Genomic DNA, 55614 nt, shown 5'->3' with positions numbered 1-55614 from the left:
TGACCAACCCGATCCGCCCCACCGACGACGCGGCCCGCGAGATGGCCCGCGCCCTGCTGACCAAGGCCCGCTTTGCCGCGCTGGCCGTGATCCTTGCGGATGGCGCGCCGATGGTCAGCCGCGTCGCCTTTGGCCGTGCGCCCGACGGCACGCCGCTGACCCTGGTTTCCGACCTTGCCACCCATACCGGGGCGCTGCGCGGCAATCCCGCCTGTTCGCTCATGGTGGGGGAACCGGGCCCCAAGGGCGATCCGCTGACCCACCCGCGCCTCACGCTGCAGGCCCGCGCCCATTTCATCCGAAACGGCGAAGACAGCTACGACGCACTGGCCGCGCATTACCTGCGTGACCACCCCAAGGCGAAACTCTACATCGGGTTCGCCGATTTCAGCTTCGCCCTGTTCACGGTGCAGGCGGGGCACCTCAACGGCGGCTTCGGCAAGGCGTTTCGCCTCACCGCCACCGACATGGGCCTGCCCGCCTGACCCCGCTCAGCTGTCGATGCGCAGGCTCAACGCCACCTCGCCCTTGACCGCCTCGGACCACAGCAGCTTGACCTTGTCGCCCTTGGCGCCCTGCTCCAGCCGGACATGGGGCAGATCATGCACCACCGCGCCGCCGCCGGTCTTGATCGCGTCCATCGCCACGATCCCGTCGACCCCGCGCGCACGCCCCTCGAACGGCAACTCGCCGCCCGCCTCGACGGTCCAGGTCGCAGCCGCGCTGCCCTCGCTGTGACGCAGCCGCAGCGGGTTCATCGCCTGGTAGGTGACCGCGTGATAGGTATTTCCGGCAAAGGTCACGTTCTTGAACCGGGTGTAATCGAGGTCCGAGAAACTGGTATCGACCCGCTCGGCCCGGTCGATGGTGCCGTTGATGCTGCGGAACATGTTGCCGGTCACGTTGACGCCGTTCAGGAAATGCCCGGTGCCATGCGGCTTGATGACGATATAGCTGAACCACGGCGCCACGTCGCCCGAAAGAAAGATGTTGTCGGCGATGCTCATCGCGGCGAACGAAAAGCCGCTGACGAAATCCGGGGTCGGGTCGTGCTCGTTGGTCCACTCGATGAAACAATTGTCGACATAGTTGCTGGTGACGGTCGAACTGCAATAGCTCGCGCTCATCACCAGCCCGGCGGTGCGCACCCCGCCCGAGACCCCGTCGCCCTGAAAGAAGTGATTTCCCATCACCACGCTGTTGCTGCCCGCCAGCACGGCGAAATGGCGGAACTTCTCGGCCCGGTTGTTGCGCAGCTTGACGTCGTTGGCATTGGCGTTGATCGCGATGCTGCTGCGCTCGTCCACGTCCAGATCGTTCTCGTCCGACAGGAACTGGCAGCGGTCGATCAGCATCCCCTGGCAACCCGACCCGATCGAGGTCACGCCGCGATCCTTGGGCCGGCTGATGAAACAGTCGCGCAGGTGAAAGGCCACGCCGGTCACCGCCAGCCGGATACCGCTGCACAGCCCCTCGCATTGCACCTCGACATCCGACAGCGCGAACTTGCTGAACTTGGTAAAGCCGCTGAAATCCAGCAGGTACTTGAACCCGCGAAAGGTGAAACTCTGCGTACCCACCGCGTCATAGAGCGGCTTGCTCAGGGTGATCTCCTGCGCACCGACCTTCTTTTCCGTGACATAGACCTCGCGCCCGACGCCCACGCCCTCGACCAGCGCCCCCACCGGCACGTTGGCCACGTTGCTCACCCCGGTCAGCGTCTTGGGGTCCGACAGGCTGTAGCTCGCCTGCGAGGTGACCACCTCGGTCTCCCATGCCGCGCCCGGGCTGGCCTCCAACTGGCCGTTGCGCACCACCCGGCGGGTGGCATAGCTGCCCTTGTTCGGCACCGCCGCCTGCAGGTCGATCGGCCCGGTCACGGTCACCTTGCGCCCGCCCATGTCCAGGCTCTCATGATCGGCGTTGTTCAACAGCGCCTGGAACGCCTTGCGAAAGGCCAGCTCCTCGTCGCCGAAGGCATCTATGTAATGGGGCAGGTCGAAGCTCTTGGTCAGCAGCAGCATCTTGTCGTCGGGCATCGTCACCGTGCCCTCGAATGCCACCTCCGACTCCAGCGTCACGGAGTCGGCCCAAAAATAGGTGCCCGCCGGCACGAACACCCGGCGTCCGTCCGCATCGGCATCGGCGGCGTCAAAGGCGGCGCTGTCATCGCTCACCCCGTCGCCCAGCGCGCCGTAATCGCGCACATCCACCTGGCTCAGCATGTCGCGCAGGAACACGCTGGTGATATCGGTGATCTCGATATCGTCGATGCGCACCACGCCGCCATTGGCCCCGGTCAGGTCGATCCCGAAATGCCCGTATTCCGCCACCGGCCCCCAGACCATGTCGACGCCGCCGCGATCGCCGGTGCCGACGATGGCACGCAGCTCCACCACCTCGCCATAGCTGGTCAGGGTGGTGGCCGCCGCCGTCTCGGTCACCCCCCCCACGTGCGCGTCGCCGGAATCCCCCGCCCAGCCCGCGATACGCACCGTCGGCAGCGCCCCGCTCATCGCCTTCACCCGCACGGTGATCTGCAGGTAACAGCCCGGCAACAGCGGCGTCTTGCCCTTGTAGCGCAGCTTTTGCGTGGAGACGGTCTTCTGCAACTCGAGGCAGCCGGCGAAATCCTGGTCCACCGCCACCAGCACCGCGTTCACCGCCCCGTCATAGCTGTCCGAGCCGGGCGTGCCGTTGCCGCTCGACCATTGCGCCAGCCCGTCCGCAAATGCCGGCGGCATCAGCACCACGCCCTCGGTAATCGCCTTGTTCATGACATACCCCTTTCCATCGCCCCGCGCCGGGCCGTTCCGGTCGGCGCAAACGGGTATCCGGGTGGGGTTAACAGGGGCTGAGACCACCGCGCGGTGGTCCCGGCCTCAGGGCATCATGAAACGGGAATGGGAACGGGACGGCGGGCGGGCCTCACCCCGCCCTGCCACGGCTCTGGCTCAGGCCAGCTCGCCCGCCAGGGCCTTGTCGATCAGCGCCACGGTCTCGTCGATCCCGTAGAGCGCGATGAACCCGCCGAAGCGCGGCCCCTGGCTGGCGCCCAGCAGCACCTCGTAAAGCGCGGTGAACCAGGCCCGCAGAGGGTCGAACTTCTCGCGACCCACGGCATAGACGATGGATTGCAGCGCCTCGTCCTCGACCGGACCGTCGTATGCGACCAGCGCATCGCGCAATTCCACCAGCGCCGCGCGCTCTTCCTCGCTCGGTGCGCGGTAAACCCGGGTCGGCCGCACGAAATCCTCGTAGTACTTCACCGCGAAGCCGGCAGCGGCATCGAGGTCGGGATGCGACTCGGGCGTGGCGTCGGGCGCATAGCGGCGGATGAACCCCCAAAGGGTTTCCTTGTCCTGCGCCGAGGCCACCGAGGCCAGGTTCAGCAGCATCGCAAAGGGCACCACCAGCGTCGATTCCGGCACCGCGCCGCCGTGGATATGCCACACCGGGTTGTTCAGCCGCGCCTTCATGTCCTGCCCGGCATAGGCGCGCAACTGCTGGTGATATTCGTCCACCGCCTTCGGGATCACGTCGAAATACAGCCGCTTGGCCGTCTTCGGCTTGAGGTACATGAAATACGACAGGCTCTCGGTGCTGGCATAGCTCAGCCATTCGTCGATGCTGATCCCGTTGCCCGAGCTTTTCGAGATCTTCTGCCCGTTCTCGTCCAGGAACAGCTCATAGGTGAAATGCTCCGGCTTGCGCTGGCCCAGGATCTCGCAGATCCGGTCATAGATCGGCGTGTTGGTCGAATGGTCCTTGCCGTACATCTCGAAATCCACGCCCAGCGCCGCCCAGCGGGCGCCGAAATCGGGCTTCCACTGCAGCTTGACGTTGCCGCCGGTGACCGGAAGGGTCCATTCCTTGCCGTCCTCGTCGTCAAAGGTGATGGTATAGTCTTCCTTGTTCACCTCTTTCATCGGCACGTAAAGCACGCGGCCGGTTTCCGGGTGGATCGGCAGGAAGATCGAATAGGTCGCCGCCCGCTCCTCGCGGAGCGATTTCAGCATGACCTTCATCACCTCGTCGTACTTGTCGACGGCGCGCTTCAGCACCTCGTCGAACTGCCCCGAGCGATAGAACTCGGTCGCCGAGTAGAAATCGTACTCGAACCCGAAGGTATCGAGGAACCGGCGCAGCATGGCGTTGTTATGCGCGCCGAAACTGTCATGGGTGCCGAACGGGTCCGGCACGCTGGTCAGCGGCTTTTGCAGATGCTCTTTCAGCATCTCCTGGTCCGGCACGTTGCCCGGCACCTTGCGCATCCCGTCCAAGTCGTCGGAAAAGCAGATCATCTTGGTGGGAATGTCGCTGATCGCCTCGAAGGCGCGGCGGATCATCGTGGTGCGCAGCACCTCGCCGAAGGTGCCGATGTGCGGCAGCCCCGACGGCCCGTAGCCGGTCTCGAACAGCACGTATCCCTTTTCCGGCGGCACCTTCTGATAGCGTTTGAGAACGCGGCGCGCTTCTTCAAAAGGCCAGGCTTTCGATTGCAGGGCGGCTTCGCGCAATTCCGACATATCATTCTCCGAAGGGTCAACGCCGCGCATTGGGCGCGCGATCATGGGCCGCTACCTATTGTGCTGCCGACGGCGCGTCAATATTCTGCGCCGCAACATGCGCAAGCCAAAGGAGCGTTCCCCGTGACCAGCCCAAACCAACATGTGCTCAGCGCGCAAGACTGCCTCGTCGCTCTGATGATCGCCGTTTCCGCCTCCGACGAGAACATCCGCACCGCCGAACTGGTCAAGATCCAGTCTGCCGTCAACAACCTGCCGGTCTTCGCCGGCTATGACATCGACCGCATGAACATCATGTCCCAGATGGTGTTCGACCTGTTCGAGCAGGAGGACGGGCTCGATGCCCTGTTCGGCCTCATTCGCGGCGACCTGCCCGAGCGCCTGTTCGAGACCGCCTATGCGCTGGCCTGCGACGTGGCCGCCGCCGATGGCAAGCTCGCGTCAGCCGAACTGCGCCTGCTCGAAGAGATCCGCTACGAACTGGACCTCGACCGGCTGCACGCCGCCGCCATCGAACGCGGCGCCCGCGCCCGCCACCTGACCTGAGCCGATCCCCGAGGACACAAATGGCGTTGTCATCCCGGACCCGATCCGGGATCACTTCGCATCCCTGTCATCCCGGACCTGATCCGGGATCTCCGCGCCCCGGGGCACCCGACTCACCCCCGGTAGACCGCGCCCCAATGCTCGATCAGCTTCTGCTGAAGCTGCTTCGACTTGCGGTTCCACGGCCGCGCGCCCTGCGGCACCTCGTCCTGCGCCTTCTTGCTGCGCGCCCGATGCCGCAGGTCGGCGGTAAAGATCGCAAAGGCCAGCTCGGTGCCGTCCGGCGCGGTCAGGAAACCGCCCAGCCCGGAAACGAAATTCAACGTCCCGGTCTTTGCATCGACCCGGATCGGGTGGTTCTTGATCAACTTGCCGCGCGCATCGCGCATCGGGAACGGCTTGAGCAAGGGGCGCAGGACCCCGGTCTTCCGCACCGCCACCAGCGCCGTCACGAGGTCGTCCGGCGTCATCCGCGAGGCATCGCTCAGCCCCGAGTGATCGACCATCCGGGTCTGCCCCATGCCCAGCGTCCGCCCGGCCCAGCGGCTCATTTCCTCGGCCGACGCCCGCAGCGAGCGCGGCGCCGCGCCCCCGGCGGCGCTGGCGCTCATCCCCACCATCTCAGCGGTCAGGTTGTTGGAATACTTCAGCATCAGCCGCAGGATCTCGCGCAGCGGCGCGCTGGTCTGGCGCGCGACCTCGGTGCCGCCGGGCAGCCGGTCCGTCACCACCGCCGGGCGCAGCGTGATGCCATGCGCCCGCGCCATGGTGCGGAACACGTCGCCGGCATAAAGCGCCGGCCGGCGCACCGGCAACCAGCGCGACCCGCCCTTGCCCAGCGCGCCGCTGGCCACGGTCCAGTCGTCGATGCCGTTGTGATCCCGATAGGTATAGACCGGCAAACTCCGCTTCGCGACGCGCATCCGCGCCATCGTCACATCCGGGCGATAGCGGTCGCTGCGCGCGTCCATCGCCACCGCGTACCCCTCGGCACCGCGCGTCCACTGGAAATGCACCCGGTTGAAATTCAACGCGATTCCCGACACCGCCGGGCTATAGCCCAGGTGGGCGGGCTGGCTGCCGTCGATGCTGCGCGCATAGGGCAGCGCGCCCTCGTAAACCCGGAACTGCCCGCGCACCTCGCGGATGCCCGCGCGCTTCATCCGGGCCGCCATGTCGGCCAGCGCGTCAGTGTCCAGCGTCGGATCGCCGCCCCCGGCCAGGATCAGATCCCCCTGCAACACGCCATTGTTCACCGGCCCCGTCGCGATGACACGGGTGATGAACCGATGCCCGGACCCCAACCGGTCCAGCGCGTAAAGCGAGGTCACGATCTTGGCCACGCTGGCCGGCGGCATCCCCGCCGCGCCGTGGATCGACTCCAGCCGCTTGCCGCTGCTCACGTCGGCCACCGAACAGGCCACGTCCCCGGGCAGGCCGAACCGCGCAATCAGCGACTCGGCCCCGCCCGAGGCAAATCCCGCCACCCGCATCCGGGGCCGCAACGAGGCCGCCGGCGGCCCGGCCTGCGCCACGCCCGAACCCAATCCCGGGACCGCCGCCGCGCCCAGCCCCGCCAAAACCCAACGCCGTGAAACCCTGATACTCATCGTGAAACCCTGATACTCATGCGGTCATCAAATCGCAGCTCTTACCGGCAGGCAAGCGGCGGAATTCGGGAAATTCAGCGACCATGCGACACGGCAACGCCACAGGTCACGCGCCCCCGTGCCGCCAGCCGCCGTTGGCGCGGATTACCGAGGAACTCACGTCCACCATCGGCACGTTGACGAAACACCAGGCCGGTGCCTGCGCCCGGGCCAACAACCGGCTCGCCTGCCCCGGCAACCGAAACCGGCGATAGATTTGCGCCGCCGGCGACATCCGCGCCGAGATCCGGTCGCCCGGCCGCGCCAGCACCCCCAGCGGTACCGTCTGCATGATCGTCTCCCAGTTCTGCCAGCGGTGGAACTGCGCCAGGTTGTCGGCCCCCATCAGCCAGACGAAACGCACCCCCGGATAGGCCGCCCGCAGCGCCGCCAAGGTGTCGGCGGTGGCCCGCGTGCCCAGCCGCGTCTCGATATCGGTCACCGTCACCCGGGGATGGCGCATCAGCGCCCGCGCCCGCGCCATCCGGTCGTCGATCGGGGCCGGACCATGCGCCTTCAACGGGTTGCCGGGGCTGACCAGCCACCACAGCCGGTCCAGCCCGAAGCGCCGCAGCGCCTCGTGGGTGATATGCACATGCCCCGCGTGGGCCGGATCGAACGACCCGCCCAATAGCCCGACAGACTGGCCCCGCGCGGCGGGCGGAAATCCGGTTCGCATCCCTGTCTCCTCTGGCGCGCGACCCTATGTGCCGCGCGGCGGAGGGTCCAGAGCAAACCCGTCAGGCGCTCTCGCGGCGTTTTTCCTGCTGGTGCTCGTCCTCGACCAGCCCGATCTTCCAGTAGCCCGAGACATAGGTATCCTTGCGATCCAGCCCCCGCTCCTGGTGCAGGTAGCCGCGCAGCGCCTTGATCACCCCGCTCTCGCCGGCGACACAGGTCTGCACCCGGCCCGCCGGCCAGTCCAGCGCGCGGATCATCCCCTCCTGCACGGGCGAGGGGTGATGCGGGTCCGGATGCACCAGCCAATGCTGTTCGATGCCCGCCGGCGCGTCGATCTCCTGCCGGTCCCCGGCGCTGGTCACCTCGAAGATCGCCACGCCGCGCGCGTCGCGCGGCATCGCCTCCAGCGCCGCCGCCGCCACCGGCAGCGCCGACATGTCCGCCGCCACCAGGTACCAGTCGGCATAGAACTCCGACAGCTTGACCGGCCCCGGCCCGGCAAAGCCGCAGAAATCCCCCGGTTGCGCCCTGTTGGCAAAGGCACTCGCCGGCCCCCCAAGCCCGTGATCGACGAAATCCACGTCCAGCTCCAGCACCTCGGGCCGCCAATGCCGCACCGTGTAGGTCCGCACCACCGGGCGCGGCCCGTCCTTGAGCTGGCGGGCGAAATCCTCGCGCCCCTGCCCCGCCCCGGGCAAGAAGATCTTGCAGTTGGCGCCCTCGCAGTTCGGGCGCACATCGGCCAGTTCCGGCCCGGTCAGGGTCAGGCGGATCATGTTCGGCGTGATCCTGCGGTTGGCCACCACCGTGACCAGGCGCGGCCCGGGCTTGCCCCGGGCGGGACGTTTGAGATCGGGCAGGACGGGACCGGGGGCGGCGGGCATGGCAAAACTCCTTTGGCGCGGATCTGCGCCTCGCCCCTATTTCCGATCATTTTTGTCGGATTTCAACCCCCAGCCCACAGGAAACACCCCGCGCAGGCGGCTTGCCCGCGCCGCCCCGGACCTTTATCTAGGGCAAAACCGCGCGCCGCGCGACCTTCCCATTCCAAAGCCGGAGTACCACATGGCCGCCTATCAATACGTCTATCACATGAGCGGGGTGTCCAAGACCTACCCCGGGGGCAAGAAGTGCTTCGAGAACATCCATCTCAACTTCCTGCCCGGCGTGAAGATCGGCGTGGTCGGCGTCAACGGCGCCGGTAAATCCACCCTGATGCGCATCATGGCCGGGATCGACACCGATTTCACCGGCGAGGCCTGGTCCGCCGAGGGCGCCAAGGTCGGCTACCTGCCGCAGGAGCCGCAGCTCGACGAGACCCTCACCGTGCGCGAGAACGTGATGCTGGGCGTGGCCGACAAGAAAGCCATCCTCGACCGCTACAACGAGCTGGCGATGAACTACTCGGACGAGACCGCCGAGGAGATGGCCAAGCTGCAGGACGAGATCGACAGCCAGAACCTGTGGGACCTCGACAGCCAGATCGACGTCAGCATGGAGGCCCTGCGCTGCCCCCCCGACGACGCCGATGTCGCCACGCTCTCGGGCGGCGAACGCCGCCGCGTCGCGCTGTGCAAGCTGCTGCTCGAAGCCCCCGACATGCTGCTGCTCGACGAACCGACCAACCACCTCGACGCCGAGACCATCGCCTGGCTGCAACAGCACCTGATCGACTACAAGGGCACCATCCTGATCGTCACCCACGACCGCTACTTCCTCGATGACATCACCGGCTGGATCCTCGAACTCGACCGTGGCCGCGGCATCCCCTACGAGGGCAACTACTCCGCCTGGCTGGAACAGAAGGCCAAGCGCCTGCAGCACGAGGCGCGCGAGGACAAGGCCCGGCAAAAGACGCTGGAACGCGAACTGGAATGGATGCAGCAGGGCGCCAAGGCCCGGCAGGCGAAATCCAAGGCCCGGATCCAGGCCTACAACGAACTGGCCAACCAGTCCGAGCGCGAAAAGATCGCCCGCGCCCAGATCGTCATCCCCAACGGCCAGCGGCTCGGCTCCAAGGTGATCGACGTCGAGCACCTGTCGAAACACATGGGCGACAAGCAGTTGATCGAGGACCTGAGCTTCGCGCTGCCGCCCGGCGGCATCGTCGGCGTGATCGGCCCCAACGGCGCCGGTAAATCGACCCTGTTCCGCATGCTCACCGGCCAGTTGAAGCCCGACGCCGGCACCGTCACCTACGGCGACACGGTGCAACTGTCCTACGTCGACCAGTCGCGCGACGACCTCAAGGCAGAGGACACCGTGTGGGAGGCGATCACCGGCGGCGCCGAGGTGATCGAACTGGGCGACGCCCAGATGAACTCCCGCGCCTATTGCTCGGCCTTCAACTTCAAGGGCGGCGACCAGCAGAAAAAGGTCGGCCTGCTGTCGGGCGGTGAACGCAACCGGGTCCACATGGCCCGGCTGCTGAAAGAGGGCGGCAACGTCCTTCTGCTCGACGAACCGACCAACGACCTCGACGTGGAAACGCTGCGCGCGCTCGAGGATGCGCTGGTCGATTTCGCCGGCTGCGCCGTGGTGATCAGCCACGATCGTTTCTTCCTCGACCGGATCTGTACCCACATCCTTGCCTTCGAGGGCGAGGCCCACGTGGAATGGTTCGAGGGCGGCTTCACCGACTACGAAGAGGACAAGAAACGCCGCCTCGGCGCCGACGCGCTGGAACCCAAGCGGCTCAAGCACAAGAAGTTCTCGCGGTAACGCGAAACCCCAGCCGCCCGCCCTCACCGGCGGGCGGTTTTGTTTCGGGCCGGTCGCCCCCTCCCCCCCTGTCATCCCCGCGAACCTGTCATCCCCGCGAAAGCGGGGATCTCCCGACAGCGCCCCACCAAAGATCCCGGCCTGCGCCGGGATGACAGCGCGCGGGGCTCATCGCTGCAGCCGGTTTCCCCTTGGACGACCCTCACCGACAAGGCGCGCCAGCGCCATGCCCGACCTCGGAAGGGCCCAAACGCCCGGCCTGACAGCCACGATCCCATCTGTGTGACACCCTCGCCCCCCCCCCCGCAGCGATTGACGCACCCGCCCGAATGGCCCTAGCCTCTCCAGAGTATTTGATCAGGAGCAGCCCTTTGTCCTTCCCTTTCAAGATTGTCCTTCCCGCCGTCATGGCGATCGCCCTTGCAGGCCCCCTGCACGCCAAACAACTTTCCGCACCGGATGCGCTCCAACTGCTGAGCAGCAAGAGCCTCTCCTGCGACGCTGACGGCAGCCCCGTGAAGCTGAAATTCGGCAAGGCCAACGCAAAAAAGGGACGGATCGCATTCAAGGGCAAGTTCCAGGGTCGCTCGATCTCAAGCGGCTACAAGACCAACAAACAGGGAATGCTGGTCAATGCGTCGACGGGCAAGGCGCGCAGCGTTTCGGTCGATGGCAAGGGCCGCATCACGATCAAGGGCAAAGGCGTGCCCGACACGGTCTGCAAATAGGCCGATCATCGCGCTTCCACTTGGACCGCCCCCTGTCATCCCCGCGAAAGCGGGGATCTCCAATCCTGACCAAAGATCCCCGCTAGCGCCGGGATGACAGCGCCCACAGCCCCCGCCGATTTCTCTTGCTTTATGATTCCCTCCCTGTCATACGGGCCGAGCTAACGATCTTCTTTTCGACATTCTGTTTTCCTTCACCGGCTCACAGCTCTCGATCCAGTTGTGACTTGCCGGGCTGCCACATGTCGTGGGCAGCGAACACTTAAGGAAAACTCACATGGCCAATGGCACCGTGAAATGGTTCAACTCCACCAAAGGCTTCGGCTTCATTCAGCCTGAAGGCGGCTCCAAGGACGTCTTCGTCCACATCTCCGCCGTCGAGCGTTCGGGCCTGACCGGCCTGGCCGACGACCAGAAGGTGACCTTCGACATCGAAGCCGGCCGTGACGGCCGCGAAAGCGCCGTCAACCTGGCCCTGGCCTGATTCGGCCCCGGGGCGCGCAGATCCTGCGCCCCCGAACCTGACCGCGGGCGGGGCGATCACGCCCCGCTCTGACCCGCAGGCCGCGCCTCGGCGCCCTGCACCTCTCCCCCCCCGACATCCCGCGCTAACACGCCCCCTCACCCCTGCGTGAGGGTCGGTTCACGCCGCCCCGTCGCCCGCCTATCTCGGCAGGGACCGACGGAGGCCCGCATGAAACACATCCCAGCCCTGATCCCCGCCGCCCTGCTGATGGCGCTCGCCGCGCAGACCGGCGTGCCCCAATGGCTTGGCGCCCACCCGTGGTGGAGCACGCAGGTCATCGTGATCGGCGCCCCTGCCGGGCTGCTGCTGGCCGCTCTCGCCGCGCTCGCCGGGCTTGCCGCCGGGCCGCGCATCGCGCTCTTTTCGCTGATCGCTGCCGGGGCCTTTGCCACCGCCAGTTGGGGCAAGGCCGAGTTTGCCGCCTCCTACGCCGAAAGCGTGCTGGCCGGTCGGCTCTGGTTCCTGGGCTGGATCGGCACCGCCGCCGGGGTTGCCGCCCTGCTGGCCGCGCTGGTCTCGCTGGCCTATCCCGGCCGCGCGCGGGCCTGAGCGCCCCCTTTCACCGGCCCCCGATCTGCGGCACAGTTGCCCGACACCGCCGGAGATCGCCATGCCCCGCCTTGCGTTCCTGCTCTGCCTGTTGCTCGCCGCCTGCGGTCGGGTCGATTACGACGCCACCCCGACAGGCCGGTTCAAGGGCTCGCTCTTCGTGATGTGGGTGGGCGAAGGCGGATCGTCCGGCGACGGGCGGTTCGTCTATGTCCCCAACCCGCGCGATCCGCTGCGGCTGCTGCGCGCCGAGGGGAGCCCGCGCGTGATCCAGCCCGAGATGATCTATACCGACGGCGGCTCGATCCCGCGCGCCGGGCAGCTCTTTCGCGGCTTCTCGCCCTGGGGCTATGCCCCCGCCTACATGATCCACGACTGGCTGTTCGTGGCGCGCCACTGCCTGACCGACGGCACCCCGACAGCCGAGGAGCGCCGGGTCGCCGACATGGAATTTGTTGAAAGCGCCGAGATCACCGCCGAGGCGATCAAGGCGCTGATCGCCAGCGGCAAGGTTCGGGAGAACGATATCGCCCCGCGGGTGATCGCCGGCGCGGTGGCCGGACCGATCTCTTACCAGCGTTGGACGGTGCAGGGGGAATGCAAAACCGACCGGGTGTCCGAGGCGGACCGCGCCGCCGCCGAGGCCGGGATTCCCGGATCGGCCAAATCGCTGCGCGGGATGGTACGGCGAACACCAGACGGCCGGGCGGTGCCGGTCACACCCGCCGAATTTGTGGCGGCGGTCACTTTCTGAGGGGCGAATTTACCAAAATTCAACGCTTTCCCGCGCGGCACGACCGGGGCGCGGGTCCGATCGTACAAAACCGCCCGCAAACTCCCCAATCCGGCCCGGGGCGCGGGTCGCGCACGGGTCCGAATTGTACGAAACCGGCGTCAAACACCCCGATCCGCGCCCCGAAATCCGGTCAGGCGCCGATCCAACTCACGATCTGGTCCTCGCGCATCGCGCCCGATTGCCGCTTCACCTCGCGCCCACCGGCGAATTCCACCATCGTCGGAATGCCGCGAATCCCGTATTTCATGCCGGCGGCCTGATGCTCTTCGGTGTTCAGCTTCACCAGCCGCACCTTTCCCTGCAAGCTTTTGGCCGCCTTGGAAAATTCCGGCGCCATCATGCGGCACGGGCCGCACCAGGGGGCCCAGAAATCCACCACCAGCGGCACATCGTCGTTCTGCGCCGCCTTGGCCAGCGTCGCCGCATCCACCTCGACCGCCTTGCTCGAGATCAGCGCCGCGCCACAGGTGCCGCACTTCGGCCCCGCCGCCAACTTCTCCTCCGGAACCCGGTTGACCTGACCACATTCCAGACAGGTCAGTTTCTTGCCCGCCATCCTTGCCTCCTGTACGAAATTCACATTCAAAAAAAGATATGGGATGTCCGCTCTCCGGTGACAAGAGCGCGGGCATAGGTTGCCGCGCAGCACCTCCGTCGACACAATTGCACCACCGGACGACACACATGCAAGATATTGATTTGAATTAATATTACCCAAATTTTCCCCGAGAGCGCCGGGGCTAATAACGCCGAAGCGCCCTCATCCGCGTAAACGGCGCGCAAAGCGATTGACCTGCCCGCCCGCTGCGGCAGAATGGTATGGCCCCTTTCGAACTGAATGAGTGAGCCATGCTGACACGCCGCACCTTTCTGACCGCCGCCACCGCGACAGCCGCCTTGCCAGCGCTCTGGCCCGAGCCCGTTTCGGCGCAGGACACCGAATTCGACCCCACCCCGCAATACGTCCGCATCAAGCGCGACTTCAAACCCGGCCAGATGCTGATCCTGCCACGGTCCTATTACCTCTACTGGGTCACCGAGGAGCGAAAGGCGATCCGCTATGGCGTCGGCGTCGGCAAGGCGGGGCTGGAGTTCACCGGCACCGCCACCATTGACGTCAAGAAGGAATGGCCGACCTGGCGGCCCACCGACGAGATGATCGAACGCTCGCCGCGCAGCTACGCCCGATTTGTCGACAACGACTATGTCCAGCCCGGCGGGCCGGAAAACCCGTTGGGGGCGCGGGCGCTCTACCTGTTCCAGAACGGGGTTGATACCTATTTCCGCATCCATGGCACCAACCAGCCCGAGAGCATCGGTCAATCCTGGTCCAACGGCTGCATCCGCATGTTGAACGCCCATGTGATGGACCTCTACGAACGTGTCCCGGTCGGCACCGTGGTGACCGTGCTGTGAGGTTACACGCCCGGACGGCGCCCCGGTGATCCTGGTCGTTGCCCTGCTGGCGCTGGCTGCAGTGTTGGAGCCACTGCCGGCCTATACCCCGCCGCCGCCCGCGCAAGTGGAGATGCTCAAGGCGCGGCTGGCCCCGATCCAGCACCTGTCCTTTGCCGCCGGGTACGAGTATTGCGGATACCTCGGATGGCGGCAGGATGGCACGCCGGCCTTCACCAAGATCCTGCGCGGCCATCACAACGGCTGCACCCCCGAGATGCCCGGCACCGGGTTCGAGCTGATCGCCTCGCTGCATACCCACGGTGCCTACGACCCGTCGATCCCGGCGGAATTTCCCACCGCGCTCGACATGCGCAGCGACCGGCGCGAGGGGGTCACCGGCTATGTCTCGACGCCCGGCGGACGGCTCTGGTACATCGACAGCCGGGCGATGCTGGCGGTGCAGATCTGCGGCCTCGGCTGCCTGCCGCAGGACCCGGATTTCCACGCAGGAGACGACGGGACCATCTCTGAAACGCTGTCCTACGTGCAACTTCTGGCGCTCGATTCATGGGAGTGACAGGATTTTTTCTTGCAGCGAATCTCAACAAGCCCCATGTAGTTTGCGCAACGTTACGCTATCGACACTACTGCTCCTCTTCCAAGGCTCAGTCTTCGATCTTGCTACGACCGAGCCGACCTGCCGCATCCCGCGGGCAGACCAAGACAGGAGAAACGACGATGGCAAACGGCACCGTCAAATGGTTCAACACCACCAAAGGCTACGGCTTTATCGCACCGGAATCCGGTGGCAAGGATGTGTTCGTGCACATCTCGGCCGTTGAGCGTTCGGGCCTGACCGGCCTGGCCGACAACCAGAAAGTGACCTACGACATCGAAGCTGGCCGTGACGGCCGCGAGTCGGCGATCAACCTGGCCCTGGCCTGAGCCTGACGGTCGGCCCGAGGGCCGGCACCAGGAAATTCAGCCCCCTTCCGGCGCAGCCCGGGAGGGGGTTTATCATTTGGCGGATGGGAGTGCGGATGCGCGATCGCCCCCTCAGCCGCCTTCGGCCCGCGCCACCAGTTCCAATACCTTCGGCCCCAGCGCCGCGACGATCTTTCGTACTCCCTCGGCGCTGGGGTGGATACCGTCGGGCTGCATGTAGCGGTTCATCGCGCCCGGATCGTCGCGCAGCCCCTCCAGCCCGGCAAAGAAGCTCTCGGCGTAAAGCGTGCCATGGGCCGCCGCCAGTTCCGGATAGATCGCGTCGAAGGCGGCCTTGTAGGCGGGCCCATAGTTGCCCGGCGCCTGCATGCCGATCAGCAGCACCGGCACCCCCGCCTTTTCCGCCTCTTGCAAGATGGTCTCGAGGTTGGCGCGCGTGACCTCGGGCGCCAAGCCGCGCAAGAGGTCGTTGCCGCCCAAGGTCACGATCATGGCATCGACATCTTCGCTCAGGGTCCAGCCGACCCGCGCCGCTCCGCCCGCCGTGGTATCGCCGGACACCCCGGCATTGATCAGCGCCACATCGGCGCCCTGCGCGGCCAGCCAGACCTCCAGTTGTGGCACGAACCCCTGTTCGGACAGCAGCCCGTAGCCCTGTGTCAGGCTGTCGCCCAGCGCGGCAATGGTCACCGTCCCCGCTGCGGCCCAGGGGGCACACAGACAAAACATCAATCCGAGGAAGAACTTGCGCATATCGCCACGTACTCCATATCCCATAGGGAACCCAAAACAGGATGGCCCATGACCGACCCCGTACTTTCGCTCAAAGATGCCGCTTTGTCGCTGAATGGCAATGCCGGGCGGGTGGATATCCTGCATGGCATCACGCTTGACGTGCTTCCGGGCGAGACGCTGGGGTTGATCGGCCCCTCGGGTTCGGGCAAATCCTCGCTGCTGATGCTGATGGGCGGGCTGGAGCAGGCCACCGGCGGCAGCGTCCTTGCGCTGGGCCACGACCTGACCGCGATGGACGAGGATGCGCTGGCGCGGTTTCGCCGCGACCACATGGGGGTGGTATTCCAGTCGTTTCACCTGATCCCGACCATGACCGCGCTGGAGAACGTGGCGACGCCGCTGGAACTGGCCGGGCGGCGCGACGCCTTTGACCGGGCGCAGGCGGAACTGGAGGCCGTGGGCCTGGCACAGCGCGCCGGGCACTACCCCGCAGAACTTTCCGGTGGTGAGCAACAGCGCGTGGCGCTGGCCCGCGCCGCAGCGCCGCGCCCGCAGATCCTGCTGGCCGATGAACCCACCGGCAACCTCGACGAGGCCAACGGCCGGGCGATCATGGACATGCTGTTCGACCTGCGCGACCGCCACGGGGCGACGCTGGTGCTGGTCACCCACGCACCGGAACTGGCAGCCCGCTGCGACCGGGTGGTGCGGCTGCGCGACGGGCGCATCACCGACCAACCGGCCCGGGACGTCGCCGAATGAGCCTCACGCTTGCCGCCCGCTTCGCCCGGCGTGAATTGCGCGGGGGCCTTGGCGGCTTCCGCATTTTCCTCGCCTGCCTGGCGCTGGGGGTGGCGGCCATCGCCGCCGTCGGCTCGGTCCGCGCCGCGATCGAGGCCGGGCTTGCGCGCGAGGGCGCCGCACTTCTGGGTGGCGACGCCGAAATGGAGTTTACCTATCGCTTTGCCAGCGCGGAAGAACGGGTCTGGATGGCCGGGTCCGCCGCCCGCACCTCGGAGATCGTGGATTTCCGCTCGATGGCGGTGGTGGAGCAGGACGGACAGGCGGACCGGGCGCTGACCCAGGTCAAGGCGGTGGACGGGGCCTATCCGCTGATCGGATCGGTAACGCTCACGCCCGACATGCCGCTGGAGGCCGCGCTGGCCGGGCAGGACGGTGTACCGGGCGCAGTGATGGAGCGGGTGCTGATCGACCGGCTGGGGCTGACCCCCGGCGACCGCTTCAAGCTGGGGCTGCAGGAGTTCGTGCTGACGGCGGCGCTGGCGCAGGTGCCGGACGGGGCGGCGGACGGGTTTTCGCTCGGCCCGCGCACCATCGTGGCGACCCCGGCGCTCGACGCTTCGGGGCTGCTGGCGCCGGGAACGCTGTTCTCGACCAAGTACCGGCTCGACCTGCCCGAGGGGGCGGATCTGCCGGCGCTGGAGGCGGCCGCAAAGGAACGGTTCGAGGCCACCGGGTTGCGCTGGCGCGATGCGCGCAACGGTGCGCCGGGCGTGGCCGAATTCGTCCGGCGGCTGGGCGCCTTCCTTGTGCTGGTGGGGCTCTCGGGCCTTGCCGTCGGGGGCGTCGGCGTGTCGGCGGCGGTGCGCGCCTATCTCGCGGACAAGACGCAAGTCATCGCCACCCTGCGCACGCTGGGGGCGGACCGGGCAACGATCTTTCAGACCTATTTCCTGCAGATCGGCGCGCTGTCGGTTCTGGGCATCGCGCTGGGGCTGGTGCTGGGCGGCGGGCTGCCGGTGCTGCTGGGGCCGCTGATCGGGGCGCAACTGCCGGTGCCGGCGGTGTTTACCCTCTATCCCCGTCCGCTGGGCGAAGCAGCACTTTACGGGCTGCTGACCGCGCTGGTGTTCACGCTCTGGCCGCTGGCGCGCACCGAGGAGGTCCGCGCCGCCACCCTGTTCCGCGAGGCGCTCTCCTCGGCGCGGCTGTTGCCCGCGCCCCGCTACCTGTTGGTCATCATGGCCGCGCTGGGGCTGCTTGTCGGTCTGGCCGCCTGGTTCAACGGCGCGCCACGGCTGACGCTGTGGACCGCCGGCGGCATTGCCGGGGCGCTGGTGCTGCTGACGCTTGCGGCCGGTTTGATGCGGCAACTGGCCCGGCGTGGCGGGCGCGCTGCGCGCGGTCGCCCGGCACTACGCTGGGCGCTGGCCGCCATCGGGTCTCGCCAAGAGGGCGCCGGATCGGTGGTGCTGTCGCTGGGGCTGGGGCTGTCGGTGCTCTCGGCCGTCGGGCAGATCGACGGCAACCTGCGCAACGCGATCTCGGGCAACCTCCCCGAGGTCGCCCCCTCCTATTTCTTCGTCGACATCCAGAAAGACCAGATGCCCGGCTTCCGCGAGCGGCTGGAGGGCGATCCGGCGGTCTCGCGCCTGGAAACCGCGCCGATGCTGCGCGGGGTCATCACGCGAATCAACGACCGACCCGCGCGCGAGGTCGCCGGCGATCACTGGGTGGTGCGCGGGGACCGCGGCGTGACCTATGCCGCCCGGCCCGGCAAGACCACGCGGATCACCGCCGGGACATGGTGGCCCGAGGATTACTCCGGCCCGCCACAGATCAGCTTTGCCGCCGAGGAGGCCGCCGAGATGGGCCTTTCGCTGGGCGACACGATGACCGTCAACGTGCTGGGCCGGGACATCACCGCCACCGTCACCAGTTTCCGCGAGGTCGATTTCTCGACCGCCGGGATGGGCTTTGTCCTCACGATGAACCCCGCCGCGCTGGCCGGCGCGCCGCATAGCTTCATCGCCACCGTCTATGCCGAACCGCAGGCCGAGGCACAGATCCTGCGCGACTTGGCCGGCAAGTTCCCGAACATCACCGCGATCCGCGTACGCGATGCCATCGACCGGGTTTCGGGCGTGCTGGCGGGCATCGCGGCTGCCACCTCATGGGGCGCCGGAATCTCGCTGGTGACCGGGTTCCTGGTACTGATCGGCGCGGCGGCGGCGGGTGTCGGCGCGCGCACCTACGAGGCGGCGGTGCTGAAGACGCTGGGCGCGGCGCGGCGGCGCATCCTGCTGAGTTTCGCCCTGCGCAGCGCGCTTCTGGGGGCTGCTGCCGGCCTGGTGGCGCTGGGGGCCGGGATCGCCGGGGCCTGGGCCGTGACCCGACAGGTGCTGGAGACCGATTTCACGGTGATCTGGCCCGCCGCGCTGGCCATCGTGCTGGGCGGGGTTCTGACCACGCTGGCCGCCGGGCTGCTGTTCGCATGGCGCCCGCTGGCGGCGCGGCCCGCCCGCGTGTTGCGGGCGCGGGAGTGATCGGATCAGCGCCCGCAGGTCACCGGCTGCAACAGCTTCGTCAGATCGAGGTTGTCGCAGATCAGCGCGTCGAGCGTGACCTCGTCCAGCGAGGCATAAAACGCCTGCGCCGCGTCGATCAGCGCCAGCCGCAACCGGCAGGCGGACACCAGAGGGCAGGTGTTGTCGGCATCGGCGAAACACTCGGCCAGCGGCAGCCCGCCCTCCAGCAGGCGGAACACCTCGCCGATGCGGATCTGCTCGGCCGGGCGCGCCAGGCTCATGCCGCCGTTGCGGCCGCGCTGGGTCCGCAGGTAGTTGAGCTGGCTCAGCTGGTTGATCACCTGGGCCAGGTGGTTTTCCGACACGTTGCAACTGGTGGCGATTTCCGATTTCGTGACCAACCGATCATCGTGGGTCGCGCAATACATCAAGAGACGTATGGCGATGTTGGTCCTTTTGGTGATGCGCATGATCAGAAGCCCCCCCTCGGAATAAATGATAAGGTTTTATTGCACCTTTCCGAGAAATCCGGTTTGACATACATCAATTGGAATACAGGCAATCGGGACAACCGCCCATGGCAGACCCCTACTTCTTTGGCTACGGCAGCCTTGTGAACGCCGCCACCCACGACTTTTCCGACCCGCGCCCGGCGCGGCTGAAAGGCTGGCGGCGGGCCTGGCGGCATACCGACCTGCGCGAGGTGGCCTTCCTGACCGCGATTCCCGATCCGCAAACCGAGATCGAGGGCATGATCGCCCATGTGCCCGGCGGCGACTGGGACAAGCTGGACGAACGCGAATGGGCCTATGACCGGGTGCCTGCGACCGACAGCGTGACCCATTTCGTCAAGCACGAGATCGAGATCGCGGTCTATGCCGTGCCCGCGCATCGCCACCAGCCGCCCAGCCGGGCCTATCCGATCCTGCTGAGCTATCTCGACGTGGTGGTGCAGGGTTATCTGCGCGAGTTCGGGCGCGAGGGGGCCGAGCGGTTCTTTACCACCACCGACGGCTGGGACGCCCCGATCCTGAACGACCGCGCCGCGCCGCGCTATCCGCGCCACCAGAAACTGCGCGCCGAGGAAACCGGTTTTGTCGACGACCGGCTGGCTGCGATCGGCGCGCGCATCGTCGAGGGGGCCTGACCGGCCCCCTTCGGCGGATCAGCCGCGCCCGCGAACCTTTTGTAGCAGCGGCATCAGCGTGGCCATTTCCGGACCGCGTTCACGGCCGGTCAGCGCCTTGCGCAGCGGCATGAACAGCCCCTTGCCCTTGCGCCCGGTGGCCTGTTTCACCGCCCCGGTCCATTCCGACCATGTGGTTTCGGTGAAGGGCAGTTCGGGCAGCATCTCCATCGCCTCGGCGATGAAATCCTTGTCGGCCTCGTCGATCAGCGGCTCGGCGCCATCGCGGCACAGGGTCCACCACTCTTCCAGGTCGTTCAGGGTGCTGATGTTCTCCCGCGCCATCAGCCAGAACGGCTCGGCCAGGTCCTCGGGCACACCGGCCGCCGCGACGCTGTCCTTCACCGCCGAGAGCGGCAGCGACTGCAGGTAGCGCGCGGTCAGCGGGAACAGGTCGTTCTCGTCGAACTTGGTCGGGGCCGCGCCGAAACGGGCGATGTCGAACCCCTCGATCAGCTCGGCCATGTCGCTGCGCAACTCCACCGGGTCGGAGGAACCCAGCCGCGCCATCAGCGACAGCAGCGCCATCGGCTGCACCCCCTGGTCGCGCAGGTCGCGCAACGACAGCACGCCCAGTCGTTTCGACAGCGCCTCGCCCTGCGGGCCGGTCAGCAGGCTGTGATGGGCAAACGCGGGAACGGTGCCGCCCAGCGCCTCGATGATCTGGATCTGGGTGGCGGTGTTGGTCACGTGGTCCGATCCGCGCACCACATTGGTCACCCCCATCTCGGTATCGTCTACCACCGAGGCGATGGTGTACAACACCTGCCCGTCGCCCCGGATCAGCACCGGGTCGCTGACGCTGGCGGCGTCGATGGAGATGTCGCCAAGGATACCGTCGGTCCATTCGATCCGCTGGTGATCCAGCTTGAAGCGCCAGACCCCGTTGCCACGTTCGGCGCGCAGCGCCTCCTTCTCGGCGTCGGACAGCGACAGAGCGGCGCGGTCATAGACCGGCGGCTTGCCCATGTTGAGCTGCTTCTTACGCTTGAGGTCCAACTCGGTCGGCGTCTCGAACGCCTCGTAAAAGCGGCCCATCTCGCGCAGCTTATCGGCGGCCTCGGCATAACGGTCGAGCCGCTTGGACTGGTATTCGATCCGGTCCCAGGTGATCCCCAGCCATTCCAGGTCCCGCTGGATGCCGTCGATGTATTCCTGCTTGGAACGTTCCTGGTCGGTGTCGTCGATCCGCAGGATGAAGGTGCCGCCGGCCTTGCGGGCGATCAGGAAGTTCATCAGCGCGGTGCGCAGGTTGCCGACGTGGATATAGCCGGTGGGCGACGGGGCGAAACGGGTGGTTGTCATGGGGGCGTCTCCTGTTGGGCGCCGTTTGTCACAGGGGCACGGAATTGTCCAGTTGCCAGCGCCCCGCCGGCCCCGGGCATCCGCACCCGCTCATGCAAATTCACACATTTCCGCCTGCGAATTCGCACAGGGCTTGCAAGCCGTTCGCGCTATATTGGTTTCGATAGTTCAACGAGGAGCCGATCCATGACCATCAGACTGACCCGCCGCGCCGCCCTGACCGGGGCCGCCGCGCTTCCGCTGGCCGCCAGTGCAGCCACCCGCGTTGCCGCCGGCTCCCACGCCGGCAAACCCGCCATGCCGCACGCCCGGGCCTTTTCGCTGGGCGAGATGTCGGTGACCACCCTTCTGGACGGCAGCCTGCCGCGCGACGGCGCCCAGGCGATCTTCGGCGGCGGTGCCAGCGACGAGGAATTTGCCGAAGTGTCGGCGCAGAATTTCATTCCCGCCGACATGGCGCAGTTCTATTTCACCCCCTCCCTCGTCGAGGTCGGCGGGCAAAAGATCCTGTTCGACACCGGGCTGGGCAAGGGCGGCATCGCAAGCGCCCTGGCCGAGGCCGGGGTCACCCCCGACCAGATCGACGTTGTCGTGCTGACCCACATGCACCCTGACCACATCGGCGGGATGATGACCGACGGTGCGCCGACCTTTGCCAATGCGCGCTATGTCACCGGCCGGGTCGAATACGATTTCTGGGCCAAGATGGATGCGGGCAACCGGGTCGGCGACCTGGTGGCCAAGAACGTGACACCACTGACCGAGAAGATGACCTTTCTCGAGGACGGGGCCGAGGTGGCGCCGGGCATCACCGCGCTGGCCAGTTTCGGACATACGCCGGGGCACATGTCGTTCCACCTGGAAAGCGCGGGCAAGCGGCTGGTGCTGGCCGCGGACCTCGCCAACCATTACGTCTGGTCCTTTGCCCACCCCGAGTGGGAGGTGCAATTCGACATGGACAAAGCCGCCGCCACCGCCGCGCGCCGCAAGGTGCTGGGCATGCTGGCCGCCGACCGGGTGCCGATGATCGGCTATCACATGCCCTTCCCCGCCGCCGGTTTCGTCGAGCCCCGCGGCGACGGATTCCGCTTCGTGCCGGTCAGCTACCAGATGATGTAGGGGCTGCTCGCCAAGCCGGGGGCGCCGCGCAGGCGCCCCCTCAATACCCGGGATCGGGGTGGACCCGGCTGCCATCGGTGAATCGCGACAGGCGAAACGCGGACGGGTCCACCACCGGGCTGGCGCCGGTCACCAGATCGGCCATCAGCCGCCCTGCCGCCGGTCCGATGCCGAAACCATGGCCGGAAAACCCCGTTGCCACATGCAGCCCCGGTACGCTGTCGACGCCCGAGATCACCGGGATCGCATCGGGGGTCACGTCGATCAGCCCGGCCCAGCTTTGCACCATCTCGGCCCCCTCCAGCACCGGGAAGGCCCGCCGCGCCGCGGCCCAACTCGCGCGCAACGCTCGCGGCGACGGGTCAGGGTCAAGGATGCGACAGGCCTCGAACGGCGTGATCTCGTCGGGGCGCCAGTGGCGCGCCTGCCCGGCCTCTTCGCCCCAGCGCCCGGACAGGCGGAACCGCAGGCTTGACCATTCGTGGCGCAGCGCCGGCAGGAAGGCGCGGGCAAGGCGAAAGCTGTCGGGCACGAGGTCGACGGTGTTCTCGGTGCCCGAGGCCACGGTATAGCCGCCATCGGCGCGCCTGCGCATCGCGAACCCATCGGTCCAAAGGGCGGTTTCCGGTCCCTCCGCGACCGGCGCGGTGCGCATCACCGTGTTCAGCACCTTGAGCTGCGGCAGGTACACCCCGGCATTGCCCGCGAACAGCCGCGACCATGCCCCGCCCGCCAGCACCACCGCGTCACAGGCCACACGACCCCGTTCCGTGATCACACCCGCAACCTGTCCTGCCACCATGTCGAGGCTGCGCACCGCGCAGCCGGTCATCACCACCGCGCCAGCGTCCTGCGCCGCCCCGGCAATCGCGGGCGCGGCCCATTGCGGCTCGGCCCGGCCGTCACCGGGGGTGTAAAGCGCCCCTTTCAGATCCAGCCGGTGACCGGGCAACAGCGCGTCCAGTTCGGCCCCCGGCAGCATCCGCGCCTCGGCCTGGTAGGGGGCCAGGTTCTCGGCCCAGCGGGCACGCTGGCCAAGGGACCTGGCGCTGCTCGAGGTGTAGAGGATGCCGCTCTTGCGATACCCGGTGCGCCGCCCGGTGCGGTCCTCCAGCCCCTCCCAGAGGCGGATCGCCTCGAGCATCAGCGGGATCTCGCGCGGGTCGCGCATCGACAGCCGCACCCAGCCCCAGTTGCGGCTCGACTGTTCGCCGCCGATCTGGCCCTTTTCGCACAGCAGCACCGACAGCCCGCGTTCGGCCAGTTCCAGCGCGGTGGAGGCGCCGATGATGCCACCGCCGATCACCACCACGTCGGTACGTGCGGGCAGGCGGAGATCGGAGGAGACGGGATCGAGAGTGGGACCAGGCATGGCCGGACTATAGCCGCCCCGGCGGCGGCCGCATCAGGATTCTTGCCGCACCCCGCAACGCTGGCCCGCCCCCCCGGTCAGGACGGGTCGCGCCAGCGGTTGACGATGGGATAGCGCCGATCCAGCCAGAACGCCCGGTTGGTCAGCCGCGCCCCCGGAGCCGACTGGAACCGCTTGTATTCGCTGATGTAAAGCAGATGCTCGACCTTCTTCGCGGTGGCCCTGTCGAAGCCGGCGGCGACGCAATCGGCGATCGAGCCGTCGCGGTCGACCAGGATATCGAGGATCGCGTCCAGCTCGTCGTATTCGGGCAGGCTGTTGCTGTCCTTCTGGTCCGGGCGCAACTCGGCGCTGGGCGGTTTGGTGATGATCCGCTGCGGGATCACCTCGCCCGCCGGCGCCTTCATCCAGTCCCGGTGGTTCTCGTTGCGCCAGCGGCAGGTCTCGAACACGCGGGTCTTGTACAAATCCTTGATCGGATTGTACCCCCCGGCCATGTCGCCATAGATGGTGGCATAACCGACCGCCACCTCGGACTTGTTGCCGGTGGTCAGAAGCATCTCGCCGAACTTGTTGGACATCGCCATCAGCAGCAGCCCGCGCAGGCGCGACTGGATGTTTTCCTCGGTCAGGTCCGGGTCGCGCCCCTCGAACAGCGGCGCCAGCGTGTTGGTGATCGCGGCGCGCCCCTCCGAAATCGGCACGTAGTCGTAATGACAACCCAGCGCCTTGGCGACCGCCTCGGCGTCCTCGAGGCTCTCGCGGCTGGTATACTCCGAGGGCAGCATCACGCAGCGCACGTTTTCCGGGCCCAGCGCATCGGCGGCGATGGTGGCGACGATGGCCGAGTCGATACCGCCCGAAAGGCCCAGCAGCACCTTGGAAAAGCCGGTCTTGGCCATGTAGTCGCGCAGCGCGATCACCATCACCTGGTAATCCTGCTCCCATTCGGAGGCATGCACATGCTCCTCGCCCGGCAGGATGCGCCAGCCCTCGGGGGTGCGGTGCAGGTCCACATGGGTGACGGCGGCGTCGAACTGCGGCATCTGAAAGGCCAGCTCACCGCCCGGGTTCAGGCCAAAGCTGGCGCCGTCGAACACCTGGTCGTCCTGCCCGCCCACCATGTTGAGATAGATCAGCGGCAGGCCGGTATCGACCACCCGCGCGACCATGTGGTTGAGCCGCGTGTCGTGCTTGCCGCGATAATAAGGCGAGCCATTGGGCACGATCAGGAACTCGGCCCCGGTCTCGACCAGGGTCTCGGCCACGTCCTCATGCCAGGCGTCTTCGCAGATCGGGCTGCCGATCCGGGTGTTGCCCACCGAATAGGGACCGCCGAGCGGACCGGAGTCAAAGATGCGCACCTCGTCGAACACCATCTCGTTGGGCAGGTTGTGCTTAAGAACGGTACTGGCGATCTTGCCGCCCTTGAGGATGAAATAGGCGTTGAACAGCTGCGCGCCCTCGACCCAGGGCCCGCCGATGGCCAGCGCCGGGCCGTCGGCGCAATCCGCCGCCAGCTTGCGCACCGCCTCGATCGCGGCGACCTGAAAGGCCGGCTTCAGCAGCAGATCCTGCGGGTTGTAGCCGACGATGAACATCTCGGGCAGCGCCACGAGATCGGCGCCGGCATCGCGCCCCTTTTGCCAGGCGTCGCGCGCCTTGGCGGCGTTGCCCTCCAGGTCGCCCATGACGGGGTTCAGTTGCGCCAGCGTCACGCGGAAACGGTCGGTCATCCTGCCCTCGGTCCAAGTGCTGTTTCCTGCCGTTTACCAGATCGCGTGCCGAGGGAAAGCCTTGCACCGCAAAAGACGTTGCTTGAACCCACCCCCTCGCCTAGTTTCTAATGGCTTTTGCGGGGCGCCACGGCGTTTCGCGGCACGAGGGGGCGGCAGGACATCCTATGAAACATCTTGGCTCGATTTTCGCGGTGACATCCGGTCTGGTGATGATGGCACCGATGCCGGCGGCGGCACAGGACACCCAGGTCCTGACCACCGAGGATGACATCGGCGGCGTCTATGAGGGCACCTTTCGCGGTGGGCTGCAGCATGGCACCGGCACCTATCGGCTGCCCAACGGTTATGAATACACCGGCGACTGGGTCGATGGCGAGATCCGGGGCCAGGGCGTGGCGCGCTTTCCCAACGGCTCGGTCTACGAGGGCGCCTTTGCCAAGGGCAAGCCGAACGGGCTGGGCAAGATCACCTTTTCCGACGGCGGCACCTATGAGGGCGAGTGGTCCGACGGGGTGATCAACGGCCAAGGGGTCGCGGTCTATGCCAACGGCGTGCGCTACGAGGGCGGGTTCCGCAACGCCCAGCACGACGGGTTCGGCGTGATGACCAGCCCCGGCGGCTATGAATACCGGGGCGACTGGGTCGATGGCGAGAAGCAGGGCAAGGGCGTGATCACCTATCCCGACGGCGCGATCTATGACGGCGAGATCGCCGCCGGCCAGCGCCACGGCGAGGGCAAGCTGACGATGCCGGACGGGCTGACCTATGTCGGCACCTGGGCCGACGGGCAGATCAACGGCACCGGCACGCTGACCCAGCCCAACGGCGATGTCTACGAGGGCGAGCTGGTCGCCGGCCGGCGCGAAGGCACCGGCAAGGTGACTTATGCCAACGGCGATACCTACGCGGGCGAGTTTGCTGACGACCGCCGCCACGGTCAGGGCACCTTCACCGGCGCCGACGGCTATGTCTATACCGGCTCATGGGTGGCCGGGCAGATCGAGGGCCAGGGCCGCGTGACCTATCCCGACGGCTCGATCTACGAGGGGCAGTTCCGCGCCGACCTCGCCGATGGCGAAGGCAAGATCACCTATCCCGACGGCTCGACCTACGAAGGCGCGTGGCAGGCCGGGGTGATCGACGGCGAGGGCACCGCCACCTATGCCAACGGCATCGTCTACAAGGGGGCGTTCAAGAACGCCAAGAACGATGGCTACGGCGTGATGACCTATGCCGACGGCTATCGCTACGAGGGCGAGTGGAAGGACGGCCAGCGCCACGGTCAGGGCACTGCCACCTATGCCGACGGCTCGGTCTATTCCGGCCAGTTCGTCGATGGTCAGCGTCATGGCACCGGCGAAATCGTGATGGCCGACGGGTTCCGCTACAAGGGCGACTGGTCCGAGGGCGAGATCAGCGGTCAGGGCGTGGCCACCTATGCCAACGGCGATGTCTACGAGGGCACCTTCAAGAACGGCAAGCGGCAGGGTGAGGGCACCATGCGCTATGGCACCGGACAGGAGGCCAGCGGCCAGTGGGACAATGGCGCGCTGAAGGACGGTGGGTAAGGGTTCGCTTGCGTCACCGGTTTGGGGGAGCGCCGAAAAGCGGAGGGGCTGGCCGTGCCAACGATCTCCCGCGGGGATCAGACATGGGATGCGTGACCTTTCTGAGGTGAGGACGCAGCATTCGCCACGCATCTCCTATTCATCTGGCGAAACCGAGGTCGGGAACCTACCGGGATTCGAGGAACTGATGCGCTTCAAGAAGTGTTGTGGCGAGCCCGTCAAAAAAGCCCGGCACGCCAACATCTATCAGGCCCGAAGAAGCGTCTTCTTGTTTTGAATCGAGACTTTCAGCGGGATTCATATGAAAAAGGTCGGTCGGAGTGTCGAGTAGTTCCCGATAGCTCGCGCCTTTTCCGTGCTTGAGCACGTTGATCGCCAGATAATACTTGTGGACCCTATCGGCGAGGTCAGCTTGCCCGGAATTCAAAAGCGACGTTCTCAACTTTCGTGAAAACGGACCGCGTTTGAAGTGGTGCTGCATGCGCGCTTCGAACAGAGTGAAGATATCAACAGCGGCCAATTCAAGCGCGACATTCGCCGCGCGCAGGTCTTCAGCTTGAGCTTCCGAGCCGCTCTGCCCGTCGAGCCGCGCCCGCGCAAGCGAAAGTCTGTCTTCAATCACCTTTGCCTTGGCCCGTGCCGCCGCAATCAGGTCCGGCACACTCTGTGAGGTTTCCACCGTTCGCTCTCCTTCATGTCCCGGCCTTTCTTAAGCTAAGCGGCCAGGAATGATAGTGGCAGGAGCAATTCAGTGTGTCGCCACACAAATCCCTTCTCTTCAGCGGACTCTCAAGAGCGGAGAACCGCCGCGCTGCAAATGACCGTCAAGTCGGGCGCAAAGCTGACCTTCGCGCGGAGTCACGCCCGGCAGTTAAAGGAAAACCGTCCCCCTCAGCCCCGCCCGTCCTTCAGCTTGTTGATCTTCATGAACCGCATCATGAATTTCTCGTAGAACGGCTCGCTCACCCCACGGCGCACCTTGCGCATGAAATACCACTCGAAGGCCAGCTTGGCCCAGTGCACCCAGCGGCCCTGCGCCGCCCAGTTGACGTTGCGCGGCGGGTTCTGCGGCATTGCCAGAAAGGCGGCCCCGTCGTCGCCGAAATCGGCGAGGCACAGCGCGTTCCAGGTCGCCATCTCGCGCGGCTCACCGCCCTCGAGGATCTGCGCGATGTTGTGGGCGGTGGCGGTGACCATGGACTCGATCATGAACCCGGTCTTCGGCACGCCGGTGGGCACCGGGGTGGGTTCTTTCGGCGCTATGGCGATGCAGACGCCGATGCCGAAGATATTGGGATAGGCCGGGTTGCGCTGATGCTCGTCGACGATGACGAAGCCGCGCGGATTGACCAGCCCCTCGATCCCCATCACCGCCGGGATGCCGCGAAACGCCGGCAGCATCATCGCATAGCTGAAGGGGATTTCATGCGTCTTCTTCGGCTGGCCGTCTTCGTCGCATTCGGTGACGTGGATCTTGTCGGCCTCGAAACGATCGGTCTTGGCATTGGTGACCCAACGGATCGAGCGTTCGCGCATGATCGATTCCAACATGCCCTTGGTGTCGCCCACCCCGCCAAGGCCCAGGTGGCCGATATAGGGTTCCGGGGTGACAAAGGTCATCGGCACCTTGTCGCGAATCTTGCGGCGGCGCAGGTCGGTGTCGATGCTCATGACATATTCATAGGCCGGGCCAAAGCACGAGGCCCCCTGTACCGCGCCGACCACGATCGGGCCGGGGTTGGCGCAGAAGTCGTCCCACTTGTCGCCCGAGGCCGCCGCGTGTTCGATTTGACAGACCGAATGGGTATACTTCTCGGGGCCAAAGCCCTCGATCTCGTCAAAGGCCAGGTCGGGGCCGGTGGCAATCACCAGATAGTCATAGCTGACCTCGCGGCCACTTTGCAGGTGGATGGTATTCGCCTCGGGGTCCAGTTTCACCGCCCCGTCGCAGATGAATTCGATCCCCCGCCGTTCCATCACCGGGGCCAGGTCGATGGTGATCTGATCCTGCGTGCGCAAGCCGATCCCGGCCGACGGGTTGGACGGCGTGAACTGGAAATAGGGCTTGTTCGAGATCACGGTGACCGTGTCATCGCGACCCAACGCTTCCTTGAGTTCATAGGCCTGTATGGTGCCGCCGACACCGGCCCCCAGAACAACAACATGCGCCATATCTGTTTTTCCCTCTGAGTGGTGGCCCTGGCTCCTCCTCCACGGCCTTGATGACACGCACCGCGCAAAGCGGCCCACCCCTTCCCGCGTCGCCCGCATTGCCACCGCGTTTTCCGAGTGCTCGCGCAACCGAACCGGGAAAGATGTGGGTTACATTAACATATTCAAGAAACGATAGACCTGACATGGATCAAACCGCACACCTTGGCATACAATGCAGAATCCGCGCGCGTTGCCCTGTGCGCCCCTGCGCGACCGGCGCCGGGAAATCCGCGCAGCCGGGCTCATTTTGGGTTTTCATTTCCCGTCGTCCGGGTATAGATTGTGCCCCATGACCAGCCAGGCACATATCCCGACCGCCCCCGCGTTCTGCGGTGCGTCGCTGCGTGGCCTACTGATCCTAAGCCGCCTCTGAGCGTGCCATTCGGCGCGCCCGCTCAGAGGGGGACGCCTGCGCGCCATCGGCTTTAGGACAGATTTGGAAAGATACCGACATGACGAACGTACCGGAACAAGACCGCGTCTTGATCTTTGACACCACCTTGCGCGACGGCGAGCAAAGCCCCGGCGCCACCATGACCCACGACGAGAAGCTGGAGATCGCCGGCCTGCTCGACGAGATGGGCGTGGATATCATCGAGGCCGGGTTCCCGATCGCCTCCGAAGGTGATTTCAAGGCGGTAAGCGAGATCGCGGCAAACTCGAAAAACGCGGTGATCTGCGGGCTGGCCCGTGCCAGCGCGACCGATATCGACCGCTGCTGGGAGGCGGTGAAACACGCTGCCAAGCCGCGCATCCATACCTTTATCGGCACCTCGCCGCTGCACCGGGCCATCCCCAACCTGTCGATGGACGAGATGGCGCAGAAGATCCACGAGACCGTCAGCCACGCGCGCAACCTGTGCGACAACGTGCAATGGTCGCCGATGGATGCGACCCGGACCGAGTGGGATTATCTCTGCCGGGTGGTCGAAATCGCGATCAAGGCCGGCGCCACCACCATCAACGTGCCCGATACCGTCGGCTATACCGCACCGGAGGAAAGCGCCACGCTGATCCGGCGCCTGATCGAGACGGTGCCCGGCGCGGATGAGATCATCTTTGCCACCCATTGCCACAACGACCTCGGCATGGCGACGGCCAACGCGCTGGCCGCCGTGGCGGGTGGCGCGCGCCAGATCGAATGCACCGTCAACGGGCTGGGCGAACGGGCCGGCAACACCGCGCTGGAAGAGGTGGTGATGGCGCTCAAGGTGCGCCACGACATCCTGCCCTGGAGCACCGGGGTGGACAGCACCAAGATCATGCACATCTCGCGCCGGGTTTCGACCGTTTCGGGTTTCCCGGTCCAGTTCAACAAGGCGATCGTCGGCAAGAACGCCTTTGCCCATGAGTCGGGCATCCACCAGGACGGCATGCTCAAGAACGCCGAGACCTTCGAGATCATGCGCCCCGAGGACGTGGGCCTGACCGCCTCGAACCTGGTGATGGGCAAGCATTCGGGCCGCGCCGCGCTGCGCGACAAGCTCAAGCAGCTGGGCCACGAGGTTGGCGACAACCAGCTCAAGGACATCTTCGTGCGGTTCAAGGAATTGGCCGACCGCAAGAAAGAGGTCTATGACGAAGACATCGTCGCGCTGGTCGGCACCACCGCGGACCAGGCCGGCGACCGGCTGCAGATCGTGTCGCTCAAGGTGCTCTGCGGCACCGGCGGCCCGGCCGAGGCGACGCTGGAGATGGAGATCGACGGCAAGGAGGTGATCGCGACCGAACACGGCGACGGCCCGGTCGATGCCACCTTCAAGGCGGTGCGCACGCTCTATCCCAACCAGGCACGGCTGCAGCTTTACCAGGTGCACGCGGTGACCGAGGGCACCGATGCCCAGGCCACGGTGAGCGTGCGGCTGGAAGAGGACGGCGTGATCGCGACCGGTCAGTCGGCCGATACCGATACCGTCGTGGCCAGCGCCAAGGCCTATGTCAACGCGCTGAACCGGCTGCTGGTGCGGCGCGAAAAGGCCGGCCCGGGCGCCGACGCGCGCGAAGTCTCGTACAAGGACGTGAGCTGATCCCATCGTCTCCGGCGCGCCGACGCGTGCCGGGGACACCCCTTTACAGGCGGAAAGGCGCTGCACCCTCCGAAATCCGCCCTTTCGCCGCTGCCTGCAGCATCCTATAAGGCTGTGGTCCACCCCTTCGGGGAGTCGCGGACCAATGCGCAGTACTCTACAGGATCGCACATATATGTCGGTGTTCGGAAATCTCGGCGGCTTGTTCTCTTCGGACATGGCCATTGACCTCGGTACGGCGAATACACTGGTCTACGTCAAGGGACGCGGGGTCATCCTGTCGGAGCCCTCGGTGGTGGCCTATCATGTCAAGGACGGCGTCAAGAAGGTGCTGGCCGTGGGCGAGGACGCCAAGCTGATGCTGGGCCGGACGCCGGGCAGCATCGAGGCGATCCGCCCGATGCGCGAAGGGGTGATCGCCGATTTCGACACCGCAGAGGAAATGATCAAGCATTTCATCCGCAAGGTGCACAAGCGCTCGACCTTCTCCAAGCCCAAGATCATCGTCTGCGTGCCGCACGGCGCCACCCCGGTGGAAAAACGCGCCATTCGCCAGTCGGTGCTGTCCGCTGGCGCCCGCCGCGCCGGGCTGATCGCCGAACCCATCGCCGCTGCCATCGGCGCCGGCATGCCGATCACCGATCCCACCGGCTCGATGGTGGTGGATATCGGCGGCGGCACCACCGAGGTGGCGGTGCTGAGCCTGGGCGATATCGTTTATGCCCGCTCGGTCCGGGTGGGCGGCGACCGCATGGACGAGGCGATCATCGCCTATCTGCGCCGGCAACAGAACCTCCTGGTCGGCGAAAGCACGGCAGAGCGGATCAAGACCTCGATCGGCACCGCCCGGATGCCCGATGACGGGCGCGGCACCTCGATGCAGATCCGGGGCCGCGACCTTCTGAACGGGGTGCCGAAGGAAATCGAGGTCAGCCAGGCCCAGATCGCCGAGGCGCTGGCCGAACCGGTACAGCAGATCTGCGAGGCGGTGATGACCGCGCTGGAAACCACGCCGCCGGACCTGGCCGCCGACATCGTCGACCGGGGCGTCATGCTGACCGGAGGCGGCGCGCTGCTGGGCGATCTCGATCTGGCGCTGCGCGAACAGACCGGGCTTGCGGTCTCGATCGCCGACGAGAGCCTCAACTGCGTGGCGCTCGGCACCGGCAAGGCGCTGGAATACGAAAAGCAGCTGCGCCACGCGATTGACTACGACAGCTAGGGCGCACTCCCTTTTGTCGGCCGTCCGGTACGGCCGCGGCATGTGACGGAAGGATGCCATTGGCCAAGGACCGCTCACAGCGCGACGATTACACCACTCCCCTGCGCCGGCTGGTGCTCGGGATCATCGCCCTGTGCCTGCTTGGCATTTTCCTGGTCTGGCGCATCGACAGCCCGCGAGTCGAACGGTTCCGCGCCCAGGTGGTCGACAGCGTGGTGCCCTCTATGGACTGGGCGATGGCCCCGGTCACCGGCACCATCAACCTGTTCCGCGATTTCCAGAGCTACCGGCGGCTCGCCGACCAGAACCGCGAGCTGCGCCGAGAGTTGCGCCAGATGAAGGCCTGGAAAGAGGCGGCCTTGCAGCTTGAACAGGAAAACGCGCGTCTGCTGGACCTCAACAACGTGCGGCTGGATCCCCGCCTGACCTATATCACCGGCGTGGTGCTGGCCGACAGCGGCTCGCCGTTCCGGCAATCGGTGCTGCTCAACGTCGGGGCACGCGACGGCATTCGAGACGGCTGGGCGGCGATGGACGGGATCGGCCTTGTCGGGCGGATCTCGGGCACCGGCGACAACACCGCGCGGGTGATCCTGCTGACCGACGCCTCCAGCTCGGTGCCGGCCATCATCCAGCCCTCGGGGCAATCCGCGCTGGTGACCGGCAACAACACCGCCGCGCCGCTGATCGATTTTCTCGAGAACCCCGACCTGGTCCGGCCGGGCGACCGGGTGACCACCACCGGCGATGGCGGGGTGTTCCCGGCCGGCCTGCTGATCGGCCAGGTCGCAGCCGACCCCTCGGGCCGGCTGCGGGTGCGGCTGGCGGCGGACTATGAACGGCTGGAGTTCCTGCGCGTTCTGCGCCACCACGGCGCCGAGACCGTCACCGACCCCGGCAAGCTGGTGCAGCCTCTGACCCGGCAACAAGAAACCACCGCCAACACGGAGACCGGCAGCGATGGGTAACCTGTCTCCCTCTCGCCTGTGGCTGATGCGCGCCGCCTTCCTCGGGCTGGCGCTCCTGATCATGTTCTTTCACCTGATCCCGCTGGACACCCTGCCGCGACGCTGGGCCCCGCCCGACCTGCTGATCGCCTTCGCCTTTGCATGGAGCCTGCGACGCCCCGATTTCGCCCCGGCGCCAAGCATCGCGGCGGTCATGCTGATGGCCGATCTGCTGTTCCTGCGCCCACCGGGGCTGATGGCGCTGCTGGTGGTGCTGGGCAGCGAATACCTCAAGACCCGCGCCAGCGGCCTGCGCGAGGCCAGCTTCGCGGGCGAGTGGCTGGCGGTCTGCCTGTCGCTGCTGGCGATCACCGTACTCAACCGGCTGACGCTGGCGCTGCTGGCGGTCGAACAGGCGCAACTCAGCCTGAGCCTGTTCCAGATGGTGATGACCATGATCGCCTACCCGCTGGTGGTCCTGGTCACCCAGTCGCTGATGGGCGTTCGCAAGCCCGCCCCCAGCGACACCGACGCGATGGGAGGCTGGGCATGAGGCGCAATCCCCGCGAACTGTTGCAACTGAACCGGGTCTCCAACCGCCGCGCGGTGCTGCTGGGGGGGCTGCAACTCGCCTTTGCCGGCGGGCTGGCGTTGCGGATGCGCTATCTCCAGGTCGAGCAGGCCGACCAGTTCCGCCTGCTGGCCGAGGAGAACCGCGTCAACATCCGCCTGATCCCGCCCGCCCGCGGCGAGATCTTCGACCGCAACGGCAACGTGCTGGCGCAGAACGTGCAAAGCTATCGCATCGTGATCGTGCGCGAGGACGCCGGCGACGTCGAGGCCGTGCTCGACCGGCTGACCCGGCTGATCCCGCTCGACGCCGAAGATCTCGAGCGCGCCCGAACCGAGATGCGCCGCAGCCCGCCCTTCCTGCCGGTCACCCTGGCCGACCGGATCGGCTGGGACGACATCTCCAAGGTGGCGGTGAATGCCCCCGCCCTGCCCGGCATCACCCCCGAGGTCGGCCTGACCCGCGTCTATCCGCGCGGCCCCGATTTTGCCCATGTGGTCGGCTATGTCGGCCCGGTCTCGGATTATGACCTGAGCAAGATCGAGGATCCCGAACCGGTGCTGCGCATCCCGCGCTTCCAGATCGGCAAGGTCGGGCTCGAGGCCAAGCGCGAGGGGATGCTGCGCGGTAAGGCCGGCGCCAAGCGGGTCGAGGTCAACGCCACCGGCCGCGTCATGCGCGAGCTGGACCGCCGCGAGGGACAGCCGGGCGCCGACCTGCAACTGAGCGTCGATGCCGAGCTTCAGGGCTACGTGCAGGCCCGGCTGGGCAACGAGAGCGCCAGCGCCGTGGTGATCGATTGCGAAACCGGCGATCTGCGCGCGATCTCTTCCTCGCCCAGCTTCGATCCCAACCTGTTCGTACGCGGCATCTCGGTGGCCGATTACCGCGCGCTGACCGACGATCTGCACCGCCCGCTGGCATCGAAATCGGTACAGGGGGTCTACCCCCCCGGTTCGACCTTCAAGATGATCACCGCCATGGCGGCGCTGGAAGAGGGGCTGATCGGCCCCGAGGAAACCGTCTGGTGCCCCGGCTACCTGGAGGTCTCGGGCCGCCGGTTCCACTGCTGGCGCCGGGGCGGCCATGGGCATGTGAACCTCGCGGACTCGCTCAAGCATAGCTGCGACGTCTACTACTATGACCTGGCGCTCAAGGTCGGGATCGACAAGATCTCGGCCATGGCGCAGCGGTTCGGCCTCGGCGTCCGCCATGACGTGCCGATGTCGGCGGTGGCCGCCGGGCTGACCCCCAACCGGGCGTGGAAGAAGCGCGTGCATGGCACCGAGTGGCTGATCGGCGACACCGCCAACGCCGCGATCGGTCAGGGCTTCATGCTGGCCTCGCCGATGCAACTGGCGGTGATGGTCGCGCGGATCGCCACCGGGCGGGCGATCACCCCGCGGCTGGTCAAATCCATCGACGGGATCGAACAGCCCAGCGGCGCGGGCGAACCGCTGGGGGTGAACGAAAACAACCTGCGCACCCTGCGCAAGGCGATGTTCGAGGTCTCGAACGACCGGCGCGGCACCGCCTATCGCAGCCGCATCATCGAGGATGCCTTTCGCATGGCCGGCAAGACCGGCACCAGCCAGGTGCGCAACATCACCGCCGCCGAGCGCGCCGCCGGCGTGACCCGCAACGCGGATCTGCCATGGAACCGGCGCGACCATGCGCTGTTCGTGTGCTTCGCCCCCTTTGACAAGCCGAAATATGCCGTCTCGGTGGTCGTCGAACACGGTGGCGGCGGCTCCACCGTGGCGGCGCCGGTGGCCCGCGACGTGATGCTGCAGGCCCTCTACGGCGGCACCCCGCCCCTGACCGCCTACCCGTCCAAGGACCGCAACCGGATCAAGGCCCAGCAGGAGCGGCTGCACCGCGAGCGGCTGCGCGCGGAACAGGAACAGAGCGGACGCGCATGAGTTACCTCGAGTCCAAGGTCAAATCCACGCCCGCGGGCCTGCACAAGGTGCTCTACCTGAACTGGCCGCTGACCGTGCTGCTGGTCTCGGTCGCGGGTGTCGGCGCGCTGATGCTCTACTCGGTCGCCGGCGGCTCGTTCACGCCCTGGGCCGAACCGCAGATCAAGCGGTTCGCCCTCGGCCTTGCAGTGATGATCTCGGTCGCCATGGTGCCGATCTGGTTCTGGCGCAACATGGCCGCGCTGGCCTATGGGTTGTCGCTGCTGCTGCTTCTCGGGGTCGAACTGTTCGGCACGGTCGGGATGGGCGCGCAGCGCTGGATCGACCTGGGGTTCATGCGGCTGCAGCCCTCGGAGCTGACCAAGATCACGCTGGTGATGATGCTCGCCGCCTATTACGACTGGCTGCCCGCAGCGCGCACCTCGCGCCCGCTATGGGTGTTGCTGCCGCTGCTGTTCATCCTGGTTCCGACAGCGATGGTGCTGCGCCAGCCCGACCTGGGCACCGCGATCCTGATGCTGGCGGCGGGCGGCGCGGTAATGTTTCTGGCCGGGGTGCACTGGGCCTATTTCGCCGCCGTGATCGCGGTCGGCGTCGGGATGGTCAGCGCGGTGTTCCAGTCGCGCGGCACCCCCTGGCAACTGCTGAAAGACTACCAGTACCGGCGCATCGACACCTTCCTCGACCCGGGCAGTGACCCGCTCGGCGCCGGGTACCACATCACCCAGTCCAAGATCGCGCTGGGCTCGGGCGGCTGGGCCGGGCGCGGCTTCATGCAGGGAACGCAATCGCGGCTCAACTTCCTGCCCGAGAAACACACCGACTTCATCTTCACCACCCTGGCCGAGGAATTCGGCTTTGTCGGCGGCATATCCCTGCTGACGCTCTACGCCCTGATCATCCTGTTCTGCATTTCCTCGGCACTGGCTTCGCGCGACCGGTTCTCGTCGCTGGTCACGCTCGGCATCGCCTTTACCTTCTTCCTGTTCTTCGCCGTCAACATGTCGATGGTGATGGGGCTGGCGCCGGTGGTGGGCGTGCCGCTGCCGATGGTCAGCTATGGCGGCTCGGCCATGCTGGTGCTGATGGCCGCCTTCGGCATCGTGCAGAGCGCCCATATCCACCGCCCCCGCTGATACCGGAGACCTCATGACCGCAACCCTTCTCTTCGCCTCGAAAACCGAACGCTGGACCACCTACGAGGCTCCGCTGCGCCACGCGCTGGGCGCGCTGGGCGTGAAGTACCGGCTGGGCACCGATTTCCCGCCCGAAGAGGTCGATTACATCATCTACGCCCCCAACAGCGGGATTGTCGATTTCACCCCCTTCACCCGTCTCAAGGCGGTGCTGAACCTCTGGGCCGGGGTCGAGGCGGTGGTGGGCAACCCCACGCTGCAGGTGCCGCTGGCGCGCATGGTCGATTTCGGGCTGACCCAGGGCATGACCGAATGGGTGGTGGGCCACACCCTGCGCCATCACCTCGGGATGGACACCCATATCCTCAACCAGGACGGCGCCTGGCGCAAGACCGCGCCGCCACTGGCGCGCGACCGGAGGATCGGCCTGCTGGGGCTGGGCGCGCTCGGCATCGCGGCGGGCACCACGCTGGCGCGGCTGGGCTTTCCGGTCACCGGCTGGAGCCGCAGCGAGAAATCGGCCGAGGGGATCACCTGTCGGCACGGCGAGGCGGGGCTGCGCGAGACCCTGGCGCAGGCCGACATCCTGATCCTGCTGCTGCCCGACACCCCCGCCACGCGCGACGTGCTGGATGCCGACGCCATCGCCCGGATGCCGCGGGGCGCCGTCGTCATCAACCCCGGGCGCGGCCCGCTGATCGTGGACGACGCGCTGATCGCCGCGCTCGACAGCGGCCAGCTCGGGCACGCCACGCTGGACGTGTTCCGTACCGAACCGCTGCCGCCGGAGCATCCGTTCTGGGCCCACCCCAAGGTCACCGTCACCCCGCATATCGCCTCGGAAACCCGGCCTGACACCGCCGCTGAGGTGATCGCCGAGAACGTACGCCGTGGCGAGGTCGGCGAACCCCTGCTGCATTTGGTGGACCGCGACCTGGGCTACTGACGCGCCTGACCCCGCGTCGGGATATGAGTATTTGGAAAGAGAAGAAGCGGCCGTCCCTTCTTCTCTTTTCTAAAATACTCTCGCCGAAGGCTTGCGGCGCAGGTGCGATCAGGCCGCCAGGCCGCGCCCCTTGAGCAGTGCCTCGACCCCCGGCAACCTTCCCCGGAACGCGGTATAAAGCGCCTCAGGCTCCTGCGATCCGCCGGCAGACAGGATGTGCCGTTCCAGCGCTTGGGCACGGTCGGGATCAAAGGCACCGCCGGCCTCTTCAAAAGCGGCGAAGGCATCGGCGTCCATCACCTCGGACCACATGTAGCTGTAATAACCGGAACTGTAGCCGTCGCCGGAGAACACATGGGCGAATTGCGGCGTCGCGTGGCGCATGCCGATGGCATGGGGCATGCCGATCTCGGCCAGAACCTCGGCCTGTTTCGCCATCGGATCGGCGGGCGCGGCGCCCTCGTGAAAGGCGAGATCGACCAGCGCCGAGGCGACGTATTCCACGGTCTGGAACCCCATGTCGAAGTTCGCCGCCTTCAGCAGCTTGTCGCGCATCGCCTCGGGCATCGGCGCGCCGGTTTCCACGTGGGTGGCAAATTCGGCCAGCACTTCGGGGACTTCAAGCCAGTGTTCGTACAATTGGCTGGGCAGTTCGACGAAGTCACGCGCCACCGAGGTGCCCGAGATGCTCTCGTAGGTCACATCCGACAACAACTGGTGCAGCGCATGGCCGAACTCATGGAACAGCGTGCGCGCATCGTCATAGGACAGCAGCGCCGGATCGCCCTTGGCGAAGTTGCACACGTTGATCACCACCGGCGCCTGCGGTTCGGGGAACCGGGCCTGGCCGCGCATGGCGCTGCACCAGGCGCCCGAGCGTTTCGAGCCGCGGGCGAAATAGTCGCCGATGAAGACGCCGACGTGTTTGCCGTCGCGTGTCACCTCCCACGCCCGGCAATCGGGGTGATAGAGCGCCACGTCCAGCGGCGCGAACTCCAGCCCGAACAGCCGGTGCGCACAGGAAAACACCGCCTCGATCATCCGGTCAAGCTGCAGGTAGGGTTTCAGCGCCGCCTCATCCAGATCATGCTCTGCCTTGCGCCGTTTCTCCGCGTAGTAGCGCCAGTCCCAGGGCTCCAGGTCGCCGTTGACGCCGTCCTCCTGCATCATCGCGGTCAGCACCTTGGCGTCCGCCTCGGCCTGTGCCTTGGCCGGCTCCCAGACCTGCATCAACAGGTCCTTGACCGCCCCCGGTGTCTTGGCCATCTCGGTTTCCAGCTTGTAGGCGGCGAAACTGTCATAGCCCAATAGCTTTGCCCGCTCCTCGCGCAGGGCCAGGATCTCGGCGGCGATGGCGCGGTTGTCGGTCTCGCCCCCATTCGCGCCGCGCGCGGCCCAGGCGCGCCAGGCTTTCTCGCGCAGGTCGCGGCGGGGAGAGAATTGCAGGAACGGCACGATCAGCGACCGGGACAGGGTGACGATCGGGCCATCCGCGCCCTGGTCTTCACCGGCGGTGCGGGCGGCGCGGATGACGAAATCGGGCAGCCCCTCGAGGTCTGCCTCGGACAGCGGCATGGTCCAGTCGCGCTCATCGGCCAGCAGGTTCTGGGTAAAGGCGGTGCCCAGCGTCGCCAGCCGCGCCTTGATCTGTTTCATCCGCTCGGCCGCCTCGCCCCTCAGCGCGGCGCCGGCGCGAACAAATCCGCGATGGGTGAGCATCAACACGCGGGTCTGTTCGGGGGTCAGTCCCAGCGCGTTGCGCCGCGCCCAGAGGTCCGCCACCCGGGCGAACAGCGCCGTGTTCGCGGAAATCTCGGAGTAATGGGCGGCCAGCCTGGGCGAGAAGTCCCGCTGCAATTCCTGTCGCTCGGGATTGCTGTCCGCGCCCGCCACGGTGAAGAATACCGAAAGCACCTTGTCCAGCGCCTTGCCCGCGGCCTCCAGCGCCTCGATGGTATTGGCGAACGTCGGCGGTTCGGGATTTTGCGTGATCGCCGCGATCTCGTCGCGGTGGGCGGCCAGCGCGAGATCCAGCGCGGGGGCGAAATCCTCGTCGGAAATGGCATCGAAAGGGGCAATCTGGAACGGGGTGTCCCAGTCGGACAGGATCGGGTTGCTCATCAAGGTCTCCTTTGTCTTGGCAAGCTATGCTCTCGCGCGGCAATGTCCAGAGCGTCCCGCGGTCGCCCCCCCTTCGGGACAAGTACACCGGGAGGCCCTGACCGCGTGCTACCGTGATCGGTGCATGACTTGGTGCGCAGGATCGGGCAGGATCACCGCACCGTCCTCGGTCACCGGAGCACCGCCATGCCTGACGCCTCTGCCATTGCCACGTTCACGCCCACCGATCCGCTCTATCCCCATCAACGCCATTTGGCCGCGCTGAACGGGCTGGAAACCGTCTGGGGTGAATACACGGGTTCGGGGGTCATCGTCGGCGTCTATGACACATCGGTCGATTTCCACCACCAGGACCTGGCGGGAAAGCAGATCCCGGGGCTATTCCCGCTGTTCCGGGGAGAGCGCTATGCCATCGACCCAGACCCGTCCCAGACCCATGGCACCGGTGTCGCCGGGCTGACCGCGGCGTCGGCCGATGGTGAGGGCGCGGTCGGTGTTGCCTTTGACGCCAGCCTGGTGTCGGTGGGGCTTCAGGAATGGTGGAACACGAAGAAAAACCCGCTCGCCAAGGCCCTGTTCGAGACGTTGCAGCATGTCGACGTGTCGAACAACAGTTGGGGCGGGCTGCCGAGATACGCGCAGGGCGACCCGGTGACAAGCAGCCCCCTGGTCGCGGCCGCCTATCAGGAGGCCGCCGTATCCGGCCGCTACGGGCTGGGCACGATCCTGGTGAAGGCCGCCGGCAATGAATCCACGACCGCGCAGGCCGAGTATTACAACACGCTGCGCGAATTCATCCTGGTCGGCGCGACTTCGCATTCCGGGGTTGTGCTGGGCTATTCCAACCGTGGCGCCAACCTTTTGGTGACCGCGCCGGTCGGGATGGGCGTCAAGACCGGCACCATCACCACCAACAACACCCATGACGTCGATTGGGGCGATCCCTACGGGCTGACCAACCGGCTATTGCCCGGGATTGGCGATCTGGTCGACGATCCAACCGATTACATGTTCTTCGACGGCACCTCGGCGGCGACGCCGATGATCTCGGGGGTGGTGGCGCTGATGCTGGAGGCCAACCCCGACCTGGGCTGGCGCGACGTGCAGGAAATCCTGTCGCTGTCGGCGCAGCAGACCGGCCGCGACATGGACAGCCCGCGCGAACGCTTCGCCTGGCAGACCAACGGCGATACCCATTGGAACGGCGGCGGGCGGCACATCAGCAACGACTATGGCTATGGCGAGGTCGATCCGCTGGCCGCCGTGCGCATGGCCGAGGTCTGGAGCCTGTTCGGCGACGCCGCGACCTCGGCCAACGAGGAACAGGTGACAAACGGTCCCACCCCCGCCGTCGTGCATGACGTTCCCGGCGACGGCACCGCGCTGGAGCTGGCCACGGTGATCGAGGCCGAGGACGGGTTCGACATCGAAACCGTCGAGGTGAGCGTGCATATCCAGGCCGACCGGATCCATGACCTGCAACTCACCCTGGTGTCACCCGACGGGACCGAGATCGCCCTGACCGATACCGAACGCTCCTTCCATACGGTCGGCAATATCGCCAAGGACGGGCTGAGCTGGACCTTCCTCGTGCAGCACCTGCGCGGCGAGGACGCGACCGGCAGCTGGACGCTGCGGGCAGAGGATACCGTGGACAACGACAAATCCGTCCAACTGTCCAGGTTTTCGGTCATCGCCCATGGCACGACGCCGGGCCGCAACGATGTCTATACCTTCACGGATGAGGGTTTTGACCTGCTCGACAGCGATCCGGCCCGGGGCGAGATCACCGATCCGCGCGGCAGTGCCGACTGGCTCAACCTCGCGGCGGTCTCCGGCGACCTCGCGGTGAACCTGTCCCGCAGTGGCGGCATCGGCGACGGTGACAGCACGTTGTTTTCCTTTGGCCCCGGCACGAGGATCGAGCACGCGGTATCCGGCGATGGCAGTGACTGGCTGGGCGGCAACGCCACCGACAACATCCTGATCGGCAACCGTGGCGACGACAGGCTCTCGGGGCGGCGCGGAGACGACGATCTGTTCGGCGGCGAAGGGGATGACGTGGTCCGGGGCGGGCGCGGCCGCGACGTGATCGTGGGCGGCGAAGGCGACGACACCCTGTGGGGCGGGCGCGGGCGCGATGTCTTCGTGTTCGAAACCGGCGCCGGCACGGACGTGATCCGCGACTTCGATATCGAGAAGGACGCCCTCGAGATCGCCTTTCTGGACGGTTCCCCGTTCCTGCTCGATGCCCGGGATGACGGCGCCGACCTCGTGATCGGCTTCTTGGATTTCGAGATCCGGCTGACCGACCTGGCCGGCACCAGCGAATACGACCTGACCTGGCTGAGCTGAGCGAAGGCGACCGGGGCGCACCCGCCCCACCCGGAGTCAGGCCACGACGCCACCGCAGACCGGGCAATCGGCGCGCCGCTTCAGCCCGATCCGGCGCGTTTCTCCATAGAGCGCGTCATAGATCAGCATCTGGCCGCGCAACGGGGCGCCGGCACCCGCGATCACCTTGACCACCTCGACCGCCATCATCGACCCCACCACGCCGGGAAGCGGCGCGATCACCCCGGCCTCGGCGCAGGAGGGGGCAAGGCCCGGCGCCGGCGCCTCGGGGAAAATGCACTGATAACAGGGCGCGTCATGGGCGGGATCGAAGACGCTCACCTGCCCCTCCCATTGCGCCAAGGCGCCGGAGATCAGTGGCTTGCCCTGTGCCACCGCCACCCGGTTGGCAAGGTAGCGGGTCTCGAAATTGTCGGTGCCATCCAGGATCAGGTCATACTCGGCGAAGAGATCGGCGGCGATCTCTTCCTCCAGACGGCGGTGATAGGGCCGGACGACAACAAAGGGGTTCAGCGCCTTGAGCGCCACCTCGGCCGAGAACACCTTGGGCATGCCGATCCGCGCCTCGGTATGGATCACCTGCCGTTGCAGGTTGGAGCCGTCGACCGTGTCATTGTCGATCACCCCGATGGTGCCGACCCCGGCGGCGGCGAGGTAAAGCAGCGCGGGCGAGCCAAGGCCGCCGGCCCCGATCACCAGGACCCGGGCCTGTTTCAGACGCTTCTGCCCCGGCCCGCCCAATTCGCGCAGCACGATGTGACGGGCATAGCGGTTGAGTTCGGTCTCGGAGAAGGTGCCGGCGGGTTTCGCCGGCTCGGCGGCGTCCTCCTTGGCGCCTGCCCGGCGCTTCAACACCTGCACGCCGCGGCCATAGACCAGCGCGATCAGGGCGGCCCCGCCCAGCAACAGCCACAGCGCCGGCGACTCCCCGGTGGCCAGCCGCAGCGGATGCCGGTCCGGCAGCACAAGGTGCAGCGCCAGCACCGCGAGATACAGCATCCCGATCATCGTCCAGCGCAGCCGGTGCGGCAGCCCAGCCGCCCAGCCGATCCCCCAGAGACCGGCGACAAGCGCCAGAACCAACAGCATCAGCGCTGCCCCGTCGAGCCGAAGCCGCCGGCGCCGCGCGCGGTGTCGGACAGGTCCTCGGCCAGATCGAACCGCGCCTGCACCACCGGGGCCACGACCATCTGCGCGATGCGGTCCCCATGGGCGATGCGAAACGGCGCGTCCCCCGCGTTCATCACGATCACACCCAGCGGCCCGCGATAGTCGCTGTCGATGGTGCCGGGGCTGTTGGGCAGGGTGATCCCGTGTTTCAGCGCCAGCCCCGAGCGCGGCCGGATCTGCACCTCGTAGCCATCCGGGATCTCGATCCTCAGCCCGGTGGGCACCAGCGCCCGCGCGCCGGGGTCCAGCTCGATCTCGCCCCGGTCGGGCAGGTTGGCGCGCAGGTCGGCCCCCGCCGCCCCCGGCGTTTCATAGCCGGGCAGCGGGATGTCCCTGTCCGCCTCGGCCTCGTGGATCACCCGGATTGCAACCATTGGCGATGGCCCCTTGTCCTGTTCTGGTTCCTGTCCGCGCCGCCCGGCCTAACCGTCCAGCGCCGCCGCGATGCGCCGCGCCAGCCGGTCGGCGACCTCGGCCTTGCCCATGCGCGGCCATTCCTCATGCCCTTCGTCCGAGATCAGGACCACGGCGTTTTCCGCCCCGCCCATGATGCCGGTCGCCGGGCTCACGTCATTGGCGACGATCCAGTCGCAGCCCTTGCGCGCCCGCTTGGCGGTGGCGTTGTCGATCACGTCGTCGGTCTCGGCGGCGAAGCCCACCACGAGGCGCGGCCGCCCTTCAGGCATCCGCGACACGGTCTTGAGGATGTCGGGGTTCTCGGCGAACGCCAGGCTGGGCATCCCGTCGCGGCTTTTCTTCAACTTGCGATCCGAGGCAGAGGCGACGCGCCAGTCGGCCACCGCCGCCGCGAAGACACCCGCGTCGACCGGAAGCGCGCCCTCGACCGCCTCCAGCATCTGCTGCGCGGTTTCCACCGCCACCACCTCGACCCCCGGCGGCGGCGGCACATCCGCCGGGCCGGTGACAAAGACCACCTGTGCCCCGAGGCCCGCCAGTGCCCTTGCGATCGCCGTGCCCTGCGCGCCGGAGGAGCGGTTGGCGATATAGCGCACCGGGTCGATCGGCTCATGCGTGGGGCCGGAGGTGACGAGGATACGCTTGCCCGCCAGCGGCCCGCCCGAGAGCTTGGCCTCGACCGCCGCGACAATCTCGGCCGGTTCGGCCATGCGGCCCGGGCCAAACTCGCCACAGGCCATGCCGCCTTCGTTCGGGCCGATGAACCCGATCCCGTCCTGCTCCAGTTGCGCCCGGTTGCGCTGGGTCGCCGGATGCTCCCACATGCGGACATTCATCGCCGGGGCGACCATGACCGGGGTATCGGTCGCCAGAAGCAGCGTCGAAGCCAGGTCTTCGGCCAGCCCCGCCGCCATCTTGGCCATCAGGTCGGCCGTGGCCGGGGCCACCACGATCAGATCGGCGCTGCGCGACAAGTTTATATGGCCCATCTCGGCCTCGTCGGTCAGGTCGAACAGGTCGGTATAGACCTTGTGCCCGGCCAGCGCCGAAACCGAAAGCGGCGTGACGAATTGCGCCCCGGCCCGGGTCAGCACCGGGGTCACCCGCGCGCCGCGATCCTGCAACCGGCGGATCAGTTCCAGCGATTTATAGGCGGCGATCCCGCCCCCGATGATCAGCAAAATGCGCTTTTCGGCCAGCATCCCCTGTCTCCCCTCTCGTGCCGGTCGTGCCGGCCGCGACCCGACCCTAGGCAAGCGCGACCCGATCCGCCAGAGCCGATTGCCCGCTCAGTCCGGTTTGGAAAAACCGGCACAGGGATCGGGGCGTTCCGTGGCTGGCCCATCCACCACCGCGTCAAACGTCCCCGAGACCTGCCCCGCCTCGGACTGGCCCAGCGCGAACACCGCCACCTCCGGTGCCGCGCGGCGCAGGTAGACCGGAACGCCGCGATCTGCGCGGGCATGGCCGTTGCCGGTAATCACCACCACCGGGCCGCCGGTCTGCTCCAACGCGTGCAGCGCCGCGCGGGCCAGCCCGGCGTCGCGCAGCCGCTGGATCTCGACCATCATCGGCAACATCTCCTGCGGCAGGGCATCGCAATGGGCGGCAAGTTGATCGGCCTCGCGCGCAGCCTGCTCTGCCGCCGGCAGCGGATCGGCCAGACCGTAGCGCGCCGCGTCCGCGCCAAACGCCGCCACGGCGCCGGTCTCCATCACCCCGCGCGCCCTGCTGCGCGGCACCAGCGCCCCGACCTGCGCCGCCCCCGGCGCCGCCCGGAACACCGGCAGGTACATCTCCAGCGGTGGCCAGCCGGAGGTGTCCCAATCGGTCACCTCGGCCAGGGCCGCCGGATCGGCGATGATCTGTGGCGTCAGCTTTGCCGCCACCTCCGCCGTCAGCATCTCCCAGACCACCGCGCGGGGGGCCAGCGCCGCCACCGCCGCCGCCTGCACCCGGTGATGCGCGGGATTGTCATGCACCTCGCCCAGGATCACCACCTGCGTAGCGCGCATCCTCTCCACCAGCGCATCGGAAAGAGAAACCGCCCCGGCAGGGGCGGCACAGGCGATGAGCATCATGCCCAGGGCGATCAGCAGTCGTGTCATGCGAGGAAGTTTTGCACTTCCTTCGACTGGGCCTCAAGGCTCTTGCGCATCTTCTGGAACGCCGCCGCTTCAAGCTGTCGCACCCGCTCCTTGGACAGGCCGAGCTCCTGGCCCAGGCTTTCCAGCGTGCGCGGATCTTCGCGGACCTTGCGTTCCAGCACGATCAACCGTTCGCGCGGCTTGAGTTCCTGCATCGCCGTCACCAACCATTCGCGCAACTGCGCGATGTCATGGCTGTCCTCGACCAGTTCCGCGCTCTGCGCGCTGTCATCTTCCAGCGTGTCGATCCATTCGCGACCCTCCTCCTCGGCGGATTGCACCGCGTTGAGCGAGAAATCACCGCCCGAAAGCCGACCCTCCATCATCTCGACATCGCGCAGGGGCACGCCGACCTCGGTCGCGATCATCTGGTGCAACTGGTGGCGGTCCAGCCTCTGGCCTTGGGCCGAGGCCTCGCGCTCCAGCTTGGCCTGGACCCGGCGCATGTTGAAGAACAGCGATTTCTGGCTGCTGGTGCTGCCGGTGCGCACCATCGACCAGTTGCGCATCACATGGTCCTGGATGCTGGCCTTGATCCACCACACCGCGTAGGTGGAAAACCGCACGCCGCGATCCGGATCGAACTTGTCGGCGGCCTTCATCAGGCCCAGCCCCGCCTCCTGGATCAGGTCGTTCATCGGCGCGCCATAGCGCTTGAACTTGGCCGCCATCGAGATCGCCAGACGCATGTAGGCGGTGATCAGGCGGTGCAGCGCGGCCTCGTCGCGATCGTCGCGCCAGGCATAGGCCAGTTTCAATTCCGTCTCGGCATCCAGCAACTCGGCCTTCATGGCCCGTCGGGACAACGTCATGTCGTGTATCGAATCAAGTGCCATGTCTTCCCCCTCAAATCGGCGTGCGTGTCAGCGCGTCTTGCCTTGCTTTCCATACGTGCTACGCAGGCCGGGGTTTGGCGGATCAAAAAAGGTAAAATATGTCTTCTGGACTCACGATGATACTTGGTGGAGCGGCTTCAGGCAAATCAGAGTATGCGGAAAGGCTGACCGATGCTGCCGGAAAGGCAAAGCATTATCTGGCCACGTCACAACCTCTTGATGACGAGATGCGCGAAAAGGTTGCCAAGCACCGGGCCCGCCGCGACACCGGCTGGACCACGCATGAGGCCCCGTTGGAGCTTGGCCCGGTGCTGTCCGGCCTCGCCCCCGAGAGCATCTGCCTGGTCGATTGCGCCACCTTCTGGCTCAGCAATCACATGATGGCCGACAGCGATCTCTCGGCGGCACAGGACAGGTTGCTGTCCGACCTCGCGAATTGCCGGGCCGAGATCATCCTCGTCACCAACGAGGTGGGCCAGGGCATCGTGCCCGCCGACGCGCTGTCGCGCCGCTTCCGTGAGGCGCAGGGGCGGCTGAACATCGTCCTGGCCGCTCGCGCCGAAACCGTGGTGCAGGTGGTCGCGGGCCTGCCCAACCTGCTGAAAGGCACCCTGCCATGACCCGCCTGCACCTGGTCCGGCACGGTCCCACCCACGCGAAATCCATGGTGGGCTGGTCCGACCTGCCGGCCGATCTCTCCGACACCGCGGCCCTTGCCCGGCTGTCAGCGCATCTGCCAAAGGTGGCCACGGTCATTTCCTCCGACCTGCTGCGCGCCACCGCCACGGCAGACGCGATCCAGGGCGCGCGGCCCCGCCTGCCACACGATGCCCGCTTGCGCGAGCTGAACTTCGGCGACTGGGAGCTGCGCCGGTTCCAGCAGATCGAGGCCGAGGACCCAGACCGCATCCGCGCCTTCTGGGAGACCCCCGGCACGTCCCGCGCGCCCGGCGGCGAAAGCTGGAACGATCTGCGCCACCGCGCCGACGCCGCCATCGACGCGCTGATCGCCCGACATGCGGGGGACGACCTGATCGTCGTGGCCCACTTCGGCCTGATCCTGACCCAGGTTCAACGCGCCTTGCGAATCGATGCCGAAACCGCCTTTGGCCACCGCATCGACAACCTCTCGGTGACCGAGATCCACTGCGCCCCGCAGCGCTGGCACGCGGCGCGGATCAATCACATCCCGTGACAGGAGAGGCCACAGAATTTCGTTAGGTGACAGAAACCTGCGCGGCCTAACCTGCCCCCATGACCTATGACCTCTATCTCGGCGATGCCATGTTCTCCAGCTGGTCGCTGCGCGGCTGGCTGATGTTCGAAAAATTCACCCTGCCCGTGCGGAGCCATTTCGTCGGCCTCTACAGCGGGACCATGGCCGCCGACCTCGCGCCGCTGGCCCCGGCCCGCCTGGTCCCGGCGCTGCGGCTGCCCGACGGCACCGTGCTGGGCGAGACGCTGGCGATCGCGGAGACCCTGGCCGAACGCCACCCCGACGCCGGGCTCTGGCCGGCGGACCCGGCCGGACGCGCCACCGCCCGCTGGCTCTGCGCCGAGATGACCAGCGGCTTTTCCGCCCTGCGCGCCGAATGCCCGATGCAGTTACACGGCCAGTACCGGGGTTTTACCCCCTCGCCCGCCGTGCGCGCCGACCTGGCGCGCCTCGAAACCCTCTGGACCCACGCCCACAGCTTCTCCGGCAAACCCGAGGGGTGGCTGTTCGGCGCCTACAGCCTGGCCGATGTGTTCTACACCCCGGTCGCCGCCCGCATCCTCGGCTACGACCTGCCGGTGAGCGCGGCCGCCCATGCCTATTGCACGGCGCTGCTCTCCGACCCGGCGGTGCGGAAATGGCGCGCCATGGCGCATGAGGTCACCTACGATCCGCTGCCCTACGCCCTCGACCTGCCCATCGGGGGCTGGCCGATCCAGGGCTGACCGCGCCCCTTCTTCTCTTTCCAAATACTCATCCGAGACCGCCCCGCCCGCGCGCCGTTAACCATTCCTAAACCACCTGCCCGCTAGCGATGGTCTGTCCATCACCGGCACAGGGGCGCCCCATGGTCTCACGCGCCTATACCGTCGCCTTCCAGGGGGTCGAGGCCCGCCTGGTCGAGGTGCAATGCGCCGTCACCCCCGGCCTGCCGGCATTTGCCATCGTCGGCCTTCCGGACAAGGCGGTGTCCGAGGCCCGCGACCGGGTTCGCAGCGCGCTCAGCGCGCTCGCCATCGCGCTGCCGGCGAAACGCATCACCGTCAACCTCTCGCCCGCCGACCTGCCCAAGGAGGGCAGCCATTTCGACCTGCCGATCGCCGTGGCGCTGCTGGCCGCGATCGGCATCATCCCCGACGACGCCGCCGAAACCACCGTGGCCCTGGGTGAATTGTCGCTGGATGGCTCACTGATCGCGGTGCCTGGCGCGCTGCCCGCGGCGATGACCGCCGCGCAAGAGGGGCGCAGCCTGCTCTGCCCCGCCGCCTGCGGCGCCGAGGCGGCCTGGGTCGGCGATTGCCAGGCGATCGGCGCCGAAAACCTGGGCGCAGTGATCCGTCACGCCACCGGACAGGCCCCGATCGCCCCCGCCGAGCCCGGCGAGGTCACCGCGCCCCCCGCTGACCGTGACCTGCGCGACGTCAAGGGACAGGAACGCGCCAAGCGCGCGCTGGAGATCGCCGCCGCCGGGCGCCATCACCTGCTGCTGGTCGGGTCTCCGGGATCGGGCAAATCCATGCTGGCCGCCCGCCTGCCCGGCCTGCTGCCGCCGCTCACCCCGACCGAGGCGCTGGAAACCTCGATGATCCAGTCGCTCTGCGGCGTGCTGGAAGAGGGCGGGATCAGCCGCACGCGCCCGTTCCGCGAACCCCATCACACCGCCTCGATGGCCGCCATCGTGGGCGGCGGGCGCGGCGCCCGCCCGGGCGAGATCAGCCTGGCCCACAACGGCGTGCTGTTCATGGACGAGTTTCCCGAGTTCTCGCGCACCGTTCTGGAAACCCTGCGCCAGCCGGTCGAAACCGGCGAGGTGATGGTGGCGCGCGCCAACGCGCATGTGACCTATCCCTGCCGGTTCATGCTGGTGGCCGCCGCCAACCCCTGCAAATGCGGCTATCTCTCCGATCCGCAGCGGGCCTGCGCGCGGGTGCCGCAATGCGGGGCCGACTACCTCGGCCGGATCTCGGGGCCCCTGATGGACCGGTTCGATCTGCGGGTCGAGGTGCCGCCCGTCGGTTTCACCGATCTCGACCTGCCCGCCGACGGCGAACGGTCCGAAAGCGTCGCCGCCCGCGTCGCCACCGCCCGCGACGTGCAGGAGGCACGCTTCGCCGACCATGACAGCGCCCGCCAGAACGCAGATGCCGAGGGCGAGTTGCTGGAGCGGATCGCCACCCCCGACGCCGAGGGGCGCGCGTTGCTGACCCGGGCGGCGGAACGCTTCGGCCTCTCGGCGCGCGGCTATCACCGCATCCTGCGGGTGGCGCGTACCATCGCCGATCTCGACGGAGCGCAGCACGTCCACCGGTCGCACCTGGCCGAGGCGCTCAGCTTTCGCCTGACCGCCACAATTGCCGGCTGATCCAGCCCGCCAGCGCACGCAGAGTCGCCGCGCCCTCGGGCAGGTAACGCCAGAAGAACGGCCAGACATGCGGCAGGTCGCGCGCGATGACCTCTTCGACCGTCACCCCCTGCCGGCGCAGATGCGCCGCCATCCGGCGGGTGTCGTCGAGCATGATCTCGGTATCCCCCGCAGCCAGCCAGACCGGCCCCGCCCCGGTAAAATCGGCCATGAGCGGCGAGGCCAGCGGTTGCGCCGGGTCGGCACCCTGCAGGTACATCTGCGCCATGTCCCTGTCCCGCCCGGCGGGCAGCATCACGTCGCGCGCCGCGTTGGCGCGAAAGCTGTCCCCGGAAAACCCGAGGTCGGTCAGCGGGGAAAAGGCGAAAGCCGCCGCCGGCAAGTCCGCCCCCCGCGCGCAAAGATCCCCCAAGAGCGCCAAGGCCAGCCCGCCGCCGGCGCTGTCGCCGCCCAGCACGATTCGTCCCGCCGGGATGCCCGAGGCGGCCAGCGCATCGAACGCCGCCCGTGCATCCTCCACCGCCGCCGGAAAAGGGTACTCCGGCGCCTTGCGATAATCGGGCAGGCAGACCGGCAGGCCGGTCAGTTGCGCCAGCCGCGCCGCCAGCGCCGCATGGGTGCGGGGGCTGCCAAAGACATAAGCACCGCCGTGGAAATACAGGATCACCGGCCCGGTGTCCGCGCCATCCCCGACCCGGAGCCCCTCCAGCCCGCGGCTGCCCGTGTCCAGCTGCACCGGCCGCTCCAACACATCCCGCGGCGGGCGGAACAACCAGCGCGCGCGGCGCTCGAAACGGGCGCGAATCACCTCCGGATCCCGCACCCGGGCGAGATGGGGTTTTTCCGTCAGCCGCAGGATCAGGTTGAGGGCGACGCGCTGCCAGCTCATCCAGCGCGCGCTTCCACCGCCTCCCAGATCTGCGCGGCCACGTTGATGCCGTCGAAACGCTCCAACTCCTGGATGCCGGTGGGCGAGGTCACGTTGATCTCGGTCAGGTAGTCGCCGATCACGTCGATCCCGACAAAAACCTGGCCCTTTTCTTTGAGCAGCGGCCCGATGGCGGCGCAGATCTCCAGGTCCCGCTCGCTCAACCCGATCTTCTCCGGCCGGCCGCCCACATGCATGTTCGAGCGCGTCTCGCCCTTGGCCGGCACCCGGTTGATGGCACCGACAGGCGCGCCGTCGACCAGGATCACCCGCTTGTCGCCGTTGCGGACATCGGGCAGGAACTTCTGCACGATCAGCGGCTCTCGGCTGAACCCGGTGAACAGCTCGTGCAGCGAACTCAGGTTGCGGTCATTGGCGTCCAGCCGGAACACCCCGGCGCCGCCATTGCCATAAAGCGGCTTCAGGATGATGTCGCCGTGCTTGTCCTTGAACTTGCGGATGGTGGCCAGATCGCGCGCGATCGTGGTCGGCGGGGTCAGGTGAGGGAAGTCCAGCACCAGCAGTTTCTCGGGGTAATTGCGCACCCAGAACGGGTCGTTCACCACCAGCGCCTTGCCCTTCAGCCGGTCCAGCAGGTGGGTCGAGGTGATGTAATGCATGTCGAACGGCGGATCCTGGCGCAGCCAGACCACGTCCCACTCGGCCAGGTCGACCTCGCGCGCCGCGCCCAGCACCGCCGGATCGCCCGGCACCCGCTGCACGGTGAAATCCTGCCCCCACGCAGTGATCCGCCCCTCCTGGTAGGCCAGTTGATCGGGCCCGTAGAAGAACAGCTCATGCCCCCGCGCCTGCGCCTCCTCGGCCAGCCGAAAGGTGCTGTCGGCATTGATGTCCACGGCCCCGATCGGGTCCATCTGAAAGGCGATCTTCATGGCGCGGTCCCCTGTGTCCGGCAGCTCGGTTCCCCGATACATGGCCCAGCCGGCCGGGGGGATCAATGGGGATCGGCGCGGATCGGGCCGGATCAGGCCCCGAAAGCGTTCTCGACGATCTGACAGGCGCCGTGCCCATCGACCAGTGCCACGTCGAACCGCGCCGGCGTCAACTGGCCCGCCGGCTCCCCTTCGAGGAATTCGCCGGCCGCCGCATACAGCCGTTGCATCTGCCGGGCGCCAAGACGCTCCGCGGCGGTGGCGAAATCCCGCGCCGATTTCACCTCGATGAAGATCACGCGGTCTTCCTTGCGCGCGATCAGGTCGATTTCCCCGCCCTTGCCGCGCCAGCGCCGCCGGGCAATCGCAAAGCCGCGCCGTTCATAGTCGCGCGCAACCCCGGCCTCGGCGGCCGCGCCGGAGCGATAGGCCCGCCTTCCCCGGTCCCGGCGGCCCGCCGCAGGTCCCGCACTGTCGAACTCCGGTCCGAAATCCAGCATCGCCGTCACCCTTTCGCCAGCTTGAGCGCAAGCTGATAGACCTCGCGCCGCTTTTGCCCGTGCATGCGCGCCACGAGATCGGCGGCATCACGCACGGACTGCGTTTCCAGTGCCGTGCGCAGGTCCGACTCTATGTCCGATGCGCTAACGTTCGGTAAATGTCCGCGATCCACCAGGATCACGATCTCGCCCCGTGGCGCGTCCTCGGCGGCGCCTTCGGCAAGGGCGGAAAGCGTGCCCCGGCGCACCTGCTCGAACTTCTTGGTCAACTCCCGGCACAGCGCCGCCGGTCGTTCGCCGCCCAGCACCTCGGCCATGTCGGCCAGGCTCGCCACCACGCGCTTGGGCGATTCGTAGAACACCAGCGTACCGGGAATCTCGCGCAGGGCCTCCAGCCGGGCCCGCCGGGCACCCTTGGCGTTGGGCAGGAAACCGTCGAAAAAGAACGCGTCGGTGGGCAGCCCGGCCAGGGTCAGCGCGGTGGTCACCGCCGAGGGGCCGGGCGCCGAGGTCACCGTGTAGCCGGCCTCGGAGGCCGCCCGGCTCAGGTCGTATCCCGGATCCGCGATCAGCGGCATCCCCGCCTCCGAGGCATAGGCGACCGAGCGCCCCTCGCCCAGCGCGGCCAGCAGTTTCGTCCGCGCCGCCGACCCGCTGTGATCGTGATAGGCCAGGATGCGCCGCCCCTCCAGCGGCACGCCGTGGATTTCCATCAGCCGGCGCAGGCTGCGGGTGTCCTCGGCGGCGATCACATCGGCCGAGGCCAGGATGTCGAGTGCCCGGAGCGTGATGTCCCGTGCCGTCCCGATCGGAGTGGCGACGAAATACAGCCCCGGCGACAGGGCGACTTTTTGGTGATTCAACGCTGGACCCGACCTTTCAGTGCTTTATGATCCGAACCGGATTGGCACGCGGCACCAGACCGCCGGATCAGGGAGTATACGTCGTCATGTTTGCCGTTTTCACCACTGCCCGCAAGGCGGCGCTGACCGTTCTCGCGCTTCTGGCCACCGTTCTTCTGTCCGCCTGCGACACCGCCATGGTCGGCGGCGGCGGGCCGACGATCAACACCTCGAAACCGGTGCCGGTGGCGCTGCTGGTGCCCCGGGGTTCAAGCCAGGGCGGTGATGCGGTCCTGGCGCAAAGCCTTGAAAACGCCGCGCGCCTCGCAATCGCGGATCTGGACAACGTGCAGATTGACCTGCGCGTCTACGACACCAGGGGCGACGCGGCCACTGCCGCCGCCGTCGCCACACAGGCGGTGAACGAGGGCGCGCGCATCCTGCTCGGCCCGGTCCATGGCGAGGCCGCCAACGCGGCGGGGCTGGCGGTTTCGGGCCGCAACATCAACGTGTTGTCCTTCTCCAACAACGCCTCCATCGCCGGCGGCAATCTCTTCGTGCTTGGCCCGACCTTCGAGACCACCGCCCGGCGGCTGGCCCGCTATGCCGCGCGCCAGGGAAAATCCAGCGCGGTGATCGTCTCCGGCTCCGACGTCTCCGGCCAGGTCGGGCGCAACGCGATTCGCACCGCCCTGGCCGAGGCCGGGCTGCGCGAGGCCGGCGCGGTGACGCATGAGCTGTCGCAGCAGGGCGTGATCAACGCGGTGCCCGCAGTGCGCGATGCGGTCCAGACCCAGGGCGCCGACGTCCTGTTCCTGACCGCCACCACCGCCGGCGCGCTGCCGCTGTTCTCGCAATTGCTGCCCGAATCCGGGGTGACACCGCAGACGACGCAGTACATCGGCCTCACCCGCTGGGACATCCCGGCACAGACACTGGCGCTCCCGGGGGTCCAGGGCGGCTGGTTCGCGATGCCCGACCCGGTCCGGTCGCAGCAGTTCCGCGACCGCTATGCCCAGACCTATGGCGGTCCGCCGCACCCGATCGGCGGGCTGGCCTATGACGGGATCGCCGCCATCGGCGCGCTGGTGGGCGCGGGCAAGTCCGACGCGCTGACCGGCGCCGCCCTGACCCAGAGCGCCGGCTTCAAGGGCGTCGGCGGCATCTTCCGCCTGCGCCCGGACGGCACCAACGACCGGGGCCTCGCGGTGGCCACGATCCAGAACAAACAGGTGGTTGTGATTGACCCTGCCCCAGCAAGTTTCTCCGGCGCCGGGTTCTGAACCCGCTGCCCCCGCGGTCCACGACCAGCCGGCTCCGCGCGGCACGCTGATCTGCGACGCCGACGCGATCTTCGATAGCGTAGCGGTTCGCGCGCAGATCGACGCGGCGGCCTCGGCCACCACCGATCCGGCAGAGATGCGGGCCGAGGCGGTGCGCCTTCTGCGCAGCGCGCAGGAGGCCGGCCGTGATGCCATCGC

Annotated in this window: 52 protein-coding genes (2 of these 52 only partly in view); 29 read left to right on the top strand and 23 right to left on the bottom strand. The window is 67.3% G+C overall.

Translation table 11 applies throughout. The features are described from left to right. Window positions 1–485, top strand: the 3' portion of a protein-coding gene (locus tag ABWV23_RS11305) for a HugZ family pyridoxamine 5'-phosphate oxidase (protein WP_353347732.1). Its footprint begins 1 nt before the window's first position; the window shows 485 of its 486 coding nt (coding positions 2–486); the start codon is cut by the window's left edge — 2 of its three bases fall inside, at window positions 1–2; its stop codon occupies window positions 483–485. A gap of 6 nt (window positions 486–491) precedes the next feature. Here ABWV23_RS11305 and ABWV23_RS11300 read toward each other — a convergent pair whose 3' ends face one another. Both ABWV23_RS11300 and ABWV23_RS11295 read right to left on the bottom strand, forming a co-directional pair. After that, window positions 492–2777, bottom strand: a complete 2286-nt coding sequence (locus tag ABWV23_RS11300; RefSeq protein ID WP_353347730.1) for a glycosyl hydrolase family 28-related protein — start codon at window positions 2775–2777, stop codon at window positions 492–494. Between the two features lie 177 nt (window positions 2778–2954). Then, window positions 2955–4529 carry a lysine--tRNA ligase gene (locus ABWV23_RS11295; protein WP_353347728.1) on the bottom strand — a complete coding sequence of 525 codons (1575 nt, stop codon included), beginning with the start codon at window positions 4527–4529 and terminating at the stop codon, window positions 2955–2957. 177 nt (window positions 4530–4706) lie between these two features. Here ABWV23_RS11295 and ABWV23_RS11290 point away from each other — a divergent pair, with 177 nt between their 5' ends. Beyond that, complete coding sequence (locus ABWV23_RS11290) at window positions 4707–5075, top strand: tellurite resistance TerB family protein (RefSeq protein WP_353347774.1); 369 nt, start codon at window positions 4707–4709, stop codon at window positions 5073–5075. A gap of 113 nt (window positions 5076–5188) precedes the next feature. Here the strand turns inward: ABWV23_RS11290 and dacB are convergent, their stop codons facing one another. The 3 genes from dacB to ABWV23_RS11275 form a co-directional block, all read right to left on the bottom strand. Next, window positions 5189–6685, bottom strand: a complete 1497-nt coding sequence (gene dacB, locus ABWV23_RS11285) for a D-alanyl-D-alanine carboxypeptidase/D-alanyl-D-alanine endopeptidase (RefSeq protein ID WP_353347726.1) — start codon at window positions 6683–6685, stop codon at window positions 5189–5191. A gap of 106 nt (window positions 6686–6791) precedes the next feature. Beyond that, entirely contained in the window at window positions 6792–7403 is a 612-nt protein-coding gene (locus ABWV23_RS11280) for a nicotinate-nucleotide adenylyltransferase (protein WP_353347724.1), read from the bottom strand. Window positions 7404–7464: 61 nt separating this feature from the next. Then, a complete protein-coding gene (locus ABWV23_RS11275) occupies window positions 7465–8289 on the bottom strand; it encodes a siderophore-interacting protein (RefSeq protein WP_353347722.1) in 825 nt (274 codons plus the stop codon). 181 nt (window positions 8290–8470) lie between these two features. On the opposite strand from ABWV23_RS11275, the gene ettA reads away from it, so the two are divergent. From ettA to ABWV23_RS11250, 5 genes are all read left to right on the top strand, one after another. Next, window positions 8471–10126 (top strand): energy-dependent translational throttle protein EttA, encoded by a 1656-nt coding sequence (gene ettA / locus ABWV23_RS11270; RefSeq protein ID WP_353347721.1) that lies wholly within the window; start codon window positions 8471–8473, stop codon window positions 10124–10126. A 407-nt stretch (window positions 10127–10533) separates the two neighbouring features. Continuing rightward, on the top strand, window positions 10534–10854 hold the full coding sequence (locus ABWV23_RS11265) for a hypothetical protein (RefSeq protein ID WP_353347719.1): 321 nt from the start codon (window positions 10534–10536) through the stop codon (window positions 10852–10854). 277 nt (window positions 10855–11131) lie between these two features. Further along, on the top strand, window positions 11132–11338 hold the full coding sequence (locus tag ABWV23_RS11260; RefSeq protein ID WP_353347717.1) for a cold-shock protein: 207 nt from the start codon (window positions 11132–11134) through the stop codon (window positions 11336–11338). A gap of 210 nt (window positions 11339–11548) precedes the next feature. Continuing rightward, the gene (locus tag ABWV23_RS11255) at window positions 11549–11929 is read left to right on the top strand and encodes a hypothetical protein (protein ID WP_353347715.1); all 381 of its coding nucleotides are present in this window, start codon (window positions 11549–11551) and stop codon (window positions 11927–11929) included. 61 nt (window positions 11930–11990) lie between these two features. Further along, complete coding sequence (locus tag ABWV23_RS11250) at window positions 11991–12683, top strand: hypothetical protein (RefSeq protein ID WP_353347713.1); 693 nt, start codon at window positions 11991–11993, stop codon at window positions 12681–12683. 172 nt (window positions 12684–12855) lie between these two features. Here ABWV23_RS11250 and trxC read toward each other — a convergent pair whose 3' ends face one another. After that, the gene (trxC, locus tag ABWV23_RS11245) at window positions 12856–13281 is read right to left on the bottom strand and encodes a thioredoxin TrxC (protein ID WP_353347711.1); all 426 of its coding nucleotides are present in this window, start codon (window positions 13279–13281) and stop codon (window positions 12856–12858) included. Between the two features lie 293 nt (window positions 13282–13574). On the opposite strand from trxC, the gene ABWV23_RS11240 reads away from it, so the two are divergent. The 3 genes from ABWV23_RS11240 to ABWV23_RS11230 all read left to right on the top strand — a co-directional run bounded on the left by ABWV23_RS11240 (window position 13575) and on the right by ABWV23_RS11230 (window position 15068). After that, on the top strand, window positions 13575–14141 hold the full coding sequence (locus tag ABWV23_RS11240) for a L,D-transpeptidase (RefSeq protein ID WP_353347709.1): 567 nt from the start codon (window positions 13575–13577) through the stop codon (window positions 14139–14141). Window positions 14142–14166: 25 nt separating this feature from the next. Next, a complete protein-coding gene (locus ABWV23_RS11235; RefSeq protein WP_353347707.1) occupies window positions 14167–14700 on the top strand; it encodes a DUF4329 domain-containing protein in 534 nt (177 codons plus the stop codon). A 161-nt stretch (window positions 14701–14861) separates the two neighbouring features. Continuing rightward, the gene (locus tag ABWV23_RS11230; RefSeq protein ID WP_300244161.1) at window positions 14862–15068 is read left to right on the top strand and encodes a cold-shock protein; all 207 of its coding nucleotides are present in this window, start codon (window positions 14862–14864) and stop codon (window positions 15066–15068) included. 111 nt (window positions 15069–15179) lie between these two features. On the opposite strand, the gene ABWV23_RS11225 is transcribed toward ABWV23_RS11230, so the two are convergent. Beyond that, the gene (locus ABWV23_RS11225) at window positions 15180–15845 is read right to left on the bottom strand and encodes an arylesterase (protein WP_502901648.1); all 666 of its coding nucleotides are present in this window, start codon (window positions 15843–15845) and stop codon (window positions 15180–15182) included. Window positions 15846–15869: 24 nt separating this feature from the next. Here ABWV23_RS11225 and ABWV23_RS11220 point away from each other — a divergent pair, with 24 nt between their 5' ends. Next, window positions 15870–16565 (top strand): ABC transporter ATP-binding protein, encoded by a 696-nt coding sequence (locus ABWV23_RS11220; RefSeq protein WP_353347705.1) that lies wholly within the window; start codon window positions 15870–15872, stop codon window positions 16563–16565. Further along, the gene (locus ABWV23_RS11215; protein ID WP_353347703.1) at window positions 16562–19090 is read left to right on the top strand and encodes an ABC transporter permease; all 2529 of its coding nucleotides are present in this window, start codon (window positions 16562–16564) and stop codon (window positions 19088–19090) included. The genes ABWV23_RS11220 and ABWV23_RS11215 overlap by 4 nt, the downstream gene beginning before the upstream one ends. A 5-nt stretch (window positions 19091–19095) precedes the next feature. Here ABWV23_RS11215 and ABWV23_RS11210 read toward each other — a convergent pair whose 3' ends face one another. After that, entirely contained in the window at window positions 19096–19542 is a 447-nt protein-coding gene (locus ABWV23_RS11210; RefSeq protein WP_353347701.1) for an RrF2 family transcriptional regulator, read from the bottom strand. Window positions 19543–19649: 107 nt separating this feature from the next. Here ABWV23_RS11210 and ABWV23_RS11205 point away from each other — a divergent pair, with 107 nt between their 5' ends. Beyond that, window positions 19650–20219 (top strand): gamma-glutamylcyclotransferase family protein, encoded by a 570-nt coding sequence (locus ABWV23_RS11205; RefSeq protein WP_353347699.1) that lies wholly within the window; start codon window positions 19650–19652, stop codon window positions 20217–20219. An 18-nt stretch (window positions 20220–20237) separates the two neighbouring features. On the opposite strand, the gene gltX is transcribed toward ABWV23_RS11205, so the two are convergent. Beyond that, complete coding sequence (gltX, locus tag ABWV23_RS11200) at window positions 20238–21563, bottom strand: glutamate--tRNA ligase (RefSeq protein WP_353347697.1); 1326 nt, start codon at window positions 21561–21563, stop codon at window positions 20238–20240. A gap of 186 nt (window positions 21564–21749) precedes the next feature. On the opposite strand from gltX, the gene ABWV23_RS11195 reads away from it, so the two are divergent. Continuing rightward, window positions 21750–22682 carry an MBL fold metallo-hydrolase gene (locus tag ABWV23_RS11195; protein WP_353347695.1) on the top strand — a complete coding sequence of 311 codons (933 nt, stop codon included), beginning with the start codon at window positions 21750–21752 and terminating at the stop codon, window positions 22680–22682. A gap of 40 nt (window positions 22683–22722) precedes the next feature. Here the strand turns inward: ABWV23_RS11195 and ABWV23_RS11190 are convergent, their stop codons facing one another. Further along, window positions 22723–24054 carry an NAD(P)/FAD-dependent oxidoreductase gene (locus ABWV23_RS11190; protein ID WP_353347693.1) on the bottom strand — a complete coding sequence of 444 codons (1332 nt, stop codon included), beginning with the start codon at window positions 24052–24054 and terminating at the stop codon, window positions 22723–22725. Window positions 24055–24131: 77 nt separating this feature from the next. Beyond that, complete coding sequence (locus tag ABWV23_RS11185) at window positions 24132–25790, bottom strand: NAD+ synthase (RefSeq protein ID WP_353347691.1); 1659 nt, start codon at window positions 25788–25790, stop codon at window positions 24132–24134. A 167-nt stretch (window positions 25791–25957) separates the two neighbouring features. On the opposite strand from ABWV23_RS11185, the gene ABWV23_RS11180 reads away from it, so the two are divergent. Then, the gene (locus ABWV23_RS11180) at window positions 25958–27361 is read left to right on the top strand and encodes an MORN repeat-containing protein (protein WP_502901647.1); all 1404 of its coding nucleotides are present in this window, start codon (window positions 25958–25960) and stop codon (window positions 27359–27361) included. 166 nt (window positions 27362–27527) lie between these two features. Here the strand turns inward: ABWV23_RS11180 and ABWV23_RS11175 are convergent, their stop codons facing one another. Both ABWV23_RS11175 and ABWV23_RS11170 read right to left on the bottom strand, forming a co-directional pair. Then, window positions 27528–28040, bottom strand: coding sequence for a hypothetical protein (locus tag ABWV23_RS11175; protein WP_353347689.1), 513 nt, complete (start codon window positions 28038–28040; stop codon window positions 27528–27530). A 212-nt stretch (window positions 28041–28252) separates the two neighbouring features. After that, a complete protein-coding gene (locus ABWV23_RS11170; protein ID WP_353347687.1) occupies window positions 28253–29533 on the bottom strand; it encodes an NAD(P)/FAD-dependent oxidoreductase in 1281 nt (426 codons plus the stop codon). Between the two features lie 494 nt (window positions 29534–30027). Here ABWV23_RS11170 and ABWV23_RS11165 point away from each other — a divergent pair, with 494 nt between their 5' ends. The 7 genes from ABWV23_RS11165 (at window position 30028) to ABWV23_RS11135 (ending at window position 38346) form a co-directional block, all read left to right on the top strand. Next, window positions 30028–31602 (top strand): 2-isopropylmalate synthase, encoded by a 1575-nt coding sequence (locus ABWV23_RS11165; RefSeq protein WP_353347685.1) that lies wholly within the window; start codon window positions 30028–30030, stop codon window positions 31600–31602. A gap of 175 nt (window positions 31603–31777) precedes the next feature. Further along, entirely contained in the window at window positions 31778–32824 is a 1047-nt protein-coding gene (locus ABWV23_RS11160; protein WP_353347683.1) for a rod shape-determining protein, read from the top strand. 59 nt (window positions 32825–32883) lie between these two features. After that, window positions 32884–33792 (top strand): rod shape-determining protein MreC, encoded by a 909-nt coding sequence (gene mreC / locus ABWV23_RS11155; RefSeq protein ID WP_353347768.1) that lies wholly within the window; start codon window positions 32884–32886, stop codon window positions 33790–33792. Continuing rightward, the gene (locus tag ABWV23_RS11150; RefSeq protein ID WP_353347681.1) at window positions 33785–34324 is read left to right on the top strand and encodes a rod shape-determining protein MreD; all 540 of its coding nucleotides are present in this window, start codon (window positions 33785–33787) and stop codon (window positions 34322–34324) included. Before mreC ends, ABWV23_RS11150 begins: the two co-directional genes overlap by 8 nt. Continuing rightward, entirely contained in the window at window positions 34321–36264 is a 1944-nt protein-coding gene (gene mrdA, locus ABWV23_RS11145; protein WP_353347679.1) for a penicillin-binding protein 2, read from the top strand. Before ABWV23_RS11150 ends, mrdA begins: the two co-directional genes overlap by 4 nt. After that, on the top strand, window positions 36261–37400 hold the full coding sequence (gene rodA / locus ABWV23_RS11140) for a rod shape-determining protein RodA (protein WP_353347677.1): 1140 nt from the start codon (window positions 36261–36263) through the stop codon (window positions 37398–37400). Before mrdA ends, rodA begins: the two co-directional genes overlap by 4 nt. Before the next feature lie 13 nt (window positions 37401–37413). Continuing rightward, window positions 37414–38346, top strand: coding sequence for a 2-hydroxyacid dehydrogenase (locus tag ABWV23_RS11135; protein ID WP_353347675.1), 933 nt, complete (start codon window positions 37414–37416; stop codon window positions 38344–38346). 108 nt (window positions 38347–38454) lie between these two features. Here the strand turns inward: ABWV23_RS11135 and ABWV23_RS11130 are convergent, their stop codons facing one another. Beyond that, on the bottom strand, window positions 38455–40467 hold the full coding sequence (locus tag ABWV23_RS11130) for a M3 family metallopeptidase (protein ID WP_353347673.1): 2013 nt from the start codon (window positions 40465–40467) through the stop codon (window positions 38455–38457). Window positions 40468–40653: 186 nt separating this feature from the next. On the opposite strand from ABWV23_RS11130, the gene ABWV23_RS11125 reads away from it, so the two are divergent. Continuing rightward, a complete protein-coding gene (locus ABWV23_RS11125) occupies window positions 40654–42822 on the top strand; it encodes a S8 family serine peptidase (RefSeq protein ID WP_353347671.1) in 2169 nt (722 codons plus the stop codon). Window positions 42823–42858: 36 nt separating this feature from the next. On the opposite strand, the gene ABWV23_RS11120 is transcribed toward ABWV23_RS11125, so the two are convergent. From ABWV23_RS11120 to ABWV23_RS11100, 5 genes are all read right to left on the bottom strand, one after another. Beyond that, window positions 42859–43911, bottom strand: a complete 1053-nt coding sequence (locus ABWV23_RS11120; RefSeq protein ID WP_353347669.1) for a HesA/MoeB/ThiF family protein — start codon at window positions 43909–43911, stop codon at window positions 42859–42861. Continuing rightward, the gene (dut, locus tag ABWV23_RS11115) at window positions 43911–44366 is read right to left on the bottom strand and encodes a dUTP diphosphatase (RefSeq protein ID WP_353347667.1); all 456 of its coding nucleotides are present in this window, start codon (window positions 44364–44366) and stop codon (window positions 43911–43913) included. The genes ABWV23_RS11120 and dut overlap by 1 nt, the downstream gene beginning before the upstream one ends. A gap of 48 nt (window positions 44367–44414) precedes the next feature. After that, window positions 44415–45611, bottom strand: a complete 1197-nt coding sequence (gene coaBC / locus ABWV23_RS11110; RefSeq protein ID WP_353347665.1) for a bifunctional phosphopantothenoylcysteine decarboxylase/phosphopantothenate--cysteine ligase CoaBC — start codon at window positions 45609–45611, stop codon at window positions 44415–44417. 87 nt (window positions 45612–45698) lie between these two features. Continuing rightward, on the bottom strand, window positions 45699–46517 hold the full coding sequence (locus tag ABWV23_RS11105) for a ChaN family lipoprotein (RefSeq protein WP_353347663.1): 819 nt from the start codon (window positions 46515–46517) through the stop codon (window positions 45699–45701). Then, window positions 46514–47392, bottom strand: a complete 879-nt coding sequence (locus tag ABWV23_RS11100; RefSeq protein ID WP_353347661.1) for an RNA polymerase factor sigma-32 — start codon at window positions 47390–47392, stop codon at window positions 46514–46516. The genes ABWV23_RS11105 and ABWV23_RS11100 overlap by 4 nt, the downstream gene beginning before the upstream one ends. A 98-nt stretch (window positions 47393–47490) precedes the next feature. Between ABWV23_RS11100 and cobU the strand changes: the two genes are divergently transcribed. The 4 genes from cobU (at window position 47491) to ABWV23_RS11080 (ending at window position 50970) form a co-directional block, all read left to right on the top strand. Then, window positions 47491–48012, top strand: coding sequence for a bifunctional adenosylcobinamide kinase/adenosylcobinamide-phosphate guanylyltransferase (cobU, locus tag ABWV23_RS11095; protein ID WP_353347659.1), 522 nt, complete (start codon window positions 47491–47493; stop codon window positions 48010–48012). Further along, window positions 48009–48587, top strand: a complete 579-nt coding sequence (locus tag ABWV23_RS11090) for a histidine phosphatase family protein (RefSeq protein ID WP_353347657.1) — start codon at window positions 48009–48011, stop codon at window positions 48585–48587. Before cobU ends, ABWV23_RS11090 begins: the two co-directional genes overlap by 4 nt. Window positions 48588–48646: 59 nt before the next feature. Beyond that, a complete protein-coding gene (locus ABWV23_RS11085) occupies window positions 48647–49333 on the top strand; it encodes a glutathione S-transferase (protein ID WP_353347655.1) in 687 nt (228 codons plus the stop codon). A gap of 122 nt (window positions 49334–49455) precedes the next feature. Then, window positions 49456–50970 (top strand): YifB family Mg chelatase-like AAA ATPase, encoded by a 1515-nt coding sequence (locus ABWV23_RS11080; RefSeq protein ID WP_353347653.1) that lies wholly within the window; start codon window positions 49456–49458, stop codon window positions 50968–50970. On the opposite strand, the gene ABWV23_RS11075 is transcribed toward ABWV23_RS11080, so the two are convergent. The 4 genes from ABWV23_RS11075 to rsmI all read right to left on the bottom strand — a co-directional run bounded on the left by ABWV23_RS11075 (window position 50936) and on the right by rsmI (window position 54154). Continuing rightward, the gene (locus tag ABWV23_RS11075; RefSeq protein ID WP_353347651.1) at window positions 50936–51859 is read right to left on the bottom strand and encodes an alpha/beta hydrolase fold domain-containing protein; all 924 of its coding nucleotides are present in this window, start codon (window positions 51857–51859) and stop codon (window positions 50936–50938) included. The two genes, ABWV23_RS11080 and ABWV23_RS11075, sit on opposite strands and share 35 nt — an antisense overlap. Next, a complete protein-coding gene (gene gshB, locus ABWV23_RS11070; protein WP_353347649.1) occupies window positions 51856–52791 on the bottom strand; it encodes a glutathione synthase in 936 nt (311 codons plus the stop codon). Before gshB ends, ABWV23_RS11075 begins: the two co-directional genes overlap by 4 nt. A gap of 92 nt (window positions 52792–52883) precedes the next feature. After that, window positions 52884–53291, bottom strand: a complete 408-nt coding sequence (locus tag ABWV23_RS11065; protein WP_353347647.1) for a YraN family protein — start codon at window positions 53289–53291, stop codon at window positions 52884–52886. Window positions 53292–53296: 5 nt separating this feature from the next. Continuing rightward, the gene (gene rsmI, locus ABWV23_RS11060) at window positions 53297–54154 is read right to left on the bottom strand and encodes a 16S rRNA (cytidine(1402)-2'-O)-methyltransferase (RefSeq protein WP_353347645.1); all 858 of its coding nucleotides are present in this window, start codon (window positions 54152–54154) and stop codon (window positions 53297–53299) included. An 86-nt stretch (window positions 54155–54240) separates the two neighbouring features. Between rsmI and ABWV23_RS11055 the strand changes: the two genes are divergently transcribed. Both ABWV23_RS11055 and ABWV23_RS11050 read left to right on the top strand, forming a co-directional pair. After that, entirely contained in the window at window positions 54241–55416 is a 1176-nt protein-coding gene (locus tag ABWV23_RS11055) for a penicillin-binding protein activator (protein ID WP_353347643.1), read from the top strand. Next, a protein-coding gene (locus tag ABWV23_RS11050) for a [protein-PII] uridylyltransferase (protein ID WP_353347641.1) crosses the window boundary here: on the top strand, window positions 55376–55614 show its 5' end (the start). It continues 2593 nt past the right edge of the window; 239 of the gene's 2832 nt are visible here — the first part of the coding sequence; it begins with the start codon at window positions 55376–55378; the stop codon falls past the right edge of the window. Before ABWV23_RS11055 ends, ABWV23_RS11050 begins: the two co-directional genes overlap by 41 nt.

Origin of the sequence: Aquicoccus sp. SU-CL01552, assembly GCF_040365005.1 — a bacterium.
Taxonomy (GTDB): domain Bacteria; phylum Pseudomonadota; class Alphaproteobacteria; order Rhodobacterales; family Rhodobacteraceae; genus Antarcticimicrobium.
The sequence above is the reverse complement of the archived record's forward strand: the minus strand, read 5'-3'. Positions and strand labels throughout refer to the sequence as shown.

What these genes read in the sequence shown, in the direction of transcription:
- ABWV23_RS11210 (WP_353347701.1), bottom strand. Translation starts at nt 19,542, where the DNA reads ATGCGCATCACCAAAAGGACCAACATCGCCATACGTCTCTTGATGTAT.
- ABWV23_RS11105 (WP_353347663.1), bottom strand. Translation starts at nt 46,517, where the DNA reads ATGACACGACTGCTGATCGCCCTGGGCATGATGCTCATCGCCTGTGCC.
- rodA (WP_353347677.1), top strand. Translation starts at nt 36,261, where the DNA reads ATGAGTTACCTCGAGTCCAAGGTCAAATCCACGCCCGCGGGCCTGCAC.
- trxC (WP_353347711.1), bottom strand. Translation starts at nt 13,281, where the DNA reads ATGGCGGGCAAGAAACTGACCTGTCTGGAATGTGGTCAGGTCAACCGG.
- ABWV23_RS11165 (WP_353347685.1), top strand. Translation starts at nt 30,028, where the DNA reads ATGACGAACGTACCGGAACAAGACCGCGTCTTGATCTTTGACACCACC.
- ABWV23_RS11085 (WP_353347655.1), top strand. Translation starts at nt 48,647, where the DNA reads ATGACCTATGACCTCTATCTCGGCGATGCCATGTTCTCCAGCTGGTCG.
- ABWV23_RS11150 (WP_353347681.1), top strand. Translation starts at nt 33,785, where the DNA reads ATGGGTAACCTGTCTCCCTCTCGCCTGTGGCTGATGCGCGCCGCCTTC.
- ABWV23_RS11230 (WP_300244161.1), top strand. Translation starts at nt 14,862, where the DNA reads ATGGCAAACGGCACCGTCAAATGGTTCAACACCACCAAAGGCTACGGC.
- ABWV23_RS11195 (WP_353347695.1), top strand. Translation starts at nt 21,750, where the DNA reads ATGACCATCAGACTGACCCGCCGCGCCGCCCTGACCGGGGCCGCCGCG.
- ABWV23_RS11185 (WP_353347691.1), bottom strand. Translation starts at nt 25,790, where the DNA reads ATGACCGACCGTTTCCGCGTGACGCTGGCGCAACTGAACCCCGTCATG.
- dut (WP_353347667.1), bottom strand. Translation starts at nt 44,366, where the DNA reads ATGGTTGCAATCCGGGTGATCCACGAGGCCGAGGCGGACAGGGACATC.
- ABWV23_RS11265 (WP_353347719.1), top strand. Translation starts at nt 10,534, where the DNA reads ATGGCGATCGCCCTTGCAGGCCCCCTGCACGCCAAACAACTTTCCGCA.
- ABWV23_RS11160 (WP_353347683.1), top strand. Translation starts at nt 31,778, where the DNA reads ATGTCGGTGTTCGGAAATCTCGGCGGCTTGTTCTCTTCGGACATGGCC.
- ABWV23_RS11130 (WP_353347673.1), bottom strand. Translation starts at nt 40,467, where the DNA reads ATGAGCAACCCGATCCTGTCCGACTGGGACACCCCGTTCCAGATTGCC.
- ABWV23_RS11260 (WP_353347717.1), top strand. Translation starts at nt 11,132, where the DNA reads ATGGCCAATGGCACCGTGAAATGGTTCAACTCCACCAAAGGCTTCGGC.
- ABWV23_RS11135 (WP_353347675.1), top strand. Translation starts at nt 37,414, where the DNA reads ATGACCGCAACCCTTCTCTTCGCCTCGAAAACCGAACGCTGGACCACC.
- ABWV23_RS11275 (WP_353347722.1), bottom strand. Translation starts at nt 8,289, where the DNA reads ATGCCCGCCGCCCCCGGTCCCGTCCTGCCCGATCTCAAACGTCCCGCC.
- ABWV23_RS11090 (WP_353347657.1), top strand. Translation starts at nt 48,009, where the DNA reads ATGACCCGCCTGCACCTGGTCCGGCACGGTCCCACCCACGCGAAATCC.
- ABWV23_RS11080 (WP_353347653.1), top strand. Translation starts at nt 49,456, where the DNA reads ATGGTCTCACGCGCCTATACCGTCGCCTTCCAGGGGGTCGAGGCCCGC.
- mrdA (WP_353347679.1), top strand. Translation starts at nt 34,321, where the DNA reads ATGAGGCGCAATCCCCGCGAACTGTTGCAACTGAACCGGGTCTCCAAC.
- gltX (WP_353347697.1), bottom strand. Translation starts at nt 21,563, where the DNA reads ATGACAACCACCCGTTTCGCCCCGTCGCCCACCGGCTATATCCACGTC.
- dacB (WP_353347726.1), bottom strand. Translation starts at nt 6,685, where the DNA reads ATGAGTATCAGGGTTTCACGGCGTTGGGTTTTGGCGGGGCTGGGCGCG.
- ABWV23_RS11290 (WP_353347774.1), top strand. Translation starts at nt 4,707, where the DNA reads ATGATCGCCGTTTCCGCCTCCGACGAGAACATCCGCACCGCCGAACTG.
- coaBC (WP_353347665.1), bottom strand. Translation starts at nt 45,611, where the DNA reads ATGCTGGCCGAAAAGCGCATTTTGCTGATCATCGGGGGCGGGATCGCC.
- ABWV23_RS11065 (WP_353347647.1), bottom strand. Translation starts at nt 53,291, where the DNA reads ATGCTGGATTTCGGACCGGAGTTCGACAGTGCGGGACCTGCGGCGGGC.
- ABWV23_RS11215 (WP_353347703.1), top strand. Translation starts at nt 16,562, where the DNA reads ATGAGCCTCACGCTTGCCGCCCGCTTCGCCCGGCGTGAATTGCGCGGG.
- ABWV23_RS11180 (WP_502901647.1), top strand. Translation starts at nt 25,958, where the DNA reads ATGAAACATCTTGGCTCGATTTTCGCGGTGACATCCGGTCTGGTGATG.
- ABWV23_RS11075 (WP_353347651.1), bottom strand. Translation starts at nt 51,859, where the DNA reads ATGAGCTGGCAGCGCGTCGCCCTCAACCTGATCCTGCGGCTGACGGAA.
- gshB (WP_353347649.1), bottom strand. Translation starts at nt 52,791, where the DNA reads ATGAAGATCGCCTTTCAGATGGACCCGATCGGGGCCGTGGACATCAAT.
- ABWV23_RS11280 (WP_353347724.1), bottom strand. Translation starts at nt 7,403, where the DNA reads ATGCGAACCGGATTTCCGCCCGCCGCGCGGGGCCAGTCTGTCGGGCTA.
- ABWV23_RS11055 (WP_353347643.1), top strand. Translation starts at nt 54,241, where the DNA reads ATGTTTGCCGTTTTCACCACTGCCCGCAAGGCGGCGCTGACCGTTCTC.
- ABWV23_RS11125 (WP_353347671.1), top strand. Translation starts at nt 40,654, where the DNA reads ATGCCTGACGCCTCTGCCATTGCCACGTTCACGCCCACCGATCCGCTC.
- cobU (WP_353347659.1), top strand. Translation starts at nt 47,491, where the DNA reads ATGTCTTCTGGACTCACGATGATACTTGGTGGAGCGGCTTCAGGCAAA.
- ABWV23_RS11120 (WP_353347669.1), bottom strand. Translation starts at nt 43,911, where the DNA reads ATGCTGTTGGTTCTGGCGCTTGTCGCCGGTCTCTGGGGGATCGGCTGG.
- ABWV23_RS11225 (WP_502901648.1), bottom strand. Translation starts at nt 15,845, where the DNA reads ATGGGATATGGAGTACGTGGCGATATGCGCAAGTTCTTCCTCGGATTG.
- ABWV23_RS11250 (WP_353347713.1), top strand. Translation starts at nt 11,991, where the DNA reads ATGCCCCGCCTTGCGTTCCTGCTCTGCCTGTTGCTCGCCGCCTGCGGT.
- ettA (WP_353347721.1), top strand. Translation starts at nt 8,471, where the DNA reads ATGGCCGCCTATCAATACGTCTATCACATGAGCGGGGTGTCCAAGACC.
- ABWV23_RS11170 (WP_353347687.1), bottom strand. Translation starts at nt 29,533, where the DNA reads ATGGCGCATGTTGTTGTTCTGGGGGCCGGTGTCGGCGGCACCATACAG.
- ABWV23_RS11220 (WP_353347705.1), top strand. Translation starts at nt 15,870, where the DNA reads ATGACCGACCCCGTACTTTCGCTCAAAGATGCCGCTTTGTCGCTGAAT.
- ABWV23_RS11295 (WP_353347728.1), bottom strand. Translation starts at nt 4,529, where the DNA reads ATGTCGGAATTGCGCGAAGCCGCCCTGCAATCGAAAGCCTGGCCTTTT.
- ABWV23_RS11190 (WP_353347693.1), bottom strand. Translation starts at nt 24,054, where the DNA reads ATGCCTGGTCCCACTCTCGATCCCGTCTCCTCCGATCTCCGCCTGCCC.
- ABWV23_RS11240 (WP_353347709.1), top strand. Translation starts at nt 13,575, where the DNA reads ATGCTGACACGCCGCACCTTTCTGACCGCCGCCACCGCGACAGCCGCC.
- ABWV23_RS11255 (WP_353347715.1), top strand. Translation starts at nt 11,549, where the DNA reads ATGAAACACATCCCAGCCCTGATCCCCGCCGCCCTGCTGATGGCGCTC.
- ABWV23_RS11100 (WP_353347661.1), bottom strand. Translation starts at nt 47,392, where the DNA reads ATGGCACTTGATTCGATACACGACATGACGTTGTCCCGACGGGCCATG.
- ABWV23_RS11205 (WP_353347699.1), top strand. Translation starts at nt 19,650, where the DNA reads ATGGCAGACCCCTACTTCTTTGGCTACGGCAGCCTTGTGAACGCCGCC.
- ABWV23_RS11300 (WP_353347730.1), bottom strand. Translation starts at nt 2,777, where the DNA reads ATGAACAAGGCGATTACCGAGGGCGTGGTGCTGATGCCGCCGGCATTT.